General features: G+C 71.6%; 48 protein-coding genes and 4 pseudogenes (1 of these 52 running past the window's edge). 25 read left to right on the top strand and 27 right to left on the bottom strand.

Annotated elements, in window-relative coordinates; genetic code table 11:
* From cyc2 to ACZ4N5_RS13170, 5 genes are all read left to right on the top strand, one after another.
* Positions 1-265, top strand: the 3' end of a protein-coding gene (cyc2, locus tag ACZ4N5_RS13190; RefSeq protein ID WP_467757187.1) for a germacradienol/geosmin synthase Cyc2. Its footprint begins 1,913 nt before the window's first position; only the last 265 of its 2,178 coding nucleotides appear in the window; its start codon lies off the left edge, out of view; the stop codon is at positions 263-265.
* Between the two features lie 382 nt (positions 266-647).
* Positions 648-1,331 carry a PDZ domain-containing protein gene (locus ACZ4N5_RS13185; protein ID WP_467757186.1) on the top strand — a complete coding sequence of 228 codons (684 nt, stop codon included), beginning with the start codon at positions 648-650 and terminating at the stop codon, positions 1,329-1,331.
* A 120-nt stretch (positions 1,332-1,451) separates the two neighbouring features.
* Positions 1,452-2,072 carry a LysE family translocator gene (locus ACZ4N5_RS13180; protein WP_467757185.1) on the top strand — a complete coding sequence of 207 codons (621 nt, stop codon included), beginning with the start codon at positions 1,452-1,454 and terminating at the stop codon, positions 2,070-2,072.
* Between the two features lie 93 nt (positions 2,073-2,165).
* Complete coding sequence (locus ACZ4N5_RS13175; protein WP_467757184.1) at positions 2,166-3,290, top strand: aminopeptidase P family protein; 1,125 nt, start codon at positions 2,166-2,168, stop codon at positions 3,288-3,290.
* A gap of 63 nt (positions 3,291-3,353) precedes the next feature.
* Complete coding sequence (locus ACZ4N5_RS13170; protein ID WP_467757183.1) at positions 3,354-4,298, top strand: aminoglycoside phosphotransferase family protein; 945 nt, start codon at positions 3,354-3,356, stop codon at positions 4,296-4,298.
* A gap of 109 nt (positions 4,299-4,407) precedes the next feature.
* Here ACZ4N5_RS13170 and treZ read toward each other — a convergent pair whose 3' ends face one another.
* Positions 4,408-6,153 carry a malto-oligosyltrehalose trehalohydrolase gene (gene treZ, locus ACZ4N5_RS13165; protein ID WP_467757182.1) on the bottom strand — a complete coding sequence of 582 codons (1,746 nt, stop codon included), beginning with the start codon at positions 6,151-6,153 and terminating at the stop codon, positions 4,408-4,410.
* A gap of 193 nt (positions 6,154-6,346) precedes the next feature.
* On the opposite strand from treZ, the gene ACZ4N5_RS13160 reads away from it, so the two are divergent.
* The 3 genes from ACZ4N5_RS13160 to ACZ4N5_RS13150 all read left to right on the top strand — a co-directional run bounded on the left by ACZ4N5_RS13160 (position 6,347) and on the right by ACZ4N5_RS13150 (position 8,875).
* Entirely contained in the window at positions 6,347-6,913 is a 567-nt protein-coding gene (locus tag ACZ4N5_RS13160) for an FHA domain-containing protein (protein WP_467757181.1), read from the top strand.
* 166 nt (positions 6,914-7,079) lie between these two features.
* Positions 7,080-8,459, top strand: coding sequence for a M14 family zinc carboxypeptidase (locus tag ACZ4N5_RS13155; RefSeq protein WP_467757180.1), 1,380 nt, complete (start codon positions 7,080-7,082; stop codon positions 8,457-8,459).
* Positions 8,456-8,875, top strand: a complete 420-nt coding sequence (locus ACZ4N5_RS13150) for an SSI family serine proteinase inhibitor (protein ID WP_467757179.1) — start codon at positions 8,456-8,458, stop codon at positions 8,873-8,875. The genes ACZ4N5_RS13155 and ACZ4N5_RS13150 overlap by 4 nt, the downstream gene beginning before the upstream one ends.
* A 1-nt stretch (position 8,876) precedes the next feature.
* On the opposite strand, the gene ACZ4N5_RS13145 is transcribed toward ACZ4N5_RS13150, so the two are convergent.
* Entirely contained in the window at positions 8,877-10,127 is a 1,251-nt protein-coding gene (locus ACZ4N5_RS13145; RefSeq protein ID WP_467757178.1) for a M14 family zinc carboxypeptidase, read from the bottom strand.
* A 1,045-nt stretch (positions 10,128-11,172) separates the two neighbouring features.
* On the opposite strand from ACZ4N5_RS13145, the gene ACZ4N5_RS13140 reads away from it, so the two are divergent.
* The gene (locus ACZ4N5_RS13140) at positions 11,173-12,282 is read left to right on the top strand and encodes a cytochrome P450 (RefSeq protein ID WP_467757177.1); all 1,110 of its coding nucleotides are present in this window, start codon (positions 11,173-11,175) and stop codon (positions 12,280-12,282) included.
* Here ACZ4N5_RS13140 and treY read toward each other — a convergent pair.
* A complete protein-coding gene (treY, locus tag ACZ4N5_RS13135) occupies positions 12,242-14,710 on the bottom strand; it encodes a malto-oligosyltrehalose synthase (protein ID WP_467757176.1) in 2,469 nt (822 codons plus the stop codon). The genes ACZ4N5_RS13140 and treY overlap by 41 nt on opposite strands.
* 280 nt (positions 14,711-14,990) lie before the next feature.
* A complete protein-coding gene (gene glgX / locus ACZ4N5_RS13130) occupies positions 14,991-17,099 on the bottom strand; it encodes a glycogen debranching protein GlgX (protein ID WP_467757175.1) in 2,109 nt (702 codons plus the stop codon).
* 178 nt (positions 17,100-17,277) lie between these two features.
* On the opposite strand from glgX, the gene ACZ4N5_RS13125 reads away from it, so the two are divergent.
* From ACZ4N5_RS13125 to ACZ4N5_RS13110, 4 genes are all read left to right on the top strand, one after another.
* Complete coding sequence (locus tag ACZ4N5_RS13125; protein ID WP_467757174.1) at positions 17,278-18,090, top strand: Tat pathway signal sequence domain protein; 813 nt, start codon at positions 17,278-17,280, stop codon at positions 18,088-18,090.
* Positions 18,091-18,138: 48 nt separating this feature from the next.
* Positions 18,139-19,455 carry a copper amine oxidase gene (locus tag ACZ4N5_RS13120; protein ID WP_467757173.1) on the top strand — a complete coding sequence of 439 codons (1,317 nt, stop codon included), beginning with the start codon at positions 18,139-18,141 and terminating at the stop codon, positions 19,453-19,455.
* Positions 19,456-19,574: 119 nt separating this feature from the next.
* On the top strand, positions 19,575-20,813 hold the full coding sequence (locus ACZ4N5_RS13115; protein WP_467757172.1) for an SAV2148 family HEPN domain-containing protein: 1,239 nt from the start codon (positions 19,575-19,577) through the stop codon (positions 20,811-20,813).
* A 106-nt stretch (positions 20,814-20,919) separates the two neighbouring features.
* Complete coding sequence (locus tag ACZ4N5_RS13110) at positions 20,920-21,642, top strand: exonuclease domain-containing protein (RefSeq protein WP_467757171.1); 723 nt, start codon at positions 20,920-20,922, stop codon at positions 21,640-21,642.
* Between the two features lie 466 nt (positions 21,643-22,108).
* Here the strand turns inward: ACZ4N5_RS13110 and ACZ4N5_RS13105 are convergent, their stop codons facing one another.
* From ACZ4N5_RS13105 to ACZ4N5_RS13095, 3 genes are all read right to left on the bottom strand, one after another.
* Entirely contained in the window at positions 22,109-22,972 is an 864-nt protein-coding gene (locus ACZ4N5_RS13105; protein ID WP_467757170.1) for a phosphotransferase enzyme family protein, read from the bottom strand.
* Between the two features lie 281 nt (positions 22,973-23,253).
* Entirely contained in the window at positions 23,254-23,574 is a 321-nt protein-coding gene (locus ACZ4N5_RS13100; RefSeq protein WP_467757169.1) for a hypothetical protein, read from the bottom strand.
* A 164-nt stretch (positions 23,575-23,738) separates the two neighbouring features.
* Positions 23,739-26,012: an MMPL family transporter gene (locus ACZ4N5_RS13095; protein ID WP_467757168.1), complete on the bottom strand. Its 2,274-nt coding sequence runs from the start codon at positions 26,010-26,012 to the stop codon at positions 23,739-23,741.
* A 307-nt stretch (positions 26,013-26,319) separates the two neighbouring features.
* Here ACZ4N5_RS13095 and ACZ4N5_RS13090 point away from each other — a divergent pair, with 307 nt between their 5' ends.
* The 4 genes from ACZ4N5_RS13090 to ACZ4N5_RS13075 all read left to right on the top strand — a co-directional run bounded on the left by ACZ4N5_RS13090 (position 26,320) and on the right by ACZ4N5_RS13075 (position 28,809).
* Complete coding sequence (locus tag ACZ4N5_RS13090) at positions 26,320-26,868, top strand: DUF1697 domain-containing protein (protein ID WP_467757167.1); 549 nt, start codon at positions 26,320-26,322, stop codon at positions 26,866-26,868.
* The gene (locus tag ACZ4N5_RS13085; protein WP_467757166.1) at positions 26,861-27,232 is read left to right on the top strand and encodes a nuclear transport factor 2 family protein; all 372 of its coding nucleotides are present in this window, start codon (positions 26,861-26,863) and stop codon (positions 27,230-27,232) included. Before ACZ4N5_RS13090 ends, ACZ4N5_RS13085 begins: the two co-directional genes overlap by 8 nt.
* A gap of 263 nt (positions 27,233-27,495) precedes the next feature.
* A complete protein-coding gene (locus ACZ4N5_RS13080) occupies positions 27,496-28,089 on the top strand; it encodes a TIGR03086 family metal-binding protein (protein ID WP_467757165.1) in 594 nt (197 codons plus the stop codon).
* Between the two features lie 102 nt (positions 28,090-28,191).
* Entirely contained in the window at positions 28,192-28,809 is a 618-nt protein-coding gene (locus tag ACZ4N5_RS13075; protein WP_467757164.1) for a mycothiol-dependent nitroreductase Rv2466c family protein, read from the top strand.
* Positions 28,810-28,832: 23 nt separating this feature from the next.
* Here ACZ4N5_RS13075 and ACZ4N5_RS13070 read toward each other — a convergent pair whose 3' ends face one another.
* From ACZ4N5_RS13070 to ACZ4N5_RS13000, 15 genes are all read right to left on the bottom strand, one after another.
* A complete protein-coding gene (locus ACZ4N5_RS13070; protein WP_467757163.1) occupies positions 28,833-29,579 on the bottom strand; it encodes a sirohydrochlorin chelatase in 747 nt (248 codons plus the stop codon).
* A gap of 7 nt (positions 29,580-29,586) precedes the next feature.
* Positions 29,587-30,489 (bottom strand): ABC transporter permease, encoded by a 903-nt coding sequence (locus ACZ4N5_RS13065; RefSeq protein WP_467757162.1) that lies wholly within the window; start codon positions 30,487-30,489, stop codon positions 29,587-29,589.
* The gene (locus ACZ4N5_RS13060; protein ID WP_467757161.1) at positions 30,476-31,264 is read right to left on the bottom strand and encodes an ABC transporter ATP-binding protein; all 789 of its coding nucleotides are present in this window, start codon (positions 31,262-31,264) and stop codon (positions 30,476-30,478) included. The genes ACZ4N5_RS13065 and ACZ4N5_RS13060 overlap by 14 nt, the downstream gene beginning before the upstream one ends.
* 36 nt (positions 31,265-31,300) lie before the next feature.
* A complete protein-coding gene (locus ACZ4N5_RS13055) occupies positions 31,301-32,419 on the bottom strand; it encodes an aliphatic sulfonate ABC transporter substrate-binding protein (protein WP_467757160.1) in 1,119 nt (372 codons plus the stop codon).
* 226 nt (positions 32,420-32,645) lie between these two features.
* Positions 32,646-34,001: a sulfate adenylyltransferase subunit 1 gene (locus ACZ4N5_RS13050; RefSeq protein WP_467757159.1), complete on the bottom strand. Its 1,356-nt coding sequence runs from the start codon at positions 33,999-34,001 to the stop codon at positions 32,646-32,648.
* A 2-nt stretch (positions 34,002-34,003) separates the two neighbouring features.
* Positions 34,004-34,942 carry a sulfate adenylyltransferase subunit CysD gene (cysD, locus tag ACZ4N5_RS13045; RefSeq protein WP_467757158.1) on the bottom strand — a complete coding sequence of 313 codons (939 nt, stop codon included), beginning with the start codon at positions 34,940-34,942 and terminating at the stop codon, positions 34,004-34,006.
* Positions 34,939-35,532, bottom strand: a complete 594-nt coding sequence (gene cysC / locus ACZ4N5_RS13040) for an adenylyl-sulfate kinase (protein WP_467757157.1) — start codon at positions 35,530-35,532, stop codon at positions 34,939-34,941. Before cysC ends, cysD begins: the two co-directional genes overlap by 4 nt.
* A complete protein-coding gene (locus ACZ4N5_RS13035) occupies positions 35,529-36,239 on the bottom strand; it encodes a phosphoadenylyl-sulfate reductase (protein ID WP_467757156.1) in 711 nt (236 codons plus the stop codon). The genes cysC and ACZ4N5_RS13035 overlap by 4 nt, the downstream gene beginning before the upstream one ends.
* Positions 36,236-36,415: a hypothetical protein gene (locus ACZ4N5_RS13030; RefSeq protein ID WP_467757155.1), complete on the bottom strand. Its 180-nt coding sequence runs from the start codon at positions 36,413-36,415 to the stop codon at positions 36,236-36,238. The genes ACZ4N5_RS13035 and ACZ4N5_RS13030 overlap by 4 nt, the downstream gene beginning before the upstream one ends.
* Complete coding sequence (locus ACZ4N5_RS13025; RefSeq protein ID WP_467757154.1) at positions 36,412-38,106, bottom strand: nitrite/sulfite reductase; 1,695 nt, start codon at positions 38,104-38,106, stop codon at positions 36,412-36,414. Before ACZ4N5_RS13025 ends, ACZ4N5_RS13030 begins: the two co-directional genes overlap by 4 nt.
* 136 nt (positions 38,107-38,242) lie before the next feature.
* A complete protein-coding gene (locus ACZ4N5_RS13020; RefSeq protein ID WP_309486338.1) occupies positions 38,243-38,326 on the bottom strand; it encodes a putative leader peptide in 84 nt (27 codons plus the stop codon).
* A 164-nt stretch (positions 38,327-38,490) separates the two neighbouring features.
* The gene (locus ACZ4N5_RS13015) at positions 38,491-39,063 is read right to left on the bottom strand and encodes a GNAT family N-acetyltransferase (RefSeq protein WP_467757153.1); all 573 of its coding nucleotides are present in this window, start codon (positions 39,061-39,063) and stop codon (positions 38,491-38,493) included.
* A gap of 86 nt (positions 39,064-39,149) precedes the next feature.
* Complete coding sequence (locus ACZ4N5_RS13010; protein WP_467757152.1) at positions 39,150-40,499, bottom strand: hypothetical protein; 1,350 nt, start codon at positions 40,497-40,499, stop codon at positions 39,150-39,152.
* 160 nt (positions 40,500-40,659) lie between these two features.
* Positions 40,660-41,955 carry a GAF domain-containing protein gene (locus ACZ4N5_RS13005; RefSeq protein WP_467757151.1) on the bottom strand — a complete coding sequence of 432 codons (1,296 nt, stop codon included), beginning with the start codon at positions 41,953-41,955 and terminating at the stop codon, positions 40,660-40,662.
* A gap of 259 nt (positions 41,956-42,214) precedes the next feature.
* A complete protein-coding gene (locus ACZ4N5_RS13000) occupies positions 42,215-43,849 on the bottom strand; it encodes an acyl-CoA dehydrogenase family protein (RefSeq protein ID WP_467757150.1) in 1,635 nt (544 codons plus the stop codon).
* A gap of 17 nt (positions 43,850-43,866) precedes the next feature.
* Here ACZ4N5_RS13000 and ACZ4N5_RS12995 point away from each other — a divergent pair, with 17 nt between their 5' ends.
* On the top strand, positions 43,867-45,036 hold the full coding sequence (locus ACZ4N5_RS12995) for a YihY/virulence factor BrkB family protein (protein WP_467757149.1): 1,170 nt from the start codon (positions 43,867-43,869) through the stop codon (positions 45,034-45,036).
* Between the two features lie 38 nt (positions 45,037-45,074).
* Here the strand turns inward: ACZ4N5_RS12995 and ACZ4N5_RS12990 are convergent.
* Positions 45,075-45,410: pseudogene (locus ACZ4N5_RS12990) on the bottom strand (VOC family protein); the annotation flags it as partial.
* Between the two features lie 84 nt (positions 45,411-45,494).
* Positions 45,495-45,653: an Arc family DNA-binding protein gene (locus ACZ4N5_RS12985; RefSeq protein WP_467757148.1), complete on the bottom strand. Its 159-nt coding sequence runs from the start codon at positions 45,651-45,653 to the stop codon at positions 45,495-45,497.
* 50 nt (positions 45,654-45,703) lie between these two features.
* Here ACZ4N5_RS12985 and ACZ4N5_RS12980 point away from each other — a divergent pair.
* The 3 genes and pseudogenes from ACZ4N5_RS12980 to ACZ4N5_RS12970 all read left to right on the top strand — a co-directional run.
* Positions 45,704-46,918: pseudogene (locus ACZ4N5_RS12980) on the top strand (RNA-guided endonuclease InsQ/TnpB family protein); the annotation flags it as partial.
* A gap of 189 nt (positions 46,919-47,107) precedes the next feature.
* Positions 47,108-47,782, top strand: coding sequence for a ThuA domain-containing protein (locus ACZ4N5_RS12975; protein ID WP_467757147.1), 675 nt, complete (start codon positions 47,108-47,110; stop codon positions 47,780-47,782).
* A 250-nt stretch (positions 47,783-48,032) separates the two neighbouring features.
* Positions 48,033-49,772, top strand: coding sequence for a carboxylesterase/lipase family protein (locus ACZ4N5_RS12970; protein WP_467757146.1), 1,740 nt, complete (start codon positions 48,033-48,035; stop codon positions 49,770-49,772).
* Between the two features lie 90 nt (positions 49,773-49,862).
* Here ACZ4N5_RS12970 and mmuM read toward each other — a convergent pair whose 3' ends face one another.
* Entirely contained in the window at positions 49,863-50,792 is a 930-nt protein-coding gene (mmuM, locus tag ACZ4N5_RS12965; protein WP_467757145.1) for a homocysteine S-methyltransferase, read from the bottom strand.
* A gap of 368 nt (positions 50,793-51,160) precedes the next feature.
* Between mmuM and ACZ4N5_RS12960 the strand changes: the two genes are divergently transcribed.
* On the top strand, positions 51,161-51,763 hold the full coding sequence (locus tag ACZ4N5_RS12960; protein WP_467757144.1) for a nitroreductase family protein: 603 nt from the start codon (positions 51,161-51,163) through the stop codon (positions 51,761-51,763).
* A gap of 181 nt (positions 51,764-51,944) precedes the next feature.
* On the opposite strand, the gene ACZ4N5_RS12955 is transcribed toward ACZ4N5_RS12960, so the two are convergent.
* A complete protein-coding gene (locus ACZ4N5_RS12955; protein ID WP_467757143.1) occupies positions 51,945-52,772 on the bottom strand; it encodes an oxidoreductase in 828 nt (275 codons plus the stop codon).
* Positions 52,773-52,879: 107 nt separating this feature from the next.
* On the opposite strand from ACZ4N5_RS12955, the gene ACZ4N5_RS12950 reads away from it, so the two are divergent.
* Entirely contained in the window at positions 52,880-53,833 is a 954-nt protein-coding gene (locus tag ACZ4N5_RS12950) for a LysR family transcriptional regulator (RefSeq protein WP_467757142.1), read from the top strand.
* Between the two features lie 235 nt (positions 53,834-54,068).
* Positions 54,069-55,478, top strand: a complete 1,410-nt coding sequence (locus ACZ4N5_RS12945) for an RICIN domain-containing protein (protein WP_467757420.1) — start codon at positions 54,069-54,071, stop codon at positions 55,476-55,478.
* 24 nt (positions 55,479-55,502) lie between these two features.
* On the opposite strand, the pseudogene ACZ4N5_RS12940 reads toward ACZ4N5_RS12945, so the two are convergent.
* Positions 55,503-55,703: pseudogene (locus ACZ4N5_RS12940) on the bottom strand (rhamnogalacturonan lyase B N-terminal domain-containing protein); the annotation flags it as partial.
* A 144-nt stretch (positions 55,704-55,847) separates the two neighbouring features.
* Here ACZ4N5_RS12940 and ACZ4N5_RS12935 point away from each other — a divergent pair.
* Positions 55,848-56,270, top strand: a pseudogene (locus ACZ4N5_RS12935) (RNA-guided endonuclease TnpB family protein); the annotation flags it as partial.

The raw sequence follows: 56,270 nt of genomic DNA, 5'->3' as shown, positions 1-56,270 counted from the left end.
GACCCAGCGCATGGAGCAGTTCCAGCATGTCGCCGCCCATGAACTGCCCATCCTGTACGAGGACTTCAAGCTCTCCGAGGAGGTGCGCGGGATCATGCAGGGCTATGTGGTGGAGCTGCAGAACTGGCTGGCCGGAATCCTGAAGTGGCACCAGGACTGCCGCCGTTACGGCGCGGCGGACCTGGCCCGCCGCGCCCACGGCTTCGTACCGGACCAGGCGTCCGCGCTGCCGTTCGCCTGGCGCGCGGAACCCGTCGCGCTCTGACCGGTCCCGACGGCTTCCGGACACCGCCGGACTTGCCGCCCCGCGCTCCCGCAGACCGGTTTCAGCTGCGGGACCGCGGCCCGGTCTTCTTCCCGCGCTCCCGCCGCTCGGGCACCCCGCATGCCATAGGCGGCATGGCCGCCTTCAGCCGGCGGATCCCGGCGTACCGCATCCGCGCACCCGCCCCTGCCGTCGCGGGCCACGGGCTCACCCTCCTGCCGCGCACCCCCGCGCGGGCGTGGCCGGAGGGGGCGGCGGCCACGGCGGACCGGCTTCTCGAACGGCGACGACAGTCTCACTCGTTAGGGAATCGTCGCGCGCCGGAGCGAGGGGTAGAGCAAGAGCCGAAGGCGGTCCGTAGAACATCTGCCGGAGGCGATTCATGGAACAGACCGCGTTGCGTCCCAAGCCGATGCCCGGTCGGAACCCGGGCGGCGCGCGTCCGTCCGGCGGCGACCGACCCTCCGACGGCGCCCGTCCGCCCGGCGGAACCCGGCGCCCGCACGCCGCGCGGCGCCGCGGCAGGCGGCTGATCACCCTGCTGTTCGGCCTGTTCGTCGGGACGGTCCTTGTCCTGTCCGGCGTGGGTCTCGGCACGGTCGGCGCGACCGTGATCGGCATGAGCAGACTGGCGGACCTTCAGCAGCAGGCCGGTGCGGCCGGGCACCCACGGCAGCCCTCCGCCGGCTCCGGAGCGCCGACGCCCGGCGGGTCCGGCGCGCCGCGGCCCGGCGGCTCCACGACGGAGTCCGGCAGCGGCAGTCCGATCCTGTCGGGGGAGTCCGAGCGGCAAGCCGCACGGGGGACTCTCGGGGTCGAGGCCGTCGACGCCCCGGACGGCGGGGGCGCGCTGATCGTCGGGGTGCACCTCCCCGGTCCCGGCTACACCGCGGGCCTGGTACGCGGTGACGTCCTGCTCGCCTTCGGCGGGACAGCGGTCACCTCGGCCGCCGACCTCGCGCGCGCGGTGGCGGCCGCGCGGCCGGGCAAGGAGGTCACTCTCCGCGTGCGCCACGCGAACGGCAGCCGCCGGCACCTGCCCGCGGTTCCGGGCATCGTGACCTGAGGCGACCTGACCGGACAGCCCCTCCGCAGGCCGCGGCGCCCTGCGGGCGCGGCTCCCGGTTCTGCCCGGCGCGGTGAAAAGGGGCTGGTCAAACGGGCCGCGGCCCGTCACGATGGCCGGATGCTGAGCACCCTCGTCGCCTTTCTCGGCGCCTGCACCCTGATCGCGGCCTCGCCCGGACCGAGCACCGTGCTGATCATCAAACGGTCACTGGGCAGCAGGCGGTCCGGCTTCCTGACCGTGCTCGGCAACGAGACGGGGGTCTTCCTGTGGGGCGCCGTCGCCGCGTTCGGTCTCACCGCGCTGCTCGCCGCCTCCGAGATGGCGTACGACGTCATGCGGATCGTCGGTGCCGCGGTGCTCGTCGGCTTCGGCGTCCAGACGCTGTGGCAGGCGCGCCGCTCCAAGGGCGCCGGTGACGGCGGCTGGGAGGGCGCGGAGAAGAGCGGCTGGGCGTCCTACCGGGGCGGGCTGCTGCTCAACCTCGCCAACCCGAAGGCGGCCGTCTTCGCGATGTCCTTCCTGCCGCAGTTCGTGCCCGAGGGCGCCCCGCATCTGCCCGCCATGCTCGGCCTCGCCGCGCTCTGGGCGGCCTACGAGGTGGGCTACTACGGCCTCTACGTGTGGTTCGTCGGCCGGATGAAGACCGTCCTGTCCCGGACGGGCGTGCGCCGACGCCTGGAACAGGTCTCCGGAGGCGTCCTGCTGCTCCTGGGCGCCCGCCTCGCCCTGGAGAGCTGACCCGGGCCGGCGCGACCGGCTCGCGCACACCCCACCGGAAGGGCAGGATGCTGCCGTAGCCCCCTGGGGAACTCCGGACACACGGAGGCATGGATGACCGCCGCCACACCCGCGCCCTTCACCGCCGACGACTACGAGGCCCGTATGCGGCGCGCCGCCGAGGCCGCGGCCGGTGCCGGGCTCGACGGCGTCCTGGTCGCGCCGGGGCCCGACCTGGTGTGGCTGACCGGCTACCGCCCGGTGGAGACCGAGCGGCTCACCCTGCTGGTGCTGCGGGCAGGCCATGACCCGGCCCTCGTCGTGCCCACCCTGGAGGCCCCCGACGCGGCCAGGTCGGCCGGCGCGCCCGCGCTGACCCTCCATGAATGGACCGACGGCACGGACCCCTACGACGTGGCCGCGGCTCTCCTGGAACGCACCGGCCGCTTCGGCGTCAGCGACAACGGCTGGGCCCTGCACCTGCTCGGCCTCCAGAAGCGGCTGCCCGACAGTCGCTACACCGCGCTCACCGACGCCCTGCCGATGCTCAGGGCCGTCAAGGACGCGGCGGAACTGGAGCGGCTCGCGGCCGCCGGAGCCGCCGCGGACGAGGCGTTCGAAGAGATCAGGAAGGTCCGCTTCGCGAGCCGCCGGGAGTCGGAGGTCTCCCGCGACCTCGCGGATCTGCTGCGCCGGTTCGGGCACTCCCAGGTCGACTTCACCATCGTCGCCTCCGGCCCCAACGGAGCCGACCCGCACCACGAGGCCGACGAGCGCGTCATCGAGGACGGCGACATGGTGGTCCTGGACTTCGGCGGCCTCAAGGAGGGCTACGGCTCCGACACCTCCCGCACGGTCCACGTCGGTGAGCCGGACGACGAGGAACGCAAGGTGCACGACATCGTGCGCGAGGCCCAGGAGGCCGGGTTCCGTGCCGTGCGGCCCGGAGTCGCCTGCCAGGACATCGACCGCGCGGCGCGCGCCGTCATCAAGGACGCCGGGTACGGCGAGTACTTCATCCACCGCACCGGGCACGGCATCGGCGTCACCACCCACGAACCGCCCTACATGGTCGAGGGCGAGGAACAGCCCCTGGTCCCCGGCATGTGCTTCTCCGTGGAGCCGGGCATCTATCTGCCCGGCTGCTTCGGGGTCCGTATCGAGGACATCGTCACGGTGACCGAGGACGGCGGACGCCGGCTCAACACCACATCCCGCGAGATGGTGATCGTCGACTGACGTGCGTCCACCGACCGCGCGGCAACCGCTTCGCCCCCGCACCCGGACGACAAGGGCGCGACCATGAGCCAGACACCGACACCGACCCCGACACCGGAAACCGTCCGTCGGCTGGTCCTCGCCCTGCTCGCCGACGACACCGCACCGGGCCCGGGACCGGACGTGCGGCCCGTCGGCGAGGAGGGCGGGCGCTTTACGTGGTGGGTGGGCCGACGCCATGTGCTGCGGCTCGCCCGGGACCACGAGGCCTCCCTGCGCCAACGACGTGAGCTGCGGCTGCGCGATCTGATCCGCCCGCACATCGGGGTCGCCGTCCCCATGAGTGTCGCGCGGGGCGAGTGGGCGAGCGGACTGAACTACACCCTGGACACCTTGGTGCCCGGCGCGTCCGGCGAGGAACAGGCCGTCTCGGCCCTCGGCGAGGCCGACCTGGCGGGGCTGCTGACCGGGCTGCGCGACGTCCCCGTACGCCAGGCCGAGACGCTCGGGGTGCCGCGCACCCCGCCGCGCTCCCTGGAGGCCCTGCGCGCCGCCGCCGTACGGGCCGCCGAGCGGCTCCCCGCCGAGGAGTTCGACCCCGCGCGGTTCGACCAGCTCGCCGCGCCCGCCGCCGTCCAGCTCGGCGCGCAGACCGGCGCCGCGGTCCTCGTGCACCACGGACTCCTGGGCGAACACCTCGTGGTCAGCCGCGACGGGCGGGTGCGGGGCGTTCTCGACTGGACCGGCGCGGTGATCGGCGATCCGGCCGAAGACATCGCCGGGCTCGCCGTCGCCGTCGGCGCCCCCGCGGCCGTACGTGCCGCGACCCTCGCCGGATACAGCGCCCGCCCCTGCCTGCGCGGTCTGTGGCTCGCCCGCTGCGACACCGTCATCCGGCTCGCCGACCGTCTCCGCAGCCGTGACGACAGTCAACTCCCGCTCATGGATGCCCAGTTGGGGCGGGCCTGGGAGTCGATCCTGCTGGAGCGGGTCACGGACCTGCGGGACGGAACGGAAGAGCTGCCCTAGGGGCGCGCCCCCGCGGGGAGGCCCGTGGGGGAAGCCCGCGGGGCAGGCTCGGAGGGGGAGGCCCGCGGGGAGGGCGCGTCCCGCGGGCCTCGCCCACGCAGCGGGTGCCTCAGGCCTGGGTCAGCACCACGCACGACTCGCCCGGCACGTACAGCACCCCGTCGGGGCCCGGTGCCTCGACCGGCTCCCAGGCCGCGAGGACGCGCGCCTGGCGGATGCCGAGGGGAATCGCCGCGGGGTCCTTGGCGAGGTTCACGGCGATCCGGACGTCCCCGCGCCGGAGGGCGAGCCAGCGGGCGCCGGGGTCGTGGGCGACCCTGACGGCCGCGAGATCGGGGTCCGAGAGGTCGGCCTGGCGCCGGCGCAGGGCGATCAGCTCGCGGTACCAGGTCAGCACGCGCGCGTGAGGGGCCGCTTCGGGCTCCGACCAGTCGAGACAGGAGCGGTCCCGGGTCGCCGGGTCCTGCGGGTCCGGCACGTCCTCCTCGGCCCAACCGTGCGCCGCGAACTCCCGCCGCCTGCCCCGCCGTACGGCCTCCGCGAGCTCGGGGTCGGTGTGGTCGGTGAAGAACTGCCAGGGCGTGCCGGCACCCCACTCCTCGCCCATGAAGAGCATCGGCGTGAACGGCGCGGTGAGCGTCAGCGCGGCGGCGCAGGCCAGCAGCCCGGGGGAGAGGGAGGCCGAGAGCCGGTCCCCCTGGGCGCGGTTGCCGATCTGGTCGTGGGTCTGCGCATAGCCGAGCAGCCGCTGCGCCGAGACGCGGGCGCGGTCGAGCGGGCGCCCGTGATGCCGCCCGCGGAAGCTGGAGTACGTGCCGTTGTGGAAGTAGCCCGATGTCAGCGTCTTGCTCAGGGCCGTGAGCGGGGCGTGCGCGAAGTCCGCGTAGTAGCCCTGCGCCTCGCCGGTCAGCGTGGTGTGCAGCGCGTGGTGGAAGTCGTCGTTCCACTGCGCGTGCAGCCCGAGACCGCCCTCCTCGCGGGAGGTGATCAGGCGCGGGTCGTTGAGATCCGACTCGGCGATCAGGAAGAGCGGCCGGCCCAGGTCGGCGGCGAGCGCGTCCACGGCCGTCGACAGCTCCTCCAGGAAGTGCAGCGCCCGGGTGTCCCGCAGCGCGTGCACGGCGTCCAGACGCAGTCCGTCGAGCCGGTAGTCGCGCAGCCACGCCAGGGCGCTGCCGACGAGGTACGCGCGCACCTCGTCCGAGCCGGGCGCGTCGAGGTTCACCGCCGAGCCCCAGGGCGTCTGATGGGTGTCCGTGAAGTAGGGCCCGAACGCGGGCAGATGGTTGCCGGACGGGCCGAGGTGGTTGTGCACGACGTCGAGGACGACTCCCAGGCCGAGTTCGTGCGCCCGGTCGACAAAGCGCTTCAGCGCCTCGGGGCCGCCGTACGGCTCGTGAACGGCCCACAGGGAGACACCCTCGTACCCCCAGCCGTGCCGGCCGGGGAACGGGCACAACGGCATCAACTCGACGTGTGTGATGCCCAGTTCCGCCAGATGTCCCAGCCGGTCCGCCGCCGCGTCCAGTGTGCCCTCGGGCGTGTACGTGCCCACGTGCAGCTCGTAGAGGACCGCGCCCGGCAGGGCGCGTCCGGGCCACTCGGCGCGCCACGCGTACCGCCCCTGGTCGACCACGGCGCTCAGCCCGTCGGGGCCGTCCGGCTGGCGGCGCGAACGGGGATCGGGCAGAACGGGACCGTCGTCCACCGCGAACCCGTAGCGCGTCCCTTCCGGCGCGTCCGCCTCGCCCGTCCACCAGCCGGCCCGCCCGGGATCGCGGTCCAACGCGCTCGTGACACCCGCGCGATGGAGTGTCATCCGGTCGGCCCGCGGTGCCCACACCTCGAATCGCACAGCCGGTTCCCCCTTGTCAGTTCGCCGTGACCCAACCCGTCCATGGTGCTTCACAGGAGATCAATTCGCTTCAGGATCCACCCTTTTGCCGCGTGTTCGTCGCCCTTTGGTCGCGCGAACGGCCGCACCCGGCCCCACCAGCCATTTCCTGGTCTTCTGGACACCCCGTCGTTACTGCCCGACAATCACGAACGTGACGTCGTCCTTCGAGTTCCACACGTACCCCGCGCGGCTGTCCGACGCGGAGCGCGACCGGGCGCTCAAGTCCCTCCGCGACGGCGTCGCCCTCGGCCGCCTTTCGCACGACACGTTCATCCGCCGCATGGAGCTGGCCCTGTCCGCCCGCCGGTCCGAGGAACTCGCCGTGCTCACCGCCGACCTGCCCACCGGCGACGAGCCCGCCGGGCGCCGCTGGTCGAAGCTGGTGTTCGGCACCGTGGAGGCCGTCTCCGGCTTCACCGTACGGCTGCGCAGGGCCTGGCAGGCCGAGCGGCTGCCCAAGCTGCAGTTGCCCCACGCCGGCAGCCCCTATCCGCTGCGCATCGGCCGCGATCCGGCCAGCGGACTGCGCCTCAACCACGAGACGGTGTCCCGGGTGCACGCCGAACTGCATCGGCAGGGCGGCGTCTGGGTGCTGCGCGACCTCGGCTCGACCAACGGAACGACCGTCAACGGGCGGCGCGTCATCGGCGCGTCCGTCGTGCGGGACGGCGACCAGATCGGCTTCGGCCGGATGATGTTCCGCCTCGCCTCCGACTGAGCCGCGGTGCCGCACGCCGTGCCCGGGGAGTCCCGGCGCGCCCGGTGACCGGTCCGTCGGCCGGGATTCGCCCGTGGATTCCCCAACATCCTTCGCGTCCCGCGGTGTTGACGTACCTCCCCAGTCGTGACTGACTGTGCGTACATCATGCACATCAGGTGAACCGATGGCGCCGTCCGAGTGGAGGTGTGCTCTGCCGCCCCTCCGCCGCTACCCGACCGTGGACGAACTCGCCGTCCGCGCCGCCGCGCTGGTGGCCCGGCGCCCCGACAGCGCCCGGCTGCGCCGCGTGGGCACCTCCCGGGCGGGCACGCCGATGCTGCTCCTGTCCGTCGGACACGGCAGCCGCCAGGTCCTCGTCGTGGCCGGACCGCACGCCAACGAACCCGTGGGCGGCGCCACAGTCCTGCGGCTGGCCGAACGGGCGCTCGCCGACCCCCGGCTGACCGAGGGCGCGGACGCCACCTGGAACCTGCTGCTCTGCCTCGACCCGGACGGCTCCCACCGCAACGAGGCCTGGCTCTCCGGCCCTTACACGCTCGGCCACTACTTCCGGCACTTCTTCCGGCCCGGCTTCCTGGAACAGCCCGAATGGCTGCCCGAGGGAGCGGACGGCGCCGTCCTGCCGGAGACCCGCGTCCTGCTCGGCCTCCAGGACGAGCTGAGGCCTTTTCTCCAGTGCTCCCTGCACGGCGTCGACGTGGGCGGCGCCTTCGTCGAGCTGACCCGCGACCTGCCCGGCCTCGCCCAGCGCGTCGCGCACAGCGCGGCCCGCCTCGGCATCCCGCGCGAACTCGGCCCGTACGACACCCTGTACTGGCCGACGCTCGGCCCCGCGGTTTACCGCGTCCCGCCGCCGCGCAGAGGAGATCTGGCCGCCGCCATCACGGAGGCCGCGGTCGATTCCACCTGGTTCCACCCGCAGCCGCACGGCACGGTCACCGCGATCGTCGAGGCGCCCATGTGGGGTGTCGGCGCCGTGGAGGACCCGGCGCGCCCCGCCGATCCCGACGCGCTGCTGCGCTCCGTCAGCCGTACGCTGCGGCACGACACGGGGGTCCTGGAGGACATCCTGGCCCGGGTCCGGCCCGGCCTCGGCAGCTCGCCGGACGTGACCTGTCTGCTCGCGCCCGTCGACGACTATTTACTGGTCGGCCCCGGACTCGCCGACTCCTGGGACCCCGACGTGCGGGACGCCGGGGCGCGCGCCCTGCCGTCGCTCGACACCGCGCGACTCACCGCCCTGCGCCTCGCCGGGCGCCGGGTCGCGCTGCGTACGGCCGGACTGCTGCACCAGCTCGTCTCCGGCTCCGGGCAGGACCCGTGCGACGCGCTGCCCGAGCTCGACCGGCTGATCGACGCGTGGTGCGCCGACTACCGCGACGGCTGCGGGGCCCGCTGGATACCGGTCGCACGCCAGGTCGAATACCAGGCGCGCGTGGTGCTCGCCGCGTTCGAACTCGCCGGGCGCGGCACGAGCATGCGCTCCCGTTCGAGTGACTCCGGCTGGACCGCGCAGACCGCCGTGCCGATGCACCGGGAATGACGAAAACCCTTCAGGCGATCCGCGTCGGCCTGCTCGTCCCGCTTGCGCTCCTCGCGGCGGGCACTGCCCCGGCGGCCCACGCGGCACCCCGACACACCCTGCCCGGCAACTGGCTCCGCCTCGCCGTCACCCGGGGCGACGCCCGCTCCAGCGACACCCGCGGCGTCCTGCTGCTCTGCGACCCGCCCCAGGGCCACGCCCACGCGGCGCGGGCCTGCCGGCAACTCCGCGCCGCCGGGGGCGACCCCGGCCGTATCCCGCGCCGGTCCGGCGCCATGTGCCCGATGCTCTACGCACCGGTCACCGCGTCGGCGTACGGCGTATGGGACGGCCGCCGGGTCGACTACACGCACGCGTTCTCGAACTCCTGCGCGATGGGGGTCGCGACGGGCGCGGTGTTCGACCTGTCGAGTTGACTCAGGCGGCGCGGTCGCGCGCGTGACGGGCGGCCGCCACCACCGTACGGGCCTGGTGCTCGACCTGGTTCTCCAGCGGCACCCAGCGCGCGCGGAAGCGTTCGGCGAAGGCGTCGCTCCAGCCGGCGACCAACTGTTCGAGGTGGGGTACCTCGCGGTCGTCGGCCTCGCGGAGCACACGCAGCAGCATCGAGGCGGCCCGCAGCGGGATCCGCCGGCCGAACGCGTCGACGCTGCCCACGTACGCCATCGTCGTGTCCACGGGGAGCGACTGCGACCAGTCCGCGGCAAGTCCCGGAACCAGCTCCAGCGCCCACTTCGCGGCCCGCAGAAGAGGCCCGTCGGGTCCCCGCAGCCGGGGCAGCGCCCGTCCGAGCACCGCCTCCACCTGGTACGCGTCCGCCAGCAGTCGGTGTGCCAGGCCTCGCATCGCCGCCGCGGGGTCGGGGTGCGGCGCCGGATCGTCCACCAGATCGCTGGCCCACATCGGCACCTCCACGACAGCGGTCAGACCGCCGTACCGGTGGGCGTGGTACCAGGTGCTGTGCCGGGCGTCGTCCGGCATGCTCGGGTACGCCGTGTCCGAGCCGGGCGCCGGCATCACATGGACCCCGGGCCCGGAGGCGGGCCAGCCCGCGGCGTCCGACGCGGCCGTCTCGACCGGGATGTGCAGCTCCGCCGCGGACTTGGCGAACGGCTCCGCGAGGCCCGGGATGTCCTTGGTCAACTGCACCCAGCTGCCGCCGAGATCGGTCCCGTGCAGCGTCACCTGGAGGTAGGGCCGCACTTCGTCGATGACCCCGGTCAGCGCGCGGGTCTCCGGCGGCAGCCGGTCGGGCGGCAGGACGGAGGGCGACCACTCCGGCTGCTCGGGTCCGGCCGGGCGGAAGAAGCCCAGGTGGTACTCGAGCAGGGTCCGCGGCGCGGGCGTCACATGGAGGCTGGCTCCGTCGGGGTCCGCGCAGAGCAGAAAGTGCCAGGAGGTGTCCCGTCGCAACTCCCGCTGGCGCAGCACACGTTCGGCCAAGGACAGCAGCGTCGAACCGCCCGTCGGTTCATTGGCGTGGGCCCCGGCCACGACGAGGACCGCGCGCCGGGCGTGGCCGACGGACAGCAGGTGGAGGGGTCTGCCCGCACGGGAGGCACCCACTTGTCTGAGAAGGCACAGGTCGGGTCGATGGGCCGCCAACGCCCAGGCGGACGAGACGATTTCGGTCACACTGGGGTAGCGCAACTCCGGCAGGTGACTCACCCCCGACTTGTCCGCCCTGCGTCGCTTTTGGCAGTACTCCACGGTCTCGGGGAACTGTCAAGGATGCGACGGGGCGGCTCCGAGGGGCGCCAGGTGGCATTTTCCCCTGGCAACAGGCGTTGGCGGGTACGCGAGCTTTCCCCTCCGGATCGGACAGCGTCCCGCAGGCCTGCGGAGAACCGGGGGCGGAGGCCCGGAACGGGCGCTCGGGAGGGGGTGACCGGCGCACGCGTGCGCCACGGGCGGCCATGCCGGGGCGAGGCACGCGATTCACCCGAACGGGTGCACGGGAACTGCGGTTCCGGGCAGGCGGTGGTCGACTCGGAACAACCGCGCGCGGGTCCGGCGCGCAGACCCGAGGTGGTGGCCCGCGGTGCTGTGTCCTCACGGCCTTCCCGGCGAAGGCGGCCCGACGGCGATACCGGCGGGCCCCCCGGCCGCCGGCCCGCCCCCGGCCGTCGCGGGCCCGCCGCCGTCCGCGCCCGCCGCAGGTGCGCCGCCCAGGCGCGTCGCGGCCCTGCGTCCGTCGCCGCCCGTCATGGGCAAGTCGTCCCTGACGGTAGAGGGCTCGCCGCCGTCCCTGACGGTAGAGGGCTCGCCGCCGTCCCTGACGGTGGAGGGCTCGCCGCCGTCCCTGCCGGTCATGGGTGCGCCGTCCCGGCCCGTCGCGGCCCTGCGTCCGTCGCCGCCCGTCGTGGGCGAGCCGTCCCCGACGGTAGAGGGCTCGCCGCCGTCCCTGCCGGTCATGGGTGCGCCGTCCCGGCCCGTCGCGGCCCCGCGTCCGTCGCCGTCCGGCATGGGCAAGCCGTCCCTGACGGTAGAGGGCTCGCGGTCGTCGTCGCCTGCCGCGGGCGAGCCGCCGCCGGTCGTCGCGGACCGGCGGCCGTTCCCGCCCGATACGGGCGCGCCGCCCCCGCTCCTCGGGTGCCCGGCGCCGCCCCTCGTACCGGGGTGTCCTTCGCCGGTGACGCCGGTGACCCTGTTCGCGCCGTCGTGTCCCTCCTCCGACGCGCCGTACGTGCCCGCGCGTGTGGCGTCCGCGCGCGTGAGCGCTCCGCCGAGTCTGCTCGATCCGGGTACCGAGCGCGATCCCCATCCGCTGTACCGCACCCTGCGCGGAAACTTCCCCCTGGTGTACGACAAGCCGTTCGGCGCCTGGCTGATCAGCAGGTACGGCGATGTGCGCGCCGCGCTCGCTGACCCGCGGCTCGTCGCGCCGTCGCCCGGACCCGCACCGGCCCGCCGGGAGGCCGGCACGCACGGCACGCACGGCACGCACGGCACGTACCGGGCCCTCGTCTCCTCGGCGCTCGGGGACCGCGTGTCGGCCGCTCTGGCAGCGGGCGTCGAGCGCACGGCGTACGTCCTCGCCCGTCGCCTGGTGTCCCGTCAGGAGGCCGATCTCGTCGCCGAGTTCTGCCAGTGGCTGCCCGCCGCCGCGGCCGTCGCCGCGCTCGGACTGCCGTACGAGGACACCGCGCGCGTGCACGCCTGGTGCCGTACGGGACTCGACCACCTCGGCGGCCGGCGTCCCGGACTCGACGCCTACCTGCGCCCCCACATCGTCCGCCGTCGTGCCCACCCGGGCGACGATCTGCTGTCCGCGCTGTGCACGGCACGGCCCGACGGACGTCCGCTGCCGGACGAGGCCGTGACGGACCTGGCCGGGACGGTGCTGGGCGCGGCCGGCGAGACGACCGCACGCGCGCTCGCGTCGTTCCTCGCCAACCTTCTCGACCATCCGGGCCAGTTGGACCTGATCCGGGCCCGTCCCGAGCTGACGGGCGGCGCCTGGGCCGAGTCGCTGCGCCGCGATCCGCCGCTGCAGATCGTGCCGCGCCGGGCGCTCGAACCGATCGGCCCGATACCCGAGGGCGCCACCGTGGCGTGCCTGCTCGGTGCCGCGGGCCGCGACCCGGGGCGCTTCGCGGACCCGGACCGCTACGACGCCTTCCGCGCCGACCCGGGCGAGCTCGCGTACGGCTCGGGACGGCACTTCTGCCTGGGCGCCCCGCTGGCCCGGCTGACGGCGGAAGGCGGTCTGCGCGCCCTGCTGACCGTCCTGCCGGACCTCCGCAGGGCCCCCGGGCCCCGGCCGCGCGCCGAGGGTCTGATCAGCCGGTCTCCCCGGACCCTGCCGGTGTGTCCGCGCTGACGCGCTCCAGCAGCACGACGGGCGACCTCCCGAAGAGGTCCGCCACGCGCGCGTGCCCCGTGAACTCCCGCTCCGGCGCGTCCGGGGTGATCACATCGGCCCACCGCCCGCCGGGGAGCGCGAGACGGGTGTCCCGCCAGCCGCCGACCTCGGCCAGCCCCAGCGAAAGCCGGGTGACGGCCGTGATCGCCTCCCCCGACCGCGCGAACGCCACACAGTGCTCGGCGCCCGGACCCTCGGCCGCCAGCGGCGCGTACGTCGCCGCGTCGCCGAAGACGCCGGGCCGCCGGGCGCGCAGCCGCAGCGCGGCGACCGTGAGCGCCACCTTCTCCGCGGACAGGTCGCGCGGCGCGAACGCCCCCCGGTTGTCCGGGTCCACGAGAGCCCGGTATTCGTCCTCGGTGCCCTGGTACACGTCGGGGACCCCGGGCATCGTCAGATGGACCAGGGCGGCCCCCAGGACGTTCGCCCGCACATGCGGCGCCAGGGAGGCCCGCAGAGCGGCCACGCGCCGTCCAGGAGGCCCGCACGGCCCGTCGGTGACGAACGCCGCCACCGCGTCCTCGTACGCGGGATCCCGCTCCGTCCAGGCGGTGCGCGTCCCGGCCTCCCTGATGTGCTTCAGCAGGGCGTCCCGGACCCGCTCAGCGTAGGCCTCGCCCCCGTCCTCCGGCTCGCCCCCGTCCTCGCCGGTGGCCGGGCCGAGGCCGAACACCGTCTGCCACGCGGCCCACGCCACCTGAGGGTCGGGCGTCCCCGCTCCCTCGTGGGTCACCTCCGCCAGGACGTCGGACCAGGCTTCCGGGCACTGGGTGAGCACCGAGACGGCGGCGCGCACGTCCGCGCTGCGTTTCGTGTCGTGGGTCGACAGGACGGTTCCGGTGGCGGGCCAGTCGCGCTGCACGCGCGCGCAGTACGCGTGGAAGTCCTCCGGGGACACGGCGGGGCTGCCCGGGTCGCCGCCCACCTCGTTCGCGGACAGCAACGGCACATAGCGGTAGAACGCCGTGTCCTCCACGGACTTGGCCCGCAGCGCCGACGACGTCTGCGCGAACCGGGCCCGGAACCCGGCCGCCCCGGGCCCGTCGCCGTCCCGCCCGAGCACCAGATCCCGTACGACATCCACGGCGTGCGCCTCCTCGGGCACCGTGAACGCCGTCCTCGCCTCGGCGGCGGCCCGCTCGGTGACCACCAGGGACGCGTCCGTGGACGGATAGGGCCGGTACACCTCCAGCCGGACCAGGAGCTCCCGCAGCGCGGCGCCCAGGGCCCAGGGGGCGTGGTCGCGCAGAGCCGGGTCGGGGGAAGCGGCGCACAGCGCGCTCACCTCGCGCGTGAGGCGCTCGACCTCCGCGGCCAGCTCGTGCGTGACCACCTTGTACGCCGCCCGGCGCACCGTGCTCTCCCAGTGGCCGCCCCGGTCGGCCTGCGGGCCCGCGAACCGCCGGTAGCGGCCCAGGAGCCGGCTCGCGCCCGCCGCGTCCGTGAAGAGGCCGTCGACGTGCCGCAGCGCGTCGTAGCCCGTGGTGCCCGCTACGGGCCACGCGCGCGGGAGCGGTTCACCGTCCGCGAGGATCTTCTCGACCACCGTCCAGCGGCCTCCGGTCGCCTCGTGCAGCAGGCGCAGATACGCGTCCGGGTCCGCCAGCCCGTCCGGGTGGTCGACGCGCAGTCCCTCGATCACACCGTCGTCGAGAAGCTCAAGGATCTTCGCGTGGGTCGCCGCGAACACCTCCGGGTCCTCGACACGCACCCCGATGAGCTCCGAAATGCTGAAGAAGCGCCGGTAGTTGAGCTCCGTGCGGGCCAGCCGCCACCACGCCGGGCGGTACCACTGGGCGTCGAGGAGGCGGGGCAGCGGCAGCTTCTCGGTGCCCTCGCGCAGCGGGAACACGTGGTCGTAGTAGCGCAGTATGTCGCCGTCCACCTTCAGGTGGCCGATCTCGGCGCCGAGGCGGTCCCCGAGCACCGGCAGCAGGAGCCGGCCGCCCTGGGCGTCCCAGTCGATGTCGAACCAGCGCGCGTACGGCGATGCGGGGCCCTCGCGCAGCACCTCCCACAGGGCGTGGTTGTGGCGCGGGGCCATCGCCATGTGGTTCGGCACGATGTCCACGACGATGCCGAGGCCGTGCGCCCGCGCGGTGCGCGCCAGGGAGCGCAGCCCTTCCTCACCGCCCAGTTCGGCCCGCACGCGCGCGTGGTCCACCACGTCGTAGCCGTGCGCCGAGCCGGGGACGGCCTCCAGGACGGGGGACAGGTGCAGGTGGGAGACGCCGAGCGAGGCCAGATACGGCACCGCCGCCTCGGCACTCCGGAAGGGGAACTCCGGCTGGAGCTGCAGCCGGTACGTGGCGGTCGGCACGACGGGAACCACCGGGCCGGGGACGACCGAGTGCGCGATCGCCGGTTCGGGACGCTCAGGTGTCATGGGAACCTACGTACCCGCCCGGCGGGAATTCCTGTCATCGGCTCCCGCAGATGGGCCCGTACGCGGTCCGTTCCGGCTGCACGGCCGACTTCGCCGCCCCCTCGGGCGTCCTGTCGGCGGCGCGCCGACGACGTACACCGAACCGGAAGAACCCCGCCGCCGCCACGCGCGCGTGCGCCCCACGGCCGGCCCCGGCGGCGGACCCGCCGCCGAAACCCGGGCCCCGCGCGCGGGGCCCCGAAGGAAGCCCACGCGCGCGTGACCCGGGAAAGGGACCGCCCTAGGCGGGCCGCTGCAGCACCGTCATGCTCCGGTCGACCAGGGTCAGCCGGTCCCCGGCCTCGACCTTCGCGCCCGTCCCCGGGGCGATTCCCTCCGGGAGGGACGTGTCGACGACGACCTGCCACTGACGGCCGTGGTCGACCGGTACGACGAAGTCCAGGGACTTCGGGGAAGCGTTGAACATCAGCAGGAAGGAGTCGTCGGCGATGCGCTCCCCGCGGGGGCCCGGCTCGGAGATCGCGTTGCCGTTGAGGAAGACGGACAGCGCCCGGGCCTGTGCGGAACCCCAGTCGCGCTGGGTCATCTCCTGACCCTCCGGGGTGAACCACGCGATGTCGGAGAGCTCGTCGTGGGTCCCCTGGACGGGCCGCCCGTGGAAGAAGCGCCGCCGCCGGAAGACCGGGTGGTCCCTGCGCAGCCACACCATCGCGCGCGTGAAGTCGAGGAGTTCGGAGCCGTCCTCCGGCCACGGCACCCAGGCCAGCTCGCTGTCCTGGCAGTACGCGTTGTTGTTGCCGCCCTGGGAGCGCGCGAACTCGTCGCCGTGGCTGAGCATGGGCACGCCCTGGGAGAGCATCAGCGTGGCGATGAAGTTGCGCTGCTGCCGGCCCCGCAGCGCCAGCACGCCCTCGTCGTCCGTCTCACCCTCGGCGCCGCAGTTCCAGGACCGGTTGTGGCTCTCGCCGTCGCGGTTGTCCTCGCCGTTGGCCTGGTTGTGCTTGTTGTTGTACGACACGAGGTCGTGCAGCGTGAAGCCGTCGTGGCAGGTCACGAAGTTGATGGAGGCGAGCGGACGGCGTCCGTCGTCCTGGTACAGGTCGGAGGAGCCGGTCAGCCGGGAGGCGAACTCGGCGAGCGTGCGCGGCTCACCGCGCCACATGTCCCGCACGGTGTCGCGGTACTTGCCGTTCCACTCGGTCCACAGGGGCGGGAAGTTGCCCACCTGATAGCCGCCCTCGCCGACGTCCCAGGGTTCGGCGATCAACTTGACCTGGGAGACCACCGGGTCCTGCTGGACCAGGTCGAAGAACGACGACAGCCGGTCCACTTCGTGGAACTGCCGCGCCAGCGTGGCCGCGAGGTCGAAGCGGAACCCGTCCACGTGCATCTCGGTGACCCAGTAGCGCAGCGAGTCCATGATCAGCTGGAGCACGTGCGGGGAGCGCATCAGGAGGGAATTGCCGGTCCCCGTGGTGTCCATGTAGTAGCGGGGGTCGTCCGCCAGACGGTAGTACGAGGCGTTGTCGAGGCCCCTGAAGGAGAGCGTCGGGCCCAGGTGGTTGCCCTCGGCCGTGTGGTTGTAGACCACGTCGAGGATGACCTCGATGCCGGCCTCGTGCAGCGCCCGTACGGCCGACTTGAACTCCAGGACCTGCTGACCCCGGTCGCCCCAGGAGGCGTACGCGTTGTGCGGGGCGAAGAAGCCGATCGTGTTGTAGCCCCAGTAGTTGTTGAGGCCCATGTCGACCAGCCGGTGGTCGTTCACGAACTGGTGTACGGGCATCAGTTCCAGTGCCGTGACGCCCAGTTCCGTCAGGTGTTCGATGATCGCCGGGTGGGCGAGCGCCGCGTACGTGCCGCGCAGCTCGTCTGGGAGTGCCGGATGCTGCATCGTGAGGCCCTTCACATGGGCCTCGTAGATCACCGTGTGGTGGTACTCCGTCCGGGGGCGCCGGTCGTCGCCCCAGTCGAAGTACGGGTTGACCACGACCGACGACATGGTGTGCGGCGCCGAGTCGAGGTCGTTGCGCTTGTCCGGTGACCCGAACGGATAGCCGTACACCTCCTCGCCCCAGGTGACGGAGCCGGCGATCGCACGCGCGTACGGGTCGAGGAGCAGCTTCGCGGAATTCGCGCGTTGCCCGCGCTCGGGCGCGTACCGCCCGTGCACCCGGAAGCCGTACCGCTGTCCCGGCATGATGCCGGGCAGGTAGGCGTGCCGGACGAACGCGTCGGTCTCGCGCAGTTCCACGGCTGTCTCCGAGCCGTCGTCGTGCAGCAGACACAGCTCAATACGGTCGGCGGCCTCCGAGAAGACCGCGAAATTGGTACCGGCGCCGTCGTACGTGGCACCGAGTGGATACGCCTCGCCAGGCCAGACCTGCATGGATATGACTCTTCCAGTAGTGCCGTGCCCCTGGGGGCGAGTCCGAGCCGAGTCTCCCCGAAAGTGATGGAACCTCCTACGACTCACATCCCTCTTACCCCGCGACCAGGCATATCTCGTATGCCGAACCGGTGGGGCTCAAGCGACTCCTGAGGGCATAGGGGGAGTAGGGGGAAATGTGCGCAAGATAGTGCACCGCCATCTGGGCAAGGTGGTGGCAGGTGCGGCCATCGCGGTGGCCGGGACGGCCGTGATGATCGGCATCACTCTTCCGGGGTCGGCGGGGGCCGACGAATCGGGCGGGGGACTCGGGGCCGGCGGAACCGCGCAGCAGGCGGCGCAGGACGGGCAGGGCGGCGCGGTACGGCCCGGCGTCGTCGAGCGGGCGCCGGCCGAGGGGGAGAATGGCAAGGGCCGTGACCCGCTGACCGACGACGAGATGAAGCGCGTCGAACAGATCGCGGTGAACCGGCAGCTCTTCAATTCCAGCGAGAACGTCGAGGGCGCGCGCGGACCGCAGCGCATCGGTGTCGACCTCACCGAACCCGAGACGGCCGAACTGGACGACCCGAACGCGCCGCGCCGGGCCGACGTCACGTTCTACGACTACAAGGACGACACGCTCGTCACCAAGACCGTCGACCTCGACACCGGGAAGGTCGAGCGGACGGGCGTCCAGCACGGGGTGCAGCCGCCGATCAGCCGCGCCGAGATGACCGAGGCCGCCAAGCTGCTGATCGCCGACCCGCTCGGCGCCGGCCTGAAGGCCGACTTCAAGGACGCCACCGGCAAGGAACTCACGGCGCCCGACCAGCTGGTGCTCAACAGCATGGTCTACCGCGCGACCCCCGGCGCCCAGCCCGGCGCCCTCGCCGCCTGCGGCGAGCACCGGTGCGTACGGCTCTTCCCGAAGGTCAAGAACGGGCCCTGGATCGACAGCCGTGACCTGGTGATCGACCTGAGCGCCCGCAAGGTCGGCAAGCTCGGCTGAGCGCCGCCCTTCTCTCCTTCTCACCTTTCCGCAAGGAGTCACTTCTTCATGCGCGTCAACAGAAACAGCCGTGCCCGCAGCCGGGCGGCGGTGGGCCTTTCGGCGCTCGCCCTGGCCGCCGGCGCGACGACGGCCGCGGGTCCGGCCGTCGCCCAGCCGAAGGCCGCTCCCGCCCCGCCCGCCGACTGCAGCGCGGCGTACCGGATCGAGCAGAAACTCGCCACCGGCACCACCTGGCGGATGTGCTGGCACTACGAGAGCGAGGCCGGGCTCGTCCTGGAGAACATCTCCTACCAGCCCCCCGGCGAGGCCCACCCGATCAAGGTCCTCAGCAGCGCCAAGCTCGCCCAGATCGACGTCCCCTACGACGACGGCTCGGTCGAGTACAGCGACCTGACGGGCGCGGGCTTCGGCCAGGGCCTGGTCGACATGGCCCCCGCCGAATGTCCCGGCGGCGCCATCAAGACGGTCAAGGTCCCCGACGCCTGGGACCCGCAGCACGCGAACGTCAAGGGCCTGTGCACCACGACCCGTTCACGCGGCCACGCCTACCGGATGGAGGCCGACACCGGGAACAAGGTCTTCCAGAAGCAGGGCAAGGACCTGCTCGTCTACACCGTCAACAAGGTCGGCTGGTACGAGTACATCACCGAGTGGCGCTTCCAGGACGACGGCACCGTCAACATGAACATCGGCGCCACCGGCAGCCTGTCGCCCGGTGACTACGACGCGGGCGACGGCCGCGGCTGGCCGCTGGGCAAGGGCGCCAAGGACTACGCCACCAGCCACAGCCACAACGTCTTCTGGCGGCTCAACTTCGGTCTGGACGGCTCGTCCAAGGCCAAGGTCGAGCAGTACGACTCCGTGGTCAGCCCGCCCGCGCACGGCCACGAGGCCCCGAGCAACAAGACCACGGTCACCAAGGTCACCAAGGAACTCGCCGGAGACGCCAAGAACATGCGCTGGTGGCGCATCGTCAGCAACTCCGGCAAGAACAAGGACAATCACGCACGCTCGTACGAGATCGTCCCGGGCGCGACCACCAAGTACCTCGGCCGTTCCTTCACCAAGCACGACGTCTACTTCACCGAGTACAACAAGTGCGAGCAGTTCGCCAGCGACAACCTGCGCAACTGCGGTGCCGGACACGGCACATCCGTCGACAAGTGGGTCGGCGGGCAGACGCTCACCCACCCTGTGGTCTGGGTCAACGTGGGTTTCCACCACATCGCCCGCGACGAGGACCAGCAGCCGATGCCGGTCCACTGGCAGGGTTTCTCCATCGCCCCGCGTGACGTCACCGCTATGAATCCGCTCACTCCGCCGGAGCTGGCGAACCAGAACGGCCATGTCGAACCAAGGTAGTTGAGAAACGACCTGTGCATCGGGCTGCACCGCTCGCCGCTCCCGGAGTACCCTTCCTTGATCGTTGATTGGGGCTTGGCCCCTGGGGAGTGCTCGGGGGAGCGGAAGGCGGTGCGTGGGTGGGCTCGGGAGGGCTGGAGCTGCCTCCTGGTGACGAGAGTCACGAGGGGAACTCCACAGATGTCCCACCCGGCGCGGTGTCCCTGGCACGGCCGATGGAAATGGGATCCATTGGACCGGAACTGGACTGGGGCGCCGACGCCTGGCGCGAGGTGCGTACGCGCGCCCAGCGAGCCGGGCGTGCCTACATCTGGCTGAACCTGGTCGAACAGCGGCTGCGCGCGGTCGTGGCCGCTGTTCTCCGTCCCATCTACGAACCCGTCCATGGCGACGACTGGGTGGTCGCCGCCGCGGGACCGGCCGGCCAGGAGTGGGTGCAGCGCGCCGTCGCCGTGCGCGAAGTCAGCCGCCGTAAGGGGTACTTGCTCGACCCGGCCGACGACAACGTGCTCAGCTTCCTCACGTTGCCCCAGCTGCGCGAGCTGATGGTGCAGCACTGGCCGTGCTTCGAGCCCTACTTCGACGAGCGCAGGGATGTCGAACTCGCGCTGGACGAGCTGGAAGTGACCCGGAACGTCGTGTCGCGCAACCGCGCTCTGTCCGAGGCCGTGCTGGGCCAGGCCGAGCGGGCCGCGGGGAAACTCCTCGAGATCCTCGGCGCCGGGAGCGATGTGCCCTCCGCGCGACGGCTGCCCGTGGACGCCGTCGAGAACCTCGTGGGCGACCGCTACGCGGACGTCGTCGGTGTGCACTCCGACCGGGTGCGGCTGCTGCGCCAGTTCCCGGCCGAGGACCTCTTCGGCGGGGCCCGCCGGCTCGACGCGATCGGCATCGGCCTCAACCTGCTGGTACAGAACTTCTCCGGGCGCCGGCTGGTCCGGCTCGCCGAGTCCGGCTGCCGGACGCGGCTGCTGTTCCTGAACCCCGCGTCCAGTGCGGTCAAGCGACGCGAGCGCGAACTCGGCATCAAGCGCGGTGAGTTGAGCCGAGCGGTCGAGATGAACATCCTGCACATGCGGCGGGTGAGGTCCCGGCTGCGCGACCCGGACGCCTTCGAGATCCAGGTCTACGACGAGACACCCCGCTTCACCGCCTACCTCGTGGACGGGGACGGCACCGACGGCGTCGCGGTCGTGCAGTCGTATCTGCGCCGTACCCGCGGCATGGAGGCCCCGGTTCTGGTGCTGCGCGGCGGAAGCCGCATGCTCAAACCGGACGAAAGCAACGATGAGGGGCTTTTCCCGACCTACCGTGAGGAGTTCGAGGTGGCTTGGGCCGATTCGCGGCCGGTGTCCTGAAAGGCCGTTCTCTGCGGCCGGGTGGAACGCGGTCCTCGGATTGTCAGTGGCTCATGGGATCGTGGAGACCACTGGGGGAAAGCACCACGAAGAAGGGGGGCCACCCATGGGCTGGCACCGGGAGCTGCTGATCGGCTTCGACCTGGAGACGACCGGGACCGATCCGCGCGAGTCGCGCATCGTCACGGGGGCCGTGATAGAGGTCAAGGGCGGAGAGCCGCTGGGGCGCCGCGAGTGGCTGGCCGATCCGGGCGTGGAGATCCCGGTCGACGCCGTGGCGGTCCACGGGATCACCAATGAGCGGGCGGCCGGCGAGGGCCGGCCCGCCGACGAGGTCGCCGACGCGATCGCGGGCGTCCTCGTCACCTACTGGCGGACCGGCGTCCCGGTCGTCGCGTACAACGCGGCGTTCGACCTGACACTGCTCTCCGCCGAGCTGCGGCGGTACGGACTGCCGTCGCTGCGCGAGCGGCTCGGCGGCATCGACCCGGCCCCGGTCATCGACCCGTACACGATCGACCGCTCCGTGGACCGCTACCGGCGGGGCAAGCGCAACCTCGAAGCGGTCTGCACCGAGTACGGCGTGGTCCTGGACTCCGCCCACGACGCTTCGGCCGACGCCCTCGCCGCGGCCCGGCTCGCCTGCGCGATAGCCGGCCGCCACCCCAAGGTCGCGGCCCTCGGCCCCGTCGAGCTGCACCGACGCCAGATCGAGTGGTACGCGCAATGGGCGGCGGACTTCCAGGCCTTCCTGCGCCGCAAGGGCGAGGCGGACGCGGTGGTGGACGGGACCTGGCCGCTGCGGGACCTGGCGGACGAGCGGGTCTGACGCGATCCCGGGGACCGTCCGCGCGCACTCGGCCACCGGCCTGGTGACCCTGGTGACGAGGTCCGGACATGGTGACGGGTCGTTCACGCACACCCCGCCACCGCCGACGTCGTCTACCGACAGTTGCGCCGCGACCTGATCGCCGTCGAGGGCGCCGAACTCCAGACCCTGTACGACGAACACCGCATGGTCATCGAGCCCGGCCATGATGACAAGGTCCGGCCACGGTGAGGTGCGGGCGCGATGACGGTTCGACCACGGTGACTAGGTCCGGACGCGTCGGCGGGGCTGACCACGGTGACGGGTCCGGACGTGCCGACGGGGTCGGGTCAGGGTACGGGGTCCGGTCACACTCGCCGGGGCGTCGGGCGTCGGGCGTCGGGCGTCGGGCGTCGGGCGTCGGGCGTCGGGCGTCGGGCGTCGGGTGACGCCAGGGCCGGGGCCGCGGCGGATGTCCGGCGTCAGGTCAGAACGGGTACCAGCGCACCGTTTCGTCGCCGTCCCGCAACGACGCCACCCGGCGCTCGAACTCGGCCAGCGCTTTGGCGTTCGTCGGCGCGTGCTGGGCGACCCAGGCGCAGCTGGCCGTCTCGCGGGCGCCCCGGAGGACCGAGCAGCCCTCCCACGCGCGGACGTCCCAGCCGTAGGCGCTGGTGAAGGAGTCGTACGCCTCGGCGGGAAGCCCGTAGCGGTCGCGGGAGAGAGCCATGACCACCAGGTCGTGCTCGCGCAGATCGGCGGAGAAGGTCTCCAGATCGACCAGGACCGGGCCGTCCGGGCCGACATGGACGTTGCGGGGCAGCGCGTCGCCGTGGATCGGGCCCGGCGGCAGATGCGGGGTGAGCGCGGCGGCGACCGTCGCGAAGCCGTCGCGCCGCTCCCGCAGATACGCCGCGTCCGCGGGGTCGATCGCGTCGCCCGCGAGACGCAGCCAGCGCTCCACTCCGTCGAGGAGTTCACGGGGCGGCAGGGCGAAGGAGGGGGAGGGCAGCCCGTGCACCACCCGCAGGAGTCCGGCCAGATCGCGCGGCTCGGCGGGGCGGACGGGATCGGGCAGCCGGTGCCACACCGTCACGGGGTGTCCGTCGACCAGCAGTGGTTCGGGCTCGGCGGCCCGTACCGCCGGGACGTCCGACGCGGCGAGCCATGCGGCGATGTCCAGTTCCCGGCGCGCGCGGTCGAGGAGTTCGGCGTCGCGCCCCACCTTGACGACCAGGTCGCCGGCGGCGAACACCGCGTTCTCGCCGAGGGCGAGGAGTGATGCGTCCCGTACTGGCCCCGGCAGTACCTTCGCCGCGGCCAGTACGTCCCGCGCCCGTGCCTCGTCCATCGCTCGCCTCCGTGTCCTCGCGCGCCGTCCGCGGCGCCGTGTACGACGGCTCGGGGAGTGCGCGCCGTCCGTCGGCCAGTGTCGCATTCCCACAGGTGGGACCAGGTGCGCGATGCCTTCGGCACCCTGTACCGCCGTCCCGGCCATGACCGGCCCGTACCGCCGTCACGGCAGGAACGAGGGCCGCCGGTCCGGGCGCGACCGGGCTCGGCCGATCCGGGCTCGCACGACCGGGCTCGTACGGCCGGGCTCGTACGGCCGCTGGTCACTCCAGCCTGGGATCAGGTCACTCCAGCCTGGATCAGGTCACTCCAGCCCGGGATGCGGTCCCGCCGGCACGCTCGGCCGGGAGACGAACGCGGTCTCGGGGCCGAAGCGGGTGACGAGGGCGTCCGCGAGCCGTTCAGCGCGTGGGAGCAGTCGCCGTTGAACGAGGAGCCGTGCATCACGGCGAGCGTTGCGGGCCGCAGGTCCGCGAGGGAGCGCAGCATGGCCGTCATCGCGGTCGGACACGAGATCTGGCGGAACAACTCCTCGGCTTCCAGGTGAGTGTCGATGACGTCTACCCGCTCAACGGGTGCGCCGCGACCGCGGGTGCTCATGGGCTGGACGAGACGTGCCGTCTCGTCAAGGGGAGCACGCGTGACCACCCGCGCGAAGGGCCTGCCGGCCCCCTCCGCGAGGAGGAGGCCGGCAGGCCCTGAAACTGCGCGGTCGTTTCGGCCGGCGGTTCCGGCCGGCCGTCGCGGTGGCCGCCCGTGGCCGGCTACACCCCGGCCCGCTCGCCCTGCGGCACCGGCGGCGCGACGGCCTCGGGCGCCTCGTCGTGGGTGAGGTCGGGCATCCGGTTCAGCCACTTCGGCAGGTACCAGTTGCGCTCGCCGAGCAGCGCCATCACCGCGGGAAGCAGGACACCCCGGATGATCGTCGCGTCGATGAGCACCGCGGCCGCCAGGCCCACACCCATCTGCTTCATGGACTGCATGGACAGCGTCCCGAAGATCGCGAAGACGGCGACCATGATGACGGCGGCACTGGTGACGACACCGGCCGTCGTGACCACTCCGTGCCGGATCGCGTCCTTGGTGCCGCGGCCCCGCAGCCGTGCCTCACGGATCCGGGAGACCACGAACACGTGGTAGTCCATCGAGAGCCCGAAGAGGATCACGAAGAGGAACAGGGGCAGCCAGGCGACGATCGCGCCGACGCCCGCCGCGCCCACCAGGGACGCGCCCCAGCCGTGCTGGAAGACCGCGACCAGGATGCCGTAGGCGGCCGCCACCGAGAGGAGGTTGAGCGCGATCGAGGTGATCGCGATCGTCAGCGAGCGGAACGAGAGCAGCATCAGAAGGAAGGCGAAGACGACCACGAAAGCGAAGACCGGGGTCACCGAGCCGATGAGCTGGTCGTTGAAGTCGTGCGATCCCGCGACCTGTCCGGTGATCGGGGCCTGCAGGCCGTCGACCTTGCCGAGCGTCTGCGGGCGTACCGTGTCGCGCAGCAGCTCCAGGCTCTTCTCCGCCTTGTCCTGGTCGGAGCCGCCGACCAGCGGGACGAAGACGAAGGCGACGTTGTGCTCCGCGTGCACCCTGATGTCGACCGGACCGCGCGAGGCGCCCGAACTGACCGCCGCCGCACGGAAGTCGGCGAGCGCGGCCTTCACATCGGCGGCGTTGATGTCCCGCGCCTTGACGACCACCTCGGCCGGCTCGGAGCCGCCGGGGAAGGCTTCGTTGACCCGGTTGTACGTGCCCACGATCGACAGCGAGTTGCCGAACTCCTTGTCCAGGGTGAGCTGTTGGGTCTTCATGCCGAGTGCCGGAGCGGCGATGGCGAGCAGCGCGCCGGTCGCGACGACCAGGGAGATCGCGGGCCTGGCGAGTACGACGCGCAGGACGGCGCCCCAGAACCGGCTGCCCTCGTCGGCCGCGCGGCGGTTGCCCCGCCCACCGTTGGCGCCGCGCCGCTTGGCCCGGTGCAGGAACGGGATGCGGCCCTTCTCCACGCGCTCGCCGAGCAGGGAGAGCAGCGCGGGCAGCACGGTGACCGAGCCGACCATGGCGACGGCGACGACCATCAGTGAGGCCAGGCCCATCGCCTCGAACTCGGCGAGCCCGGTGAAGAGCATGCCCGCCATCGCCACGCACACGGTGACACCGGAGACGATGATGGCGCGGCCGCTGGTCGCGGCGGCGATCCGCAGCGCGGTATCAGCGTCGCGGCCCGCCTCGCGTTCCTCGCGCTCACGCCGCAGATAGAACAGGCAGTAGTCGACGCCGACGGCCAGACCCACCAGCAGCATCACGGAGTTGGCCGTGTCGCTCATCGGCATCAGATGGCTGACGACGCCCATCAGACCCATCGTGGCCATGATGGCGGTGACCGCGAGCGCCACCGGAAGCAGCGCCGCCACGAGCGCGCCGAACGCGATCAGCAGGATGCCGAGCGCCACGGGCACGGCGGAGAGTTCGGCCTTCTGGAAGTCGTCGCCGAACGCGTCGTCGTACTGCTTCTTCATGCTGGCGCCGCCGATCTCCTCGATCCGCAGCCCGGCGTGGTCCTTCTGCACCCCCTGGACGGCTTTCAGCACGGGCGCGACGCGATCGCCCGCCGTCTCGGAGTCGCCGCGCATGTCGAACTGCACGAGCGCGCTGCGGCCGTCCTTCGAGATCGTCCTGGTGTCGTACGGCGATGTCACGTCCGCGACCTTGCCGGTGGCGCCGACCGCCTTGACGACCGCGGCAACCGCGCTCCTGAACTCGGCGTCCGTGGCCTTGGCGCCCGCGTCCTTCGCCTGGATCAGGACCGTCTCACTGGCCGGCTCCTTGATGCCGGCGTCCTCGATGATCTTGGCTGCGGTGTGCGTCTCGCCCTTGAGCTGGTCGCTCTCCTTGACGTCGACGCGGCCCGCCGCGGAGCCGAGGCCCATCGCCAGGACGACGAACAGCACCCAGATTCCGACGGCCGCCCATCGGTGCCGGGCGCTCCAGCCGCCTGCCCGGGCGGCGATGCCCCGCACCCGTGTGTCTCCGTTCCCCATGACGGGCCAGCCCCTTTGTGCACGGTGACAGCCCCCTGCCGCCACCTTTGTATCGAAGGTATGGCCCCGATAAGAGCGTCTCGTCGTGCTGTCCGGTGACCCCTCGGCGCTTCGGCTCCTCCCCGCGGACCCCGGGGTCTCCGCACTGGGGAGGACGGAAGCCCCTTACACGTAACGGCACTTCTCGGGGACGCCGCTCAGGGATCGGCGGGGCGTGACCTGTCCGTCCTCCGCCGGAGAAACCCCCGGGGAACGCGGCCGTCGTGCCCACCCGCGCGGGGCGGGGCGGCCGTTTTATGGTGTGCGGATGACGACGACGTACGCGGCGCTGTTGCGCGGCATCAATGTGGGCGGCGCGAAGAAGGTGCCGATGGCCGAGCTGCGCACCCTGATGGAAGGCCTCGGGTACGGCGACGTCCGCACATATCTCCAGAGCGGGAACGCGGTGTTCAGCAGCGGCGGCGGCGACGAGGAGTCCCTCGCAGAGGAGCTCTCCGGGGCCATCGAGAAGCATTTCGGCTTCGCCGTCGGCGTGCTCGTCCGTGATCACGACTATCTGAAGGCCGTCCAGGAGGCGTGCCCGTTCCCGGCCGCCGAACTGGAGGCCAAGCAGTTGCATGTCACGTACTTCTCGGACCCCGTCGACGCCGAGCGCTTCGCCTCCGTCGAGGCCGCGGCCTTCCTTCCCGAGGAGTTCCGTCTCGGCGACCGCGTCCTCTACCTGTACGCGCCCGACGGTCTCGGCCGCTCCAAACTGGCGGAGGCCCTGGCGAAGCCCAGACTGCTCAAGGGAGTCCTCGCCACCACACGGAACTGGAACACCGTCGTCAAACTGGAGGAGCTGACCGGTGCTTGAGCGCAATGCCGCCGTCGAGGCCGCCATCGAGGGCGAACTGCGCCTGCTCGACCCGGCGGTCCGCCGCTCGGCCGACGTGGTCGGCGCGCTGCTGCACCCCGACTTCTACGAGTTCGGCGCGTCCGGCCGCATCTGGGACCGCGCCTCGACCCTCGCGATGCTGGCCGCGGAGTCGGAGGCCGGGGGCCGCAGCACGACCTCGCGCATGAAGGGCGTCCAGCTCGCCGCCGACCTGGTCCATCTGACGTTCGACACCGACAACAACGGCCGCCGGGCGCACCGGAGTTCACTGTGGCGCCGCACCGGCACCGAGTGGCTCCTGTACTTCCACCAGGGCACCCCCTTCACCTCCGACGAGGAGTGACCCGTCGTACGCCCGCATGAGCGGTGTACGAGGCGATCTCGTCCGGGGCGGTCGGACGCGGTCCTGGTACCGGCGTCGGGCCTCGTCGTCCGTTCGGGCCGCGGCGACGGTGTCGCCCGGCACGAGGTCGTCCTCGGTGAGGGCGGCGTCGTCGAGAGCCTCGAGCCCCAGCCGTCCCGGGCGTCCTCGCGCAGCCGCCGCTCCGGACGAGGCTGTCGCGTTTGTTCAAGAGGTACGGGCGCCGCGTCCCTAGCGTGGAACCCATGAACGATGCGTACAAGAACGTGTATCCGCACATAGTGGAATGCGCCGCCGAGGCCGCCCGCGTGGCCCGCGGTGTCACGGCGGAGCGGCTGTCCGAGCCCTCGCACTGCACGGACTGGGACGTCCGCACCCTGGTCAACCACTGGGTCCTCTACACCTCGCACGGCCTGGAGCACCGGGCCCTGCGCCGGCAGCTCCCCGAGGAGCTGACCGCGCGCGACTTCACGGCCGAACCTGGCTGGGCCGAGGCCTACGCCGCGCAGCTCGACCGCGCGGTCGCCGCCTGGGACGACCCGGCCGTGTGGGACGGGGAGGTCGACCTCGGGACGGCGAAGATGCCCGCGGCGGACATCGCCTCGATGATCGTCAAGGAAATGGCGGTGCACGGCTGGGATGTCGCAGCGGCCACCGGCCAGCGCTTCGAAGTCTCGGACGGCGCCGCCCGGTTCGTCCTCGACGTCGTCGACACCCATGCCGAGCTCTACCGTCGGTACGACGGCTTCGCCGACCCGGTGGACGTACCCGACGACGCGCCCGCGTTCGAGCGCGCCCTCGCCCACAGCGGCCGCGATCCGCGCTGGTCGACGGCGTAGAACCACCGCAGGCGAAGAGGCCGGTCCCGGGACGATTGGACCAAGAATTCCGTCGGCAATTGGGCCGGGATTCTGCGCCACCGCGTGACTAGCCTCAACGGTATGACGATCACCTCGCCCACCCGGGTCGACTTCTGGTTCGACCCCGCCTGCCCCTTCGCCTGGATCACCTCACGCTGGATCCTGGAGGTCGAACGGAGCCGTCCGCTCGACCTCCGGTTCCACACGATGAGCCTCTACCTGCACAACATCGGCAACGAACTACCGGACTGGTACCGGGAGTTGGTGGACAAGTCCATCGGTCCGGTACGGGTCGCGGTGGCCGCGGCCGAGCGGCACGGCGAGAAGGTGCTGCGCGATCTCTACACCGCCTTCGGCACCCGCATCCACCAGGGCGGAGAGCAGGACTTCGACGCCGTGGTCGCCGAGTCGCTCGCCGAGCTCGGACTCCCGGCCGGACTGGCGAGCGCGGCCCACGATTCCTCGTACGACGAGGCGGTGCGCCGCAGCCATGACGCCGGTACCGAGCCGGACTCCACTGCCTATGTGGGGACTCCCACCATCCATGTCGATGGAACGGTGTGGTTCGGCCCGGTCCTCCGGGCGATCCCGCGCGGCGAGAAGGCCGCCGAACTCTTCGACAGCTTCCGCGTCCTCGCCGCCCACCCCGACTTCTTCGAGCTCAAGCGGACCCGCACGGGCGGTCTCTCCTTCGACTGATCCGGCTCCCGGAATGCGGGGAGTCAGGCGCCGACGGCGGCCAAGGACGGCATCCGTGCCTCGTCGTAGCGGTCCAGCAGGACCCGCGCGACCTCCGGCGCGGGACCGAGGACATCGGCGAGGACGTCCGCCCCGGCGGCACCCCGGGCGATACGGTCCGGCAGGAAGCCGGGGGCCAGTACGTACGGGGCGACGGCAACGCGTTCGCAGCCGAGGGCGCGCAGTTCGCGGACCGCGTCCTCGGTGCGGGGAAGGGATGCGGAGGCGAACGCAGGCCGCACGGCGCACCAACCGGTGTGCCGCCACTCCCGCGCGATTTCTGCGATCACTGCGATCGCCTCCGGGTCGGTGGACCCCGCCGAGGCCAGGACGACCCCGGTCGAGGACTTGTCGGCGGGCGTCAGCCCGGCCTCGTACAGCCGGCGTTCGAGCGCGGCCGTCAGCAGCGGGGACGGGCCGAGCACCTCCGCCTGTCGGACGCGCAGCCGCGACGGTGCCTCCCGCAGTACCGCCGGGATGTCCGACTTGGCGTGGAAGGCGCGGGTCAGCAGCAGCGGCAGCGCCACCACGTCGCGAACGCCCTCGGCCGCCAGGGAGTTCAGCACCCCTTGCACGGACGGGATGTTGAAGTCGAGGAACCCGGTCTCCACGCGCAGGCCGGGGCGCTGGGCGCGCACCCGTCGTACCAGGGCATGCACCGTCGCGGCGTGCCGCGGGTCGCGGCTGCCGTGGGCGATGACGACGAGGACGGGACGCTCCGGCCTGTTCATGACGGGGTCAGCCCTTCACCAGGAGTCCGCGGCTGCGCAGCACCCACCGCTCCACCGGACTGAAGACGATCAGGTCGATGGCGATACCGACGAACAGGATGAGGAAGATGGCGAGGAAGACCATCGGCATGGAGCTGGCGTTGCGGCCGTTCTCCAGCAGCTGGCCGAGGCCCACGCCGAGGTCGGGGGAGGAGGCGATGATCTCCGCGGCCATCAGGGAGCGCCAGGAGAACGCCCAGCCCTGCTTCAGACCGGCCAGGTAGCCGGGCAGCGCGGCCGGCATCACGATGTGCCAGGTCCCGCGCAGGCCCGTCGCGCCCATCGTGCGGCCCGCCCGCAGGAACAGCGGCGGCACCTGGTCCACGCCCGACACCAGCCCGTTGGCGATCGAGGGGACCGCGCCGAGCAGGATCACCGCGTACATCATCGAGTTGTTCAGACCCAGCCAGATCACGGCCGGCGGCACCCATGCCACCGACGGCAGGGACTGCAGGCCCGACAGGATCGGGCCGATCGCGGCGCGCACGAACTTCACCCGGGCCACCACCAGGCCCAGCGGGGTCCCGATCACCAGGGCGAACAGGAAGCCGAGCAGACCGCGCGAGACGCTGGTCCAGATGTAGTCGAGCAGCGTGCCCTGGAGCCAGGCGTTCTTCACCTCGCCCCAGACGGCGGACGGCGAGGGCAGCTTGGTCGGGTCATCGACGATCTTGAACGTGATCAGTGCCTGCCAGGCCGCCAGGACCACAACGGCCGCGACGAGCGGCGGCAGCACCTTCTGCCGGAACGTCGTACCGAAGGAGCTGCGGCCGGCGACGGAGGACTCCAGCGCGTCGAGGCCCGCCTCCAGTCCGCCCAGCCCGTCGTTCTCCTTGACGGCCGCGTCGGACTTCGTCTCAGTGCTGGCCATGGCGGCGGATCTCCCCACGCAGTTCTTCGGTGATCTCGATGGACAGTTCCGCGACGGGGGCGTCCTCGATGCGGCGCGGCTGCGGAATGTCCACGGTCCACTGTCGGGCGATGCGCCCCGGACGGGAGGACAGCAGGACCACACGCTGCGCGAGCCGCACCGCCTCACGGACGTTGTGCGTGACGAAGAGGACGGACAGGCCCGTCTCGCGCCAGATCCGGGTCAGCTCGTCGTGCAGCACGTCCCGGGTGATCGCGTCCAGCGCCGCGAACGGCTCGTCCATCAGCAGGATCTGGCTGTCCTGCGCGAGCGCCCGGGCCATCGCCACGCGCTGGCGCATACCGCCGGACAGTTCGTGCACCCGCTTGCCGTACGCGCCCTTCAGACGGACGAGTTCGAGCAGCTCGTCGGCCTTGCCGCGTCGCTCCGCCTTCGGAACTCCCCTGAGTTTCAGAGCGAGTTCGATGTTCTTGCCCGCGGTCAGCCACGGGAAGAGGGCGTGCTCCTGGAACATCAGAGCCGGGCGCCCGTTGGTCGTGATGGTGCCGACGGAGGGCTGGTCGAGCCCCGCCACCAGGTTCAGCAGTGTGGACTTGCCGCACCCCGAGGCCCCCAGGAGGGTGACGAACTCGCCCGGCGCGACATCGAGGGTGATGTCGTCGAGGACGAGCTGGGGTCCCGCGGGTCCGGCGAAGGACTTCGAGACGTGCTCGATGCGGGCGGCGTACTCCGTCGTGTCGGCGCCGTCGGCGGCCTTGGCGAGCGTCGTGGCCATGGTCGTCACCTCCTGGGAACTCATCGGGATCCGGGCTTACTTGACGCCGAGACCGGCGTCGTCGACCTGGCTCTCGCCCGCGGCCTTGAGGACCTTGTTCAGGAGCGTGAGGTCGTAGATGCCGGTCAGGTTCGGCTTGTCCAGGAGACCGGCCTTCACCGCGTGGTCCGCCTCGGTGTGCAGCGTGGAGGCCAGCGGGTCATCGGTGATCTGGATGGACTTCCAGGCCGGGTCGAGTACAGCGGCCGGCAGGGCCTTGCCCGAGTCGGCCTCCAGCTGCTTGTTCGCCGCGGCCTTCGCGTCGTCCGGGTTGGCGTTGATCCACTTGTTGGTCTCGACGGAGCCCTTCAGGACCGCCTCGACGACCTTCGGGTGCTCCTTGAGGAACTTCTGCGACACGATGATGTTCGTGATCACGAACTTCTTGTCGGGCCACAGGTCCGACTCGTCGAGCAGCACCTTGGCGCCCTCGGCGACCAGCTTGGACGCGGTCGGCTCCGGCACCCAGGCGCCGTCGATGGAGCCGGACTTGTAGGCGTCCGGAGTGATCTTGTTGTCGGTACGGACGACCGAGACATCACCCTTGCCGCTCTGCGGGTCGACCTTGTAGCCCTGCTCCGCGGCCCAGTTGAGGAACGCGACGTCCTGCGTGTTGCCGAGCTGCGGCGTCGCGATCTTCTTGCCCTTGACGTCCTTCAGGGACTTGATCTTCTTGGGGTCGACCACGAGCTTGACGCCGCCCGAGGCCGAACCGCCGATGATCCGCAGGTTCTTGCCCTCGGACTTCGTGAAGCCGTTGATCGACGGCGAGGGGCCGATCCAGCCGATGTCGATGGAGCCCGAGTTGAGCGCCTCGATCTCGGAGGGGCCCGCGTTGAAGATCTGGTACTTCGCGGCCGTGGCGCCGAGCTCCTTCTGGAAGAAGCCCTTCTGGTTGCCGACCAGCGCGGTGGCGTGCGTCAGGTTGCCGAAGTAGCCGATCTTCACGGAGTCGAGACCGTCGATCTTCTTCGACCCGGCGGCGACCTTCGCCTTGGTGTCGTCCTTCGCTTCGGAGCCGTAGCTGCAGGCGGCGAGAGCCAGCAGGGGGAGAGCGGTGGCGAGGACTATGCCGCGGGTCAGCAGCTTGGAGCGCGTGGAGCGGATGGCAGGCACGGGAGGGCTTCCTCTCGGTGGCCCGGCGGTCACGCCTTTCTCAGGTCGTGGCCGGGAGGTCGGCAGGTCTTCGTCTGTGCAGGCGGTGGGGGGTGAGGGCGCGCAGGCAGTGCGCGTACGTCATCGCGCACATCGCGCCACTCCGCCCTGCCCGCTGCCGAGGGCGCCGCTGCCGACGCGGCCGCCCTCCTTCGCGAACGTGGAGTAGAAGTCGACGGGATTCATGTCAGAAGTCCCAACCGTCGTCGTCGGACCCGTCCTTGACCGGCTGCGGCGCGGCGAAGGACTCGCCGACCATGCCCGCGGTCAGCGTGGTGCCGTCGGCCGGGTCGATCAGGATGAACGCGCCGGTGCGCCGGGAGTCGGCGTACGCGTCGAGCGGGAGCGGCTCGGCGGTGCGGATCTTGACGCGGCCGATGTCGTTGGCGACGAGCCTGCCCGGGTGCGGGTGCAGCGAGAGGTCGTCCAGGGTCAGCCGGGACGGGATGTCCTTGACGATCGCCTTGACCGTGCGGGTGCCGTGCTTGAGCAGCACCCGGTGGCCGACGGTGAGCGGCTCGTCGGCCACGTGGCAGACGGTCGCCTCGACGTCCTGCGTGGTCGGGGGCGCGTCCTTGCTCGGCACGAGCAGATCACCGCGCGAGATGTCGATGTCGTCCTCCAGCAGGAGGGTCACCGACTGCGGGGTCCACGCGATGTCGACCGGCTTGCCCAGCAGGTCGATCCCGGCGACCTTCGAGGTGCGCCCGGAGGGCAGCACGGTGACGCTCTCGCCGACGCGGAAGGTACCGGCCGCGATCTGACCGGCGTACCCCCGGTAGTCCGGGTGCTCGGCGGTCTGCGGGCGGATCACGTACTGCACGGGCAGCCGCGCGTGGCAGTGCGCCAGGTCGTGGCTGACCGGCACGGTCTCCAGGTGCTCCAGGACCGTCGGGCCGCCGTACCAGTCCATGTTCGCGGAGGCGTCCACCACGTTGTCACCGGCGAGCGCCGAGATCGGGATCGCGGTGATCTCGGGGACGCCCAGCTCCGAGGCGTACGCCGTGAACTCCTCGGCGATCGCCGCGAAGACGGACTCCTTGTACTCGACGAGGTCCATCTTGTTGACGGCGAGGACCACGTGCGGGACCCGCAGCAGCGCGGCGACGGCGGCGTGCCGGCGGGTCTGCTCGATGACACCGTTGCGGGCGTCGACGAGCACGACGGCGAGGTCGGCGGTGGAGGCGCCGGTGACCATGTTCCGGGTGTACTGCACATGCCCGGGGGTGTCGGCGAGGATGAAGCGGCGGCGCGCGGTCGCGAAGTAGCGGTAGGCGACGTCGATGGTGATGCCCTGCTCGCGCTCGGCGCGCAGGCCGTCGGTGAGCAGCGCGAGGTCCGGGGTGTCCTGGCCGCGGCTGGCCGAGGCGCGCTCGACGGCCTCCAGCTGGTCCGTGAGGATCGACTTGGAGTCGTGCAGCAGTCGTCCGACGAGCGTGGACTTGCCGTCGTCGACGGAGCCCGCGGTCGCGAAACGCAGCAGGGTGGTCGCCGACAGCTGTTCGACCGACAGGGGCTCGGTGGGTTCGGTGGTGCTGGTCATGTCTAGAAGTACCCCTCGCGCTTGCGGTCTTCCATCGCGGCCTCGGACATCTTGTCGTCGGCGCGGGTGGCGCCGCGCTCGGTGAGCCGGGAGGCGGCGATCTCGGTGATGACGGCGTCCAGCGTGGTCGCGTCGGAATCGACGGCACCGGTGCAGGACATGTCACCTACGGTCCGATAGCGGACGAGCCGCTTCTCGACCGTCTCGCCGTCCTTCGGGCCGCCCCACTCACCGGCGGTCAGCCACATGTTCGACCGCTGGAAGACCTCACGCTCGTGCGCGAAGTAGATGTCGGGGAGTTCGATGCCCTCGCGGGCGATGTACTGCCACACATCCAGCTCGGTCCAGTTGGACAGCGGGAACACGCGGACGTGCTCGCCGGGCGCGTGCCGCCCGTTGTAGAGCTGCCACAGCTCGGGCCGCTGGCGGCGCGGGTCCCACTGCGAGAACTCGTCCCGCAGGGAGAACACCCGCTCCTTGGCGCGGGCCTTCTCCTCGTCGCGGCGGCCGCCGCCGAACACGGCGTCGAAGCGCTCGGACTGGATCTTCTCGGTCAGCGGCAGGGTCTGGAGCGGGTTGCGCGTCCCGTCCGGGCGTTCGCGCAGCACACCGCGGTCGATGTAGTCCTGCACGGAGGCCACGTGGAGCCGCAGGCCGTGCTGCTCCACCGTCCGGTCGCGGTACTCGAGGACCTCGGGGAAGTTGTGCCCGGTGTCGACGTGCAGCAGCGTGAAGGGGACCGCGGCGGGAGCGAAGGCCTTCAGCGCGAGGTGCAGCATGACGATGGAGTCCTTGCCGCCGGAGAAAAGGATCACCGGCCGCTCGAACTCACCCGCCACCTCACGGAAGATGTGGACGGCCTCGGACTCCAGCGCGTCCAGGTGGGACAGCGCGTACGGGGTGCTCTCCGTCTCCTCGGAGACAGTGGCGACGGTCGTCATGCGAGACCCCTCTCGGTGAGCAGCGCATGCAGCGCCGCAGCGGACTCCTGCACGGTCTGGGTGTGCGACTCGATGCGCAGATCGGGCGACTCGGGTGCCTCGTACGGGTCGTCGACGCCGGTCAGCCCCGAGATCTCGCCCGCTGCCTGCTTGGCGTACAGCCCCTTCACATCGCGTACGGAGCAGACCTCGACCGGGGTCGCGACGTGGACCTCCAGGTAGGGGGTGCCCCCGGCCCGGTGGCGCCCTCGTACGGCCTCGCGGCTGTCCGCGTAGGGCGCGATCACCGGGACGAGCGCCTTGACGCCGTTGCGGGCGAGCAGTTCGGCGAGGAAGCCGACGCGCTGCACGTTGGTGTGCCGGTCCGCGCGGCTGAAGCCGAGGCCCGCCGAGAGGAACTCGCGGATCTCGTCGCCGTCGAGAACCTCGACACGGTGGCCCTCCTCGCGCAGCCGGCCGGCCAGTTCGTACGCGATGGTGGTCTTGCCGGCACTCGGCAGACCCGTGAGCCAGACGGTGGCTCCGGTCGTCACTTGCTGCTCCTGGGAATTCGTGGGGTCCGCGGCGGGCGCGGTCGTCGTGGTCGTCATCCGTGCAGCCCGCACTCGGTCTTCGAGCGGCCCGCCCAGCGGCCGGCGCGCGCGTCCTCGCCCTCCAGCACCCGGCGGGTGCAGGGCGCGCAGCCGACGGACGCGTAACCGTCCATCAGCAGCGGGTTGGTGAGAACCCCGTGCTCGGCGATGTACGCGTCCACGTCGTCCTGCGTCCAGCGGGCGATCGGCGAGATCTTGACCTTCCGCCGCTTCTCGTCCCAGCCGACGACCGGGGTGTTCGCCCGGGTCGGGGACTCGTCGCGGCGCAGCCCGGTCGCCCAGGCGTCGTACGCGGTCAGGCCCTCTTCGAGCGGCTTGACCTTGCGCAGGGCGCAGCACAGGTCCGGGTCGCGGTCGTGCAGCTTCGGGCCGTGCTCGGCGTCCTGCTCGGCCACGGTCCGACGCGGGGTGAGGGTGATGACGTTGACGTCCATCACGGCCTCGACCGCGTCACGCGTGCCGATGGTCTCCGGGAAGTGGTAGCCGGTGTCGAGGAATACCACGTCCACGCCGGGCCTGGCGCGGGAGGCGAGGTGGGCGACGACCGCGTCCTCCATGGAGGAGGTCACGCAGAACTTCTCGCCGAACGTGTCCACCGCCCAGCGGAGGATCTCCAGCGCGGAGGCGTCCTCCAGGTCGCGCCCCGCCTGCTCGGCCAGACTCTTCAAGTCCTCGCCCGTACGCTCTTCCTGAATGGCCGTCATATCTCCGCCCCTCCACGGTCTTCCTGCCGAAGGCCCCGGGACAGCAGCCCGAGGAACTTCAGCTGGAAGGCTCGGTTGCACGCCGCGCATTCCCACGCGCCGTGACCTTCTTCGCTGGGTCGCAGGTCTTCGTCTCCGCAGTACGGGCAGTAGAACGGCGCGGCACGCTCGCTCACGACAGCGCCTCCTCGGAGGCACGCGCGGCCCAGGTGGCGAACCGCTCGCCGTCCTCGCGCTCCGCCTGGAAACGCTTGAGGACACGCTCGATGTAGTCGGGCAGCTCGTCCGAAGTGACCTTCAGACCACGGACCTTGCGGCCGAATCCGGCCTCCAGACCGAGCGCGCCGCCCAGGTGCACCTGGTATCCCTCGACCTGCTCGCCGTTCTCGTCGAGGACCAACTGGCCCTTGAGACCGATGTCCGCGACCTGGATACGGGCGCAGGCGTTCGGGCAGCCGTTGATGTTGATGGTGAGGGGCTCTTCGAACTCGGGGATGCGGCGCTCGAGTTCGTCGATCAGGGAAGCGCCGCGCGCCTTGGTCTCGACGATCGCGAGCTTGCAGTACTCGATACCGGTGCAGGCCATCGTGCCGCGGCGGAAGGTGGAGGGCTTGACGGTCAGGTCGAGCGCCTCAAGTCCCTCGACGAGCGAGTCGATCCGCGTCTCGTCCACGTCGAGCACGATCATCTTCTGCTCGACGGTGGTGCGCAGCCGCCCCGAGCCGTGTGCCTCGGCCAGCTCGGCGATCTTCGTCAGGGTGGCGCCGTCGATGCGGCCGACGCGCGGGGCGAAGCCGACGTAGTACCGGCCGTCCTGCTGCCGGTGCACCCCGACGTGGTCGCGCCAGCGGGCGACCGGCTGGTCGGGGGCGGGGCCGTCGACCAGCTTGCGCTGGAGGTACTCGTCCTCCAGGACCTGGCGGAACTTCTCCACACCCCAGTCGGCGACCAGGAACTTCAGCCGGGCGCGGGTGCGCAGCCGCCGGTAGCCGTAGTCGCGGAAGATCGAGAGGACGCCGATGTGGACGTCCGCGACCTCGTCGAGCGGGACCCAGGCGCCGAGGCGCTGGCCGATCTTCGGGTTGGTGGAGAGGCCGCCGCCGACCCAGAGGTCGAAGCCGGGGCCGTGCTCCGGGTGGTTCACGCCGACGAAGGCGACGTCGTTGATCTCGTGCGCCACGTCGAGCAGCGGCGAGCCGGAGATCGCGGTCTTGAACTTGCGGGGCAGGTTCGAGAAGTCCTTGTTGCCGATGACCCGGCGGTGGATCTCCTCGATGGCCGGGGTGCCGTCGATGATCTCGTCCTCGGCGATGCCGGCGACCGGCGAGCCGAGGATGACGCGGGGTGTGTCACCGCAGGCCTCGGTCGTGGACAGGCCGACGGCCTCCAGGCGTTCCCAGATCTCCGGGACGTCCTCGATGCGGATCCAGTGGTACTGGACGTTCTGACGGTCCGTGAGGTCGGCGGTGCCGCGCGCGAACTCCTGCGAGATCTCGCCGATGACGCGCAGCTGCTCGGTGGTCAGCCGGCCGCCGTCGATCCGGACGCGCAGCATGAAGAACTTGTCGTCCAGCTCCTCCGGCTCCAGGATCGCGGTCTTGCCGCCGTCGATCCCGGGCTTGCGCTGGGTGTAGAGACCCCACCAACGCATCCGGCCGCGCAGGTCGTTGGGGTCGATCGAGTCGAAGCCCCGCTTGGAGTACACCGTCTCAATGCGTGTCCGCACGTTGAGACCGTCGTCGTCCTTCTTGAACTGCTCGTTGCCGTTGAGCGGGGTGAAGTGACCTACGGCCCACTGACCCTCGCCGCGGTGACGGCTCACCTTGCGGCGGGGCGCGGCGGCGGGATTCTGCGGGGTGGCGGCCATGGTTGTTACGTCCTTCGAGACTGCGGGACAGGTTTGACTGCGGCTCTGACCTGCGCATACGGGTGCATACGGAAGAATGGGCGCAGCACTGCGCAAGGGTCGCAAAAAGGGAGAGGGTCGGGCGCTGCTGGACTGGTCAGCTCGCCGGACAGATGGCGCTGGACATGCGGCCGAGGTCGACGTGCCGCCGACTCACCAAGGCAATTCCAGTTCCAGACATGACGGAAGCGTGTCACGGGGATCTCCGGGCAGTCCACCGTCATCCATCATGTGGACACCCTTGTCCCGTATCGCGAGACAAGGGTGTTGTCGATCACACGATCGGGCCTCCCGCGGTGCCGCGAGGAGGGCCCGCAGGCCGCGGTCACCGCGGCCCGGAGCCGGTCAGACGGCGTGCGCCCCCGGCCACGGACCCGGGGTGGCGACCTCCGCCTCCTCCTCGACCCGGGTGTCGAAGAGTTTGAAGCCGCGGCGCAGATAGTTGTCCATCGCGTGCTCGCCGTCCTTGCTGCACGTGTGCACCCAGACGCGCTTCGTCTCGGCCCGTCCCGGCCAGCGTTCGGCCAGGTCCCAGGCGCGCGCGACACCGTACGAGAGGAGGTGTCCACCGATCCGACGGCCGCGGAACGCGGGGATGAGCCCGAAGTAGACGATCTCCACGGCCCCGTCGTCCTGCGCGCCGAGCTCGACATAGCCCGCGGGCGTCCCTCGGTCGTAGGCGACCCAGGTCTCCGTGCCCGGCTGGGCCAGAACCTCCTGCCACTGGGCGTACGTCCAGCTGAGCCGGTCCGTCCAGCGGATGTCCCCGCCGACCGAGGCGTACAGGAAGCGGCTGAACTCGGGCGAGGGGATCTCGGCGCGGACGATCCGCAGATCCCCGTCCGGCGCGCTCGCGGGGAGCAGGTCGGTCGGGGCCGTCTGCTCCAGGGACCAGGTGGTCACACTGACGTTGCTCATGACCGCCAGGGAATCACGGGGGCGGGCGCCCTTCCAAAAGTGTCCGCAGGCCGGGCCGCTGTCCGAGTGAGTCCGCGGGCCGCCCGCTATCCGAGCGAGCCGTCGACCGACGACAGCGGCACCGCGTAGAGCACTCGCCGGTCCGCCGCGCCGGTGAGTGTCCACAGCTCGCCGGTCCGCTGCCAGTAGGACAGCGACCCGGAGCCGAGGCTCCAGCAGGCGTGCGACTGGTCCGCGGTGCACGTGGCCGCCTGGGCGCCGTGCCCGCTCTGCCGCCACAGGGAGCCGTGCTGGGTACGGCTGTCGGCGGGCCGCCCGATGTACCACTGGGCGTCGCGGGAGCCGTCCGACCGGTGCGAGAGGGCGCCGGAGATTCCGGAACCCCTGGTCGTGAAGGCCTCGACCGCGTTCACATGTCCCTGGGCGTCGGCGAGCAGGCCCGTGCGGTACGCGGCGGTACTGAACGCGTACCGCCAGATGCGGGTCCGCTCCGTACGGTCGCCGGCGGCCTCCGTCGCGACCAGGCTGTCCGGGGTGGTCGTACGGTCCAGGGACAGCGAGCCGAAACAGGGGACCGCCCGGTCACGGCCGCGCGTACACGCGCCGCCCTCCGGGTCGTACGAGCCGATGGCGGGGAGCACGTACTGGTAGCCCGCGGCCGAGTAGCCGTGGCCCACCCGGCCCACGGCGCCGCTGTCCACGTCGGCCCGCAGCAGCCGGTGCAGGTCGAAGACGAGCAGGCCCGCGCCGTGCGCCGCGGTGACGATCAGCTTGTCCCGGTACCAGACCATGCCACCGAGGCCCGAGTGGACCGCCGTGAAGTCCTTGCCGCCGGCGCGCGGGGCGACCAGCAGGACCCAGCGGTAGCTGAGGGCGTCCGGGTCCGTCGCGTCGACGAAGGCGATCTTGGCGAGGCCCTCGTCCCGGGTCGGCGCGGCCGCCTGCCCGTCGTGGTGCGTCCAGCCGGCCAGGATCACCTGATGCGTGCCCCACAGGCCGTCGTCGGCGGCGTCACCGGACGTGGTCACGGAACGCGGCTGCCACTGCCCGGTCCGCGCGTCGGCGTCGCCCCAGCAGTACGCGCGCGTGGCCGTCGGCTCGACGGGCAGCGCGGCCCGCTCGTCCGCCGTGCAGTCGGCGGTGTTCCGCATCGAGCGGTCGGCGTCGCGCAGGACTCCCTCGACGCCCACATTGCCGCCCATGTTCCCGCTGAGCGTGTCGAGCGCGTCCCGGGAGACGAAGTTCTCGTGGAGGCGCAGCTGCTGCGCGGCGGAGGTGGAGCGGAGCGCGGTGAGCCCGCCCGGACTGTTGGCGCCGGTGGCCTGCGAGGTGCTGATCAGGGTGGCGGCCGCGGTGAGCGCGAGCGCGGTTCCGGCCAGGGTGGCGCGCAGCGCCTGTCCCCTTCTCCGACGACGATGCCTGCCGCGCTGCTTCATGCGTCCTCCCGAGTAGGCCAACTGCCTCCCCCGCCGAGGGCGTTGACGGAGAGACGGGTGGGGTGGCCTGTGAAGTGGATGCTACGGCAGAGACCTCCGGGCCAGGACAAAGACCGCGGAAGACGCTCACGAAATACGCTCGCTCCGTCGTTCCCCCGGCTCAGGACGGCGTCGGTTCGGCCGCTGCCCGTGCTCCGAGCACCGCGGGCGCCGTCGAGTGCGGCAGCAGGTCCCGGGGGTCGCCGGGCAGCAGCACCTCGACCTCCACCTCCTCGCGGAAGCGGTACGGCCGGTGGTCGAGGAGCCCGGTGAGCCGACGGCGTACGCGGGACAGTTCGGCGCGGACCGTGACCGTGCGGGTCGGATCGCCGAAGAGGTCGACCGCGAGCTGGGCGGCGCTGCGCCCCTGCCGGTGCACGGCGAGGACGTAGAGCAGCTCCGCGTGGCGCGGGCTCAGATCCTGGGCCCAACTGCCCGCCGTGCCAGAGACGGTGACGTGCGGCCGCCGGGGTTCGCCGAGGTCGAGGACCACCCGGCCGGCGCTCCCCGCATCGTCGGCACCGGTGACGCGCAGCAGCCAGCCGCCGGGCATCGGCTCGGCCACGCACATGCCGAGCGAGGGCAGCCAGCTCCGGCCCGCGCCGAAGGAGTCGGGCAGCGGGACCCGGTCCACGGGCGGCATTCCGGTGACGGCGGCGAGCCAGCCGTGGGTGTCCACCACGAGCGCCGGGCCGCCCAGCCGGCAGAGCAGGGGAGCGGCCACCGCGCGCAGCCGCTCGATGGCTGTCAGATGCGTGGCGCGCAGTTCGCTTTCGGCCAGTCTGGCCACCGCGTCGACCAGGGCGAGCGTCGCGGGATGAAAGGTGCTGTCCGGGCCGCTCACGTCGATGATCCCGAGCAGCCGCCCGTCGCGCGGGTCGTGGACGGGCGCGGCGGCGCACGTCCAGTCGTGCAGGGTGCGCACGAAGTGCTCCGCGGAGTGCACCTGGACGGGGGTGCCCGCCGACAGGGCGGTTCCGATGGCGTTGGTGCCGGTGGTGTCCTCGCTCCAGGCCGCGCCTTCCTCCAGGCAGATGGTGTCGGCCCGGCGCAGCACCCCCGGGTTGCCCTCACGCCACAGCACCCGGCCCTCGCGGTCGGTGACCACCATGATCTGCAGGGAGGCGTCGGCGACCGCCCCGAGTCCGCCGTGAAGGGTCGGCATCACCTCGGCGAGCGCGGTCGATGACCGTCGGTGTTCGAGTTCGTCCGCCTGTAACAGGATGCTGTCCGTTCCCTGTTCGGGATTGACGCCAAAACGCTTCGCTCGCTGCCAGGACTGTCCGATCACCGGACGCGGGGCGATCGGGCCACGTTCGCCCTTGACCGACGCGGCCCAGGTCTCCTTGAGGTGCCCGGCCGTCTCCGACGCGTCCGACGGGGCGAAACGGGCGGGGTTGAACGATGTGATCTTCACAGGGCACTCCCGAAACCAGGACCGCGTGCGGGCCGCGACACCGCCGTCATCCCACATCGTGCCTGCTCTCGGCCGGGTCCGCCGGGCCTTCGCCCAACGTGCACAAAGGAATGCAACGGTCTGCAACTCTCGCCAACGGTCACAAGGTTCCCTGAAACTGACAGCGATGCCGCCTGTGCGGTGTCCGAGCTCCTGAACGGGGCCAGCGACGGGGGTGGTGCCGTGTCGGCGCAGCACCACCCCCGCGTCAGCGCCTCCTTCAGGACACCGGCCGGGCCCGCTCCACCACCGTGGCCAGATCCAGACTGTGTGGCAGCGTGCCGAACGCCGTACCCCAGTCACCGCCCAGGCGGGAGGCGCAGAACGCGTCGGCGACCTCCGGGGGCGCGTACCGGACGAGCAGCGAACCTTGGAGCACCAGCGCGATCCGTTCGACCAGGCGGCGGGCACGGGCCTCGATGCCGTCCAGGTCGGCGAGTTCGGTCAGCAGGTTCTTGATGGCCCCGTCCAGCCGATGGTCGGCGCCGCGGGCCCGGCCCACCTCCCGCAGGTACGCGTCCAGGGCCCCCGGCTCCCGCTGCAGCGCGCGCAGGACGTCCAGCGCCTGCACATTGCCGGCGCCCTCCCAGATGGAGTTGAGCGGCGACTCCCGCAGCAGCCGCGGCATGCCCGACTCCTCGACGTAGCCGTTGCCGCCCAGGCACTCCAGCGCCTCCACCGCGACCGGCGTACACCGCTTGGTCACCCAGTACTTGGCGGCCGGCACCGCGAGCCGCAGGAACGCCCGCTCCTGCTCGCTCCCGTCGTCGTACGCCGCGGCCAGCCGCATCGCCAGGGTGGTCGCAGCCTCCGACTCCAGCGCCAGATCGGCGAGGACGTTGCGCATCAGCGGCTTGTCGAGAAGCCGGCCGCCGAAGGCCTCGCGGTAGGTGGAATGGTGGATCGCCTGCGCGACGGCCTGCCGCATCAGCGAGGCCGAACCGAGCACACAGTCCAGCCGGGTCGCCGCCACCATCTCGATGATGGTGCGCACCCCGCGCCCCTCGTCGCCCACCCGGCGTGCCCAGGTCCCGTCGAACTCGACCTCGCTCGACGCGTTGGACCGGTTGCCGAGCTTGTCCTTGAGCCGCTGGATACGGAAGACGTTACGGGTGCCGTCCGCCAGGACGCGCGGCACCAGGAAGCAGGTCAGTCCGCCCGGGGCCTGCGCCAGCACGAGGAAACCGTCCGACATCGGCGCCGAGCAGAACCACTTGTGCCCGGTCAGCACGTACGTCCCGTCCTCGGCGAGGGGCCGTGCCTCGGTCGTGTTGGCGCGTACGTCGCTGCCGCCCTGCTTTTCCGTCATGCCCATGCCGAAGAGCACGCCGGCCTTCTGGGCCGCGGGCCGCAGTTCCTGGTCGTAGACCGTGGACGTCAGGCGCGGCTCCCACTCGGCGGCGAGCGCCGGGTCGGTGCGCAGCGCGGGCACCGCCGCGTGGGTCATCGACAGCGGGCAGCCGTTGCCCGCCTCGGCCTGCGTCCAGATCACGAAGCCCGCCGCGCGCCGGAGGTGTCCGCCGGGACGGCTCCAGGCCGAGGTCAGCCCGGCCGACACCCCCTTGCCGAGGAGGCGGTGCCAGGACGGGTGGAAGTCGACCTCGTCGATCCGGTTGCCGTAGCGGTCGTGGGTGCGCAGCTTCGGCGGGTTCTCGTTGGCCAGCGCACCCCACTCCTGGACCTGGGCGGAACCGGTGGTCCGGCCGAGTGCCGACAGTTCCTCGCGCGCCTCCTCGAGAAGCTCTGGATCGAGATGCCGGTCGACCGCCTCGGTGAGGGCCCGGTCGGCGGCGAATACGTCATATCCGACCAGGGGCGGAGCCTGGTTGGTCACGGTGTGGGTGCTGGCTGCCATACCGCTACCGTAAGGACGTGCACCAGGCAAAAGAAACACCTGAACGGCCTCGCTCGGGCCGCTTTCATCGCGCGCGCGCGCTCTACCGGAACGTTTCCAAGCGCAGGACCGCCTGGCTGCTGATCAAGGACACCGTCAACTCGTGCATGGAGTACCGGATCCTGGGGCTGGCGGCCGAGGCCGCCTTCTTCACGCTCCTGTCCGTGCCGCCGCTGCTGCTGAGCATGATCGGGCTGCTCGGGTACGTGGACGCCTGGACCGGCGCCGACACCATCGCCAGCGTGGAGTCCAACATCCTGGACGCCTCCCGCACGGTGCTGACGCAGAAGGGCGTGCACCAGATCGCCGAGCCGATCCTGCACGACGTGATGAAGGGCGGCCGGCCCGACATCATCTCCCTCGGCTTCCTGTTCGCCCTGTGGTCGGGCTCGCGCGCGGTCAACGTCTTCGTCGACACCATCACCGTGATGTACGGCCTCGACGGCACCCGGGGCATCGTGAAGACCCGGGTGATGTCGTTCCTGCTGTTCATCGTGGCGCTGCTGATCGGCTCCGTCCTGCTCCCGCTGATGGTGGCCGGCCCGGACGCCGTGGTGAACTTCGTGCCGTGGTCGACGACCGTCGTGCAGGTCCTGTACTGGCCGGTCGTCATCGTCCTGTCGGTCGCCTTCCTGACGACCCTCTACCACGTGTCCGTCCCCGTGCGTTCCCCCTGGGTCGAGGACGTGCCGGGCGCCCTGGTCGCCCTCGCCATGTGGGTGCTCGGCAGCTTCCTGCTCCGCATCTATCTGACCAACACCGTCGAGGGCCCCACGATCTACGGCTCGCTCGCCGCACCCGTCGCCGTCCTGCTGTGGATCGGTGTCGCCGCCTTCGCCGTCCTGGTCGGCGCGGCCGTCAACGCGGCCATCGACCGGGTCTGGCCGGCCGCGGCCACCGCCGCGGCCCGTGCCGCCAACGAGCGGCTGCGCGAGGCCCAGGCCGCCGAGTACGTGGCCCGCGTCGCCGCGCACCGCTCCTACGACGCCGATCCCGACGACCCCGACATGCCCTCCGAGTTCCCGGAACGCTGGTCGCGCTTCCTGCCCCCGGAGGACGTGACGTCCCGCCTGCGCACGCACGTCAAGAACCCCCACCACACCCCCCACAGCCACAAGAACGGCGAGGAGCACCCTCCGCAGGGGTGAGCCCGAGCCCGCTCGGCACGCCTTCCGCACCCCGCCCCGAACAGGTCGACGCCGTTGCCGTCCAGGTCGTGCACGACGGTGTACCGCATACCCCCAGAGGGCGTCCCAGGGCTTGAGTTCGCTGTGGTGGCCGGCGTCGACGAGCTCCCCGTACACGGAGTTGACCTCGGCCGGGCTGTCGCAGAGGAAGGCGAGCGACACCCTGCCGCCGCCGCTCGAGGTCGCCATCCGGCGTGGAACGAGCAGATGGTCTCCTCCGCATCCAGCGCCAGGCGTAGCCCGCCGGGCAGCTCGGCCTCGGCGTGCGGCTCGCTCTCGGCGTCCTCGACGAAGGCGAGGGAGGCGACTATGTCGGAGACTGCCAGCCCGATCACCAGAGTCCTCCGAGGACGCCCCGGGCTTCAGACCGGGGAGGAATCGGCCCCCTGCGGAGCAGGGCGGGGAAAGACGAATCGCCGTCAGGGTGATTCGTCGTCTGCCGCGGCGGCGTCGCGCTCGCCCTCCAGCCGGTAGACGATCTCGGAGTTGAGGGACCTGCGGGCGGAGCCGGCCTGCGCGACGAGCCACACATGGAGGTCGGCGGGCAGGCGGAGAGTGATGCGCTTCTCTTCATCCATGACTCCAATGTAGTGGTTTCCTCCCTCCGTAGTGGTGGTATTGTGACACCATGACGACACGACGGGAAGTGAACGGGGATGCTGGGCATGCCCGGTACACCTACCGGCTCCGCGTGTCGTCGTCCGCCCGTACCGTCCTCGTGGCGGAGTGGGCGCGGTGCCGGTGGATCTGGAACGAATGCTGCGCCCGCTCGAAGAAGGCGTACGCCGACGACGAGAAGTGCGGCCCGGCACGCCTGGACAGGATGCTGACCGAGGCCCGTACGGCGAACGCGTGGCTGCGTGAGGGCAGCAGCGTTCCTCAGCAGCAGATCATCCGTGACTTCGCCAAGTCCCGAGCCAAGGCCCTTAAGGACGTCAAGGCCCGTCTGCCGCAGCGGCAGCGGGCGGGGATGCCCCGGTACAAGAAGAAGCATGCGGCGGACCCGTCACTGAACTACACGCAGCGCGGATTCCGCATCAAGGACGGCCGCCTGTATCTCGCGGGCGGCATCGCGCTGACCGTGGTGTGGTCGCGGGACATGCCCGAACCGCCGTCCTCCGTCCGCGTTTACCGTGACAGCCTCGGGCACTGGTACGCCTCGTTCGTCGTGGCGACCACCATCGAGACCTTGCCGCCCACCGGGCGGGACATCGGCATCGACTGGGGCGTCAGGGAAACCGCGACCACCACCTCGGACGCCCACGACCTCCCGCACGCCCAGCACGGAAAGAACGCCGCCCAGTGCCTGGCCCACTGCCAGCGGATGACGGCCCGAAGGAAACCCCAGCGCGGACTGCCCGGCTCCAAGGGCTACCGTGAAGCGAAGCGACAGACCGCGAAGCTCCACAAGAAGGTCGCCCGCCAACGCGAGGACACCGCCCGCAAGTGGGCGAAGAAGGTCGTACGCGACCACGACCGCCTGGCCGTCGAGGACTTCCGTCCGAAGTTCCTCGCCAAGTCGACCATGGCCCGCAAGGCCGCCGACGCCGCGATCGGCGCGACCAAACAGGCGCTGATCCACATGGCCCGCAAGCACGGCCGTGAACTGCACCTCGTCAACCCCGCGCACACCACGATGGACTGCGCACAGTGCGGAGCGAGAACCAAGCACGCACTCCCTCTCTCTGAACGAAACTACGCATGCACCGTGTGCGCAACCGTGTCCCCCAGGGACAAGAACTCCGCACGCGTGATGCTCGTCCGGGCTGGTCTCAACCCGGCTGGTGCCGATCGTGCAAGAGCTGTTGGACCGCCGGTCCACAGCCAACGTGAGCCAGGAATCCCCCTCCTAGGAGGGGGAGGAGTCAAATCGAATCGTGGAGTCATAGGTACGGGCACCGTAGGCGGGCCGGGGGCGCCCGTCCCGAGCGAACGACGGCATCGCAGCGCCCCCGCCTGGCCTGCCTCCCCCGGCCTGCACGTCGGACGCCCGCCGTATCGCCCCGGGCAAGGGTCCCCCTAGGCTCCGGGCATGGCCTTTCGCGTTCTTGTGTACACCCGTACGACCGGCTACCGGCACGACTCCATTCCGGCCGCCGTCGCCGCCGTACGCGCCCTCGGTGACGCGCATGGCTTCGCGGCCGACGCCACCGAGGACCCAGCGGTCTTCGAGGCGCCCCTCGACCCGTACGCGGCCGTCGTCTTCCTGTCGACGAGCGGCGAGGTGCTGACGCCGCCGGGCCGCGACCGGCTCGCGGCCTACGTCGAGGGCGGCGGCGGCTTCGTCGGGGTGCACGCCGCCGCCTGTACCGAGTACGAGTGGCCCCACTACGGCGAACTGCTCGGCGCCCGCTTCGACCGGCACCCGGACCTCCAGCCGGGCAGGGTCCTCGTCGAGGACCACGGGCATCCCGCGACCCAGTTCCTGCCGCCCGTCTGGGAGTTCACGGACGAGTGGTACGACTTCCGCTCCAGCCCCCGAGGTTCGGTGCGCGTGCTCGCCACCGCCGACGAATCCTCCTACGAGGGCGGGGGAATGGGCGACGACCACCCCCTGGTGTGGTGCCGGGAACAGGGCGCGGGCCGGGTCTTCTACACCGCGCTCGGACATGCCGCGCGGGCGTACGAGGACCCGGACTTCCGCGGACAGCTGCTCGGCGGCATCCTCTGGGCGGCGCGGAGGCCGTCGGACGCCGGTTCGGACTAGAAGTACGGCCGGTTCGGACTCGGCGCGCTGACTCGCGTCGCACAGACGTACGGTCGGTTCGAGCCCGCGCGCTGACTCGCCCGCACAGGGGTACAGGCCGGTTCGGGCCCTGCGCGCGCCGGCCCGGGCCGACCCGTGCCTGCCGTGCCGCACGGCGATATCGGCCGAACGGGGGACATCCGCAGGAATACCGGGAAGTGATGTGGTGCTCTGATCTTTACGACGCGCGACGGTGAGGAGCTGGTCCCGGATGGCGGTGGACACGGTGGATCCGGTGGCGGGGACGAGGGACCCGGTGGTCGCGACCCCGTACGGAGCGGTGCGCGGTCGGTACGAGAACGGGCTCGCGGTCTTCCGGGGCATCCCGTACGCCGCCCCGCCCTTCGGCGCCCGCCGCTTCCGCCCGCCCGTGCCGCCCGAGCCCTGGGACGGGGTCCGGGACGCCGGCGCGTTCGGGTCGACGCCGCCGAAGCCGCCGTACTCCGAAGCCTTCGCCCGGCTCCTCGCCGACCCCGTCGTGCCCGGCGACGACTGCCTCAACCTGAACGTGTGGACTCCGGAGCCGGACCCCGGCGCCCGGCTCCCCGTCATGGTGTGGATCCACGGCGGCGCCCTGACGCGCGGTTCCTCGGCCGTGCCCGTGTACGACGGGCGCGCCTTCGCACGCGACGGCGTGGTCTTCGTGTCCGTCAACTACCGCTTGGGCGTGGAGGGTTACGGCCTCTTCCCGGACGCGCCCGCCAACCCCGGGCTGCGCGACCAGCTCGCCGCGCTGGAATGGGTACGGGAGTCCGTCGCCCGGTTCGGCGGCGACCCCGACCGGGTCACCGTCTTCGGCGAGTCCGCCGGAGCCATCAGCATCGGCGCGCTGCTCGCGAGCCCGCGCGCCCAGGGCCTGTTCCACCGGGCGGTCCTGCAGAGCGGGCCGCCCGAGGCCAGCGACCGCGACAGGGTGCGCCGGATGGTGCGCCGGATGGCCACGCGGCTGAAGATCCCCGCGACGGCTGAGGCATTCGCCGCCGTCGACCGGGACCTGCTCCTGCGCACCCAGGCCGACGTGGGCAGACTCAGCAGCCCGGTGCTCGGCGGCCCCGCCTTCGGTATCGTCGTCGACGACGACCTCGTGCCGCACGACCCGCTGGAGGCCCTCGTCGAGGGCGCCGCGCCGGACGTCGGCCTCCTCCTCGGCTGGACCCGTGACGAGTACCGGCTGTGGCTCGTACCGGGCGGGCTCCTGGAACGCGTCGACCGGCTCGGTTCGGTCGCCCTGGCCGGTGCCATGGCCCGCTGCCACTGCGGCCACGAGGTGCCCCGCGGCTACCGCGCGATCCACCCGGAAGGGGGCACCGCCGATCTCGTCGGCCAGATGATCACCGACCATCTCCTGCGGGTTCCGCTGCACCGCCTCGCCGAGGCGCGCAGCGGCCGGCTCACCGCGTCCCCCGACGCGGACGGCCCCGGCGGGGGACGGGCCGCCGCACATGTCTACGAGTTCGCCTGGCCGTCCAACGTGCCCGGCCTAGGTGCCTGTCACGCCCTGGAGCTGGGCTTCGTCTTCGACACCGCCGGCACCCCAGAGTCGGCGAGGCTCGCGGGCGAGGGCGCCCCGCAGGAGCTGGCGGACGCCATGCACGGCGCGTGGGTGCGGTTCGCGGTCGACGGCGACCCGGGGTGGGCCGCCTGGGACGACTCGCATCCGGTACGGATCTTCGGCGCCGGTGACCCGCACACCGTGCACGGCCCGCGCGACCGCGAACTCGCCCTGTGGGAAACCGAATCGGCCAGAGCGGCGGCCAGGCCTGCCGACAAGCACTTGGTCAAGCCCGCAGGTAAACCCGCCGGCAAGCCTGTGGACAATCCGGCCGGCTCCGTGGAGGGCCCGTCCACGTCACTCCCGCCCGTCGAGCCCGTCGAACCCTCCGCGCGCATCACGACGCCGCTGTCCGCCGTACGACGCTTCCGCCGCTCGGGCGGCGCGGAGCGGCCGTGAGACGGGCCGTGAGACCGGCCGTGACTCGAGCCGTGGTCTCTCCGGTGCGAACCGGGGTGTCACTCAGGCACGCGGGGGTGGCGCGCCGGCTTACGCGGCGGGCCGCAGCGCCGCCGTGATCCCCATGATCGCCTCCGGGCCCACCCGGCAGCACCCGCCGATCAGCCGGGCCCCCGCCCGTTCCCACTCGCCCACCTGCGCGGCCGTGAACGTGGAGCTGCCGGTCCAGGCGCGGGCCCGGGAGTCCCAGGCCTCGCCGCTGTTCGGATAGACCACGACCGGCTTTCCGGTCACGCGCGCGGCCGTGGCCACCGCCGCGTCGACGTCCTCGGGGGCGCAGCAGTTGACCCCGACCGCGACGATCTCGTCCGCCTCGGCGGCCAGGGCGAAGGCCTCCTCCAGTGGCTGCCCGGCCCGCGTACGGTCACCGGCCACGCTGTACGACAGCCACGCCGGTACGCCGAGCCCGCGCACCCCGCGTAGCAGCGCCCGCGCCTCGTAAGTGTCCGGGACCGTCTCCAGGGCCAGCGCATCGGGCGCGGCGGCGGCCAGCACCTCCAGGCGCGGCCGGTGGAACCGTTCCAGTTCCGCGACGCTCAGCCCGTACCGCCCCCGGTACTCCGAACCGTCCGCGAGCATCGCCCCGTACGGGCCCACCGACGCGGCGACCCACAAGGGCCGCGCGACGCCCTTCGCGTGCGCGCGCCGAGCGGCCTCGCGCGCCAACTCGACGCTCAGGCCGAGCAGTTCGGCCACCCGCTCGTGCGGGATGCCGCGCCGCGCGAATCCCTCGAACGTCGCCTGGTAGCTGGAGGTGATCGCCACGTCCGCGCCCGCCTCGTAGTACGCGAGATGCGCCTCGACGATCGCCTCGGGCCGGTCCGCGAGCAGCCGCGCGGACCACAGCGCGTCACTCAGGTCGTGTCCGGCCGCTTCGAGCTGGTTGGACATGCCTCCGTCCAGCACGACCGTGCCGGAGGACAGCGCGGCGGCGAGGGTGCGGGCGTTGTCGCTGGCCATGTCCTGACGCTAGCCGATAGGGGCGCCACGCCCGGCACCGTCCACTTGCTGAGCGGGCGTCCCGTCCAATGAGATAGCTGGCCTGCCCGGCGCCGCTTTGCGGCGCCGGGGCCGCGATAATCGTCGGTCCGCGAGGCTTGATCAGGCCGCCTCCGGCCCGGCCACCCACTGGCAGGATCAGGTGACGTGACTCCTCCCCCTCGTAGACGAGGGAGCTTCTCACTCGACTCCAAGGAGTTTCATGACGGCCAAGCCCTGACCGCTGCCAGAGGCAGATGCAAAGCCTACTACGCCGCTTCGCGGCTCCGGCACTCAGAATGTGCTTCTCGCCCGGCCTGAAGGCCGGGATTCCCACGCAAGGAGAAGAGATGGAATTCTCCGAGGTCGTCCGTCGCCGTCGCATGATCCGGCACTATTCCGACAAGCCGCTGACCCTCGAGGCGGTGGAGAGAATCCTCGCCTCCGCGCTGCGGGCCCCGTCGGCCGGCTTCTCCCAGGGGTGGGCGTTCCTCGCGCTCACCGACCCCGCCGACCGAGCCCGGTTCTGGCCGTTCGTCCCCACCCGCACCGAGCAGACGCCGACCATGCAGGACGCCCCGCTGGTCGTCGTGCCGCTCGCCCACAAGGCGGCCTACCTGGAGCGTTACGCCGAACCCGACAAGGGCTGGGAGGACCGCGCCGAGGCCCGCTGGCCCGCCCCGTACTGGTACATCGACACGGGGATGGCCGCCCTCATGATGCTGCTCAGCGCGGTGGACGAAGGACTCGACGCCTGCTTCTTCGGGATCATGCCCGAGCATCTGAAGCCCTTCCGCACCGAGTTCGGGGTCCCCGATGAGTACGCGCCGATCGGTGGCATCACGGTCGGCTACCGGGCGGACGACGTTCCCCCGCAGGGCTCCCGTGTCGCGGAACGCCGGCGCCCAGTGGCCGAGGTGGTCCACCGCGGCCACTGGGGCCTGCACAGTTGAAACACCCGCGATGTCACGCAGCACGCCCCCGGGCTGGAGACCGGCCCGTGCCGCGTCACCTGTTCAGTTGCTCAGGCGTGCCGGTGTTGGAGGTGGGCCAGGGAACGAGAAGACCGACCGTGCCCCTGGCCCGCGCCGGCCTGCGGATCACCGCGGTCGGACTCGGTCCCCCGCCGGCGTCTCACACCGCGAACGCCGTGTCCCGCGCGGCCTTCTCCCAGGCCGCGATCTCCGCGCGCTGGGCGTCCAGGTGACCGCGGACGGCGTCCACCCCGTCGCCACCGAGCGGCAGTCGCAGCGGAGTGCGGGTGTCGGCGAGGGCGGCCAGAACCACGGCGACGGCCTTCGCGGGGTCGCCGGGCTGGTCCCCGTCCCCGGCGGCCACGGCCTGCCGGGTCGGGCCGACCGTGTCCGCGTAGTCGGTGATCTCCTCGCTCGTGCCGGCCGCGCCCATCAGGTTCGTACGGAACGCGCCCGGTTCGACGATCAGCACCTTGACGCCGAGCGGCCCGACCTCGGCCGCCAGCGCGTCGGAGAAGCCCTCCAGCGCGAACTTCGTGGCGCAGTACGCGGAGAATCCCGGGTACGTCATCTGCCCGCCCATGCTGCTCATCTGGACGATCGCCCCCGAGCGCCGCTCCCGCATGTGCGGCAGCACGGCCCGTACCAGTGCGGCGGGCCCGAAGAAGTGCAGCTCGAAAAGGGACCGCAGTTCCGCGTCCGTGGTCTCCTCGGCGGCTCCGACATGGGTACGGCCCGCGTTGTTGACCAGCACATCGATCCGCCCGTGTCGCTCGACGACATCGGCCACGACGGAGTCGATGCCCGCCGGGTCCGTCACGTCGAGGGCGAGCGCCTCCACCTGGTCGGGGTGAGCCGCCACCAGATCGGCCAGCGCCTCGGGCCTGCGGGCCGTGGCCACCACGACGTCGCCCTGCCCGACCGCTGCCTCGGTGAACGCCCGGCCGAAACCGCTGCCCGCACCCGTGACCAGCCACACCTTGCTCATGTCCGACTCCCTGAATCGTTGGTTCGTACGGTGTCCCGCTTCCGATGAGTCGAGCCTCGCCCCGCGCCCGCTCGCCCGTCCAAGACCCTTCGTGATAACCCATGGTTATGGTCATGGACGTTCACGGGCGGGACCTGCGCTACTTCGTCGCCGTCGCCGAGGAACTGCACTTCACACACGCCGCCGAGCGCCTCTTCATCTCGCAGCCCGCCCTCAGCAAGCAGATCCGCATGCTGGAAAGGCAGTTGGGCGCTGATCTGTTCGAACGGGACCACCAGGGCGTGCGGTTGACCTCCGTGGGTGCCGCTCTGCTGCCCCATGCGCGCCGGGTGCTCGACGAGTGGGCCGCGGCGGCGGAGGCCGTGGAGCGGGCCAAGGCCGATCAGCTGGCCACCCTGGTCGTCGGTATGAGCACGAGCCCGGGGCGGGGCGGCCTGCTGCCGGCCATCCGGTCCCGGTTCGGTGAGGCGTGTCCGGCCGCCAGGATCGAACTGCGGCAGGTGAGCTGGGCGGACTCCAGCGCCGGACTCGCGGACGGTTCGGTGGATGTCGCGTTCGTGTGGCTGCCGATGCCGGACGCGGAGCGCTACGCGTGGGTGGTGGTGGCCGAGGAGTCGCGCCATGTCGCACTGCCGGACACACATCCCCTCGCCGACCGTGCGGAGATCGACTTCGCGGACCTTCTCGACGAACCGTTCATCGCCATCCCCGAGTCCGCCGGTGTGCTGCGCGGGTACTGGCTCGCCCTGGATGACCGCGCCGGGCGCCCGCCGAGGATCGGCGCCGAGGCCGCGAGCGCCGACGAGACGTACGAGGCCCTGGTGGACGGCCGGGGTGTCTGCCTCCTCGCCGCGGGGAACGCGCCGCTGCTCACTCGGGGCGGTGTCGTGACCCGTCCGGTGCTCGGCATCGCGCCGAGCAGACTGGCGCTCGCCTGGCGCGCGGACGACCGGCGCCCACTGGTCCGGGCCTACGCCGAGGCTGGCCGTCTCGCCTCGGGGCACCACCCCGGCCGGCCCACAAGCCCCACCCCGAAGGACCGGTCCCGTCCGCCCCGTTGACCTCGTCGTAGTACGCGCTTACTTTTTCGGCGGCAACGTTCGTAATCGCAGATGATGTTCGGCATACCGGACGGACGGTCACCGCATGAGCCGCATGAGTCGCACGAGCTGTACGAGCAGAGTGAGCCGCACGAGCAGTCACCGCATGAGTCGCACGAGCGGTCGTCATCGCACGAACCGCACCGGCCACATCCTCTTCCTCATCCTCCGCGCCATCCATGAGGAGCGCCACGCCCTGAGACGCGTGTACGCCCTCCTCGTCGCCCTCTGCCTTGCGGTCGCCGGCGGACTCCTCGCCGCCGGGCCCGCCCAGGCGGCGCCCCAGACCATCACCAACGGCACCCAGTTCACCGACACTTCGGGCGCCGTGGTGCACGCGCACGGCGGCGGGGTCGTCAAAGTGGGCAGCTACTACTACTGGTTCGGCGAGAACCGCAACGCCGACAACACCTTCAAGTACGTCGACGCCTACCGCTCCACCGACCTGAAGAACTGGGAGTTCCGCAACCACGTCCTGACCCAGGCGAGCGCCGCCGAGCTGGGCACCGCCTACATCGAGCGGCCCAAGGTCATGTACAACGCGTCCACGGGCAAGTTCGTCATGTGGATGCACAAGGAGAACGGCGTCGACTACAGCGAGGCCCGTGCCGCCGTCGCCGTCTCGGACACCGTGGACGGCGCCTACACCTACCAGGGCAGCTTCCAGCCGCTCGGCCAGTACATGTCCCGCGACATCACGACCTTCGTCGACACCGACGGCACCGGCTACATGGTCTCCGCCGCCCGCGAGAACTACGACCTCCAGATCTACCGGCTCACCGCCGACTACACCGGCATCGCGGCCCTGGTCGGCGACCCCTGGCACGGCGGACACCGCGAGGCGCCCGCGCTCTTCAAGCGGGGTGGCGTCTACTTCATGCTGACCTCGGCCGCCACCGGCTGGAGCCCCAACCAGCAGCAGTACGCCACCGCCACCTCGCTCGCCGGCCCCTGGACCGCGATGACGAACGTCGGCGACTCCACGGCGTACGGGTCGCAGACCGCGTACGTCCTCCCCGTGCAGGGGACTTCGGGCACCTCGTACCTCTACATGGGTGACCGCTGGGGCAACTCCTTCGGCGGCACCGTCGACGACTCCCGGTACGTCTGGCTGCCGGTCGCCTTCCCGACGACGACCACGGTGTCCCTGTCCTGGTCCCCGGAGATCACCGTCGACACGGCCGCCGGGTCCATCGGCGGAACGAGCGCCACCTACGAATCCCTGACGGCCCGTCACTCCGTCAAGTGCGCGGACGTGCCCAACCAGTCACTGTGGCAGGGGGTCGCGCTCGCCCAGTACACCTGCAACGGCGGGGCGAACCAGAAGTTCTGGTTCAAGTCCCTCGGCGGTGGCTACTACGAGCTGATGGGCCGGGGCAGTTCCCTGTGCCTGACCGAGAACGCCACCGGCGTCACCCAGGAGAACTGCGCCGGCGCCACCACCCAGCAGTGGTCGGTGACGGCTTCCGGCAGCTATGTGCTCCTCAAGGCCAGGGCGTCCGGCGAGTGCCTGGACGTGTCGGGCGCGTCCACCGCCAACTCCGCGCCCCTCATCACGTACACCTGCAACGCGGGCACCAACCAGCAGTGGACGCGCGGCACCTGAGTTCCGGAATCACCGACACCGACTTCAGGCCAACAGGTCCAGCGCGTCGACCGACGTGCCGGCGCTGAGATACGACGTCGTCCCCGAACCGCTCACCACATCGATCTTCAGCACGTTGTACTGGCTGGTGTCGGTGAGCCAGGCACTGGCCGGGACGCTGTACGTGAACGTGTTGTTGTTGCCATGGTACGAATCGACCGTCAGGGAACGGGTGCTCGGCTGGGACAACATGGCGACCGGTTCTGACATCGGGATCAGGGTTCCAGCGCGGTGACATAAACCAACGGTAGGCTCTCGCTTGTGAGTCACGACGCCCTGGTCAAGCGGCAGTTCGGGCACCGTGCCCGGCTCGCGCTGTCGCCTGCCGGGATGTTGAAGACAGACGACCAGGCGCACGCGGCCCGCACGATGTGGAACCTGCTGCACGCGTGGTGGCAGATGATGCCGAAGGAGAAGCGGACACTCGCGAACGCGGACGCCGCGATCCGACAGGGCCGCGAGGACATCGGCTTTCTCGCCGTCCTCCCCGCCCAGGCCGCGCAAGCGGTACTCAAGACGTACTTCCGGGCGTGGAAGAACTGCTGGGAGGGCCGCGCCGACGCCCCGAACTTCAAGGGCCGGTTCCGCACGGTGATGTCCGTGGACATCCCGCAGGGCCGGGACCTGAACATCACCCGCGTGCACCGCCGCTGGGGCGTGGTCAACATTCCCAAGGTGGGCCGGGTCCGCTTCCGGTGGACCAAAGACCTGCCCGTAGGCAAGCGTGCAGGCGCGGAGAACCGGATCACCGGG

The sequence above is a fragment of the Streptomyces sp. NPDC026500 genome (assembly GCF_055567635.1).
The sequence above is the reverse complement of the archived record's forward strand: the minus strand, read 5'-3'. Positions and strand labels throughout refer to the sequence as shown.

Excerpts from the sequence above, each read along its gene's own strand:
- ACZ4N5_RS13070 (WP_467757163.1), bottom strand. The coding sequence starts at position 29,579 with ATGAACAGGCCGGAGCGTCCCGTCCTCGTCGTCATCGCCCACGGCAGC.
- ACZ4N5_RS13100 (WP_467757169.1), bottom strand. The coding sequence starts at position 23,574 with ATGAGCACCCGCGGTCGCGGCGCACCCGTTGAGCGGGTAGACGTCATC.
- ACZ4N5_RS13000 (WP_467757150.1), bottom strand. The coding sequence starts at position 43,849 with ATGGCAGCCAGCACCCACACCGTGACCAACCAGGCTCCGCCCCTGGTC.
- ACZ4N5_RS13020 (WP_309486338.1), bottom strand. The coding sequence starts at position 38,326 with ATGTCTGGAACTGGAATTGCCTTGGTGAGTCGGCGGCACGTCGACCTC.
- ACZ4N5_RS13095 (WP_467757168.1), bottom strand. The coding sequence starts at position 26,012 with ATGGGGAACGGAGACACACGGGTGCGGGGCATCGCCGCCCGGGCAGGC.
- ACZ4N5_RS13185 (WP_467757186.1), top strand. The coding sequence starts at position 648 with ATGGAACAGACCGCGTTGCGTCCCAAGCCGATGCCCGGTCGGAACCCG.
- ACZ4N5_RS13180 (WP_467757185.1), top strand. The coding sequence starts at position 1,452 with ATGCTGAGCACCCTCGTCGCCTTTCTCGGCGCCTGCACCCTGATCGCG.
- ACZ4N5_RS13050 (WP_467757159.1), bottom strand. The coding sequence starts at position 34,001 with ATGACCAGCACCACCGAACCCACCGAGCCCCTGTCGGTCGAACAGCTG.
- ACZ4N5_RS13155 (WP_467757180.1), top strand. The coding sequence starts at position 7,080 with ATGGCGCCGTCCGAGTGGAGGTGTGCTCTGCCGCCCCTCCGCCGCTAC.
- ACZ4N5_RS13060 (WP_467757161.1), bottom strand. The coding sequence starts at position 31,264 with ATGGCCACGACGCTCGCCAAGGCCGCCGACGGCGCCGACACGACGGAG.
- cysD (WP_467757158.1), bottom strand. The coding sequence starts at position 34,942 with ATGACGACCGTCGCCACTGTCTCCGAGGAGACGGAGAGCACCCCGTAC.
- ACZ4N5_RS12970 (WP_467757146.1), top strand. The coding sequence starts at position 48,033 with ATGGCGGTGGACACGGTGGATCCGGTGGCGGGGACGAGGGACCCGGTG.
- ACZ4N5_RS13105 (WP_467757170.1), bottom strand. The coding sequence starts at position 22,972 with ATGGACGAGGCACGGGCGCGGGACGTACTGGCCGCGGCGAAGGTACTG.
- ACZ4N5_RS12975 (WP_467757147.1), top strand. The coding sequence starts at position 47,108 with ATGGCCTTTCGCGTTCTTGTGTACACCCGTACGACCGGCTACCGGCAC.
- ACZ4N5_RS13075 (WP_467757164.1), top strand. The coding sequence starts at position 28,192 with ATGACGATCACCTCGCCCACCCGGGTCGACTTCTGGTTCGACCCCGCC.
- ACZ4N5_RS12985 (WP_467757148.1), bottom strand. The coding sequence starts at position 45,653 with ATGGATGAAGAGAAGCGCATCACTCTCCGCCTGCCCGCCGACCTCCAT.
- ACZ4N5_RS13170 (WP_467757183.1), top strand. The coding sequence starts at position 3,354 with ATGAGCCAGACACCGACACCGACCCCGACACCGGAAACCGTCCGTCGG.
- ACZ4N5_RS13080 (WP_467757165.1), top strand. The coding sequence starts at position 27,496 with ATGAACGATGCGTACAAGAACGTGTATCCGCACATAGTGGAATGCGCC.
- glgX (WP_467757175.1), bottom strand. The coding sequence starts at position 17,099 with ATGCAGGTCTGGCCTGGCGAGGCGTATCCACTCGGTGCCACGTACGAC.
- ACZ4N5_RS13035 (WP_467757156.1), bottom strand. The coding sequence starts at position 36,239 with ATGACGGCCATTCAGGAAGAGCGTACGGGCGAGGACTTGAAGAGTCTG.
- ACZ4N5_RS12950 (WP_467757142.1), top strand. The coding sequence starts at position 52,880 with ATGGTCATGGACGTTCACGGGCGGGACCTGCGCTACTTCGTCGCCGTC.
- ACZ4N5_RS13175 (WP_467757184.1), top strand. The coding sequence starts at position 2,166 with ATGACCGCCGCCACACCCGCGCCCTTCACCGCCGACGACTACGAGGCC.
- ACZ4N5_RS13025 (WP_467757154.1), bottom strand. The coding sequence starts at position 38,106 with ATGGCCGCCACCCCGCAGAATCCCGCCGCCGCGCCCCGCCGCAAGGTG.
- ACZ4N5_RS13010 (WP_467757152.1), bottom strand. The coding sequence starts at position 40,499 with ATGAAGCAGCGCGGCAGGCATCGTCGTCGGAGAAGGGGACAGGCGCTG.
- ACZ4N5_RS13065 (WP_467757162.1), bottom strand. The coding sequence starts at position 30,489 with ATGGCCAGCACTGAGACGAAGTCCGACGCGGCCGTCAAGGAGAACGAC.
- treY (WP_467757176.1), bottom strand. The coding sequence starts at position 14,710 with ATGACACCTGAGCGTCCCGAACCGGCGATCGCGCACTCGGTCGTCCCC.
- cysC (WP_467757157.1), bottom strand. The coding sequence starts at position 35,532 with ATGACGACCACGACGACCGCGCCCGCCGCGGACCCCACGAATTCCCAG.
- ACZ4N5_RS13090 (WP_467757167.1), top strand. The coding sequence starts at position 26,320 with ATGACGACGACGTACGCGGCGCTGTTGCGCGGCATCAATGTGGGCGGC.
- ACZ4N5_RS12960 (WP_467757144.1), top strand. The coding sequence starts at position 51,161 with ATGGAATTCTCCGAGGTCGTCCGTCGCCGTCGCATGATCCGGCACTAT.
- ACZ4N5_RS13150 (WP_467757179.1), top strand. The coding sequence starts at position 8,456 with ATGACGAAAACCCTTCAGGCGATCCGCGTCGGCCTGCTCGTCCCGCTT.
- ACZ4N5_RS13015 (WP_467757153.1), bottom strand. The coding sequence starts at position 39,063 with ATGAGCAACGTCAGTGTGACCACCTGGTCCCTGGAGCAGACGGCCCCG.
- mmuM (WP_467757145.1), bottom strand. The coding sequence starts at position 50,792 with ATGGCCAGCGACAACGCCCGCACCCTCGCCGCCGCGCTGTCCTCCGGC.
- ACZ4N5_RS13120 (WP_467757173.1), top strand. The coding sequence starts at position 18,139 with ATGCGCGTCAACAGAAACAGCCGTGCCCGCAGCCGGGCGGCGGTGGGC.
- ACZ4N5_RS12955 (WP_467757143.1), bottom strand. The coding sequence starts at position 52,772 with ATGAGCAAGGTGTGGCTGGTCACGGGTGCGGGCAGCGGTTTCGGCCGG.
- ACZ4N5_RS13110 (WP_467757171.1), top strand. The coding sequence starts at position 20,920 with ATGGGCTGGCACCGGGAGCTGCTGATCGGCTTCGACCTGGAGACGACC.